The organism is Pseudomonas putida (assembly GCF_009883635.2).
Classification (GTDB): domain Bacteria; phylum Pseudomonadota; class Gammaproteobacteria; order Pseudomonadales; family Pseudomonadaceae; genus Aquipseudomonas; species Aquipseudomonas putida_W.
Genome location: NZ_CP026115.2, coordinates 1076948 through 1131335, shown reverse-complemented (window position 1 = coordinate 1131335; position 54388 = coordinate 1076948). Strand labels below are relative to the sequence as shown.

Genomic DNA, 54388 nt, shown 5'->3' with positions numbered 1-54388 from the left:
TCGATTACTTCGAAGAAGTTGGCGTTGACCTGGTCGAGGTAGCAGATGCCCAGGTCGAGCTGGTTGCGGCTCAGGCCGTCCATGATCTGCTCGGTGCTGTGCGAGCTGAGCTGGAACTGCAGTTCGGGGTACTTCTCGCGCAGCGGCAGCAGCAGGTGCATGGGGTTGAAGCTGGCCAGCGGCACGGTGCCCAGGCGCAGGCTGCCGACCACCTGGCCACGGCAACTGGCGGCCTCGGCCTGCAGGCCGTCATGGGCGGCGAGCAGGGTGCGGGCCCAGGCCAGGATGCGCTCGCCCGCCTCGGTGAAGCCCTCGAAGCGCTGGCCGCGCTTGACCAGCACCAGGTCCAGTTCGTCCTCCAGGTTGCGCAGGCGCATGGACAGGGTCGGCTGGGTGATATGGCACAGCGCCGCAGCCTGGCCGAAGTGGCGGGTCTGGTCGAGGGCGATGAGGAACTTGAGCTGCTTGATGTCCATGGAAGTGCCTGGCGTCTGGTTGTGCAGACCTTAACCCACGTCTGCGATAGATGTCATTGATCGGCCGGTTCGCCATTTCGATTGGACGCTTGTCAGGCTTGCCTCTAGCGTGACGACAATGCCATTCAAGGAGCTTCACCGTGCGCGTCCAACCCGATGCGGTCTTCATACCGCTGAACATCGCCGTGCTGACCGTCAGCGACACCCGTTCCTACGACAACGACACCTCAGGCGAGCTGCTGGCCAGCCGCTCGGTAGAGGTCGGCCATCGCCTGGTGGCGCGGGCGCTGCTCAAGGACGACCTGTACAAGATCCGCGCCCAGGTGGCGACCTGGATCGCCGATGACGACGTGCAGGTGGTGCTGATCACCGGCGGCACCGGCTTCACCGGGCGTGACAGCACGCCGGAGGCGGTGCAGTGCCTGTTGGATCGGAGCGTCGATGGCTTTGGCGAACTGTTCCGCGCCTTGTCCATTCTCGATATCGGCAGCTCGACGGTGCAAAGCAGGGCGCTGGCAGGGATTTCCAATGGCACCCTGGTGTGCTGCCTGCCCGGTTCGACCGGTGCTTGCCGGACGGCCTGGGAGGGCATATTGGTGGAGCAGCTGGATGCGCGGCATCGGCCCTGTAATTTTGTGAAGCATCTGAAGCCTATCGAAGCCTGCGAAAGCCGCGGTTAGCCCATACCGGCCTCTTCGCGTGACAGAAGACGCAAATAATCAGCTCAGCACATAGTCCACCGGCAGCAACACCGGTGGCAGCGGTTCCACGCCCAAAGCCCCCAGCACATCCCGCTCCACGGTCCTCACCATGGCATCCATCGGCAGGTCGTTCTCATCCCGCCCGAACGGGTCCTCCAGTTCGTTGCCAATCGCGTCCAGGCCGAAGAAGGTGTAGCCGACAATGGTGGTGAACAGCGGCGCCAGCCAGCCCAGCGGCTCGGCCAGGGCAAACGGCAGCAGCAGGCAGAAGATGTAGATGGTGCGGTGCAGCAGCAGGGTATAGGGGAACGGCAGCGGCGAACCCTTGATCCGCTCGCAGGTGGCCTGGACCTCGGTCAGCCCGGCCAGGCGTTGTTCCAGCAGGGTATAGCGCCATTCGCTGATCTGCCCTTGCTCTGCCAGCCGCGAGCAGTGGCTGCCAATGTCGCGCAGGATGCCATCGCACACGTTGTACTCAGCCACCGGGGCCGCTGCGTTCAGCCACGGGCGCGTGGCGTTCACTTCGTTTTCGTTGCGCAACCGCGCATTAAGCCCATGGGCAAACCCGCACAGGCTGCGCAGCAGCTCGGCGCGCAGTTTTTCGTCGGCGATCACCACGCTCTCGCGTATGAACGAGCGGGTTTCGATGATCAGCTTGCCCCAGGCCTTGCGCCCCTCCCACCAACGGTCATAGCAGGCGGTGTTGCGAAAGCTCATGAAGATCGACAGCGACAGGCCAAGCAAGGTGAACGGCGTAGCGCTGACCGGGTAGAAGAAAGCCGGGAAGTGCCGCTCGACCAGAACGATCAGCGCGGCCAGCAAGGTCACCATCAGGCAGCGCAGGGCAATGCGCTTGACGATCGAGCCCTTGAGGGTGAAGAGCACGCGCAGTACATCGGGGCGGGGGTGGACGATCATGGAAATCCAGAGGCGGCCGATCAGCCGCCGGTCATGTTCATGAAACGCAGGATCTGCACCTCGCCACCGACCTCGAAGTGATGGCGGTAGGGCTTGAGGTGCAGCGAGTCGCGGATGGCCTTGTCCAGCCGTGCTGCATCGCCGGGGTGGGCACGCAGCACCTGCTTGAGGTCCATCGAGTGTTCGTTGCCCAGGCACAGCAGCAGGCGGCCTTCGACCGTCAGGCGCACGCGGTTGCAGGTGGCGCAGAAGTTGTGGCTGTGCGGCGAGATGAAGCCGACCCGGGTGTTGGCGGCTTCGGCCAGGCGCCAGTAGCGTGCCGGGCCCTGGGACGATTCGGTGGATTCGATCAGGGTGAAGTGCTCGGCCAGGCGATCGCGCACTTCATCGCTGGAGCAGAACGACTCGCCGCGTTCATGTTCGTTGATCACCCCCAGTGGCATCTCTTCGATGAAGGTGATGTCCAGCTCGCGGTCGATGGCGAAGCGCACCAGGTCGACCAGCTCGTGGTCGTTGCGGCCCTTGAGCACCACGCAGTTGAGCTTGGTGCGCTGGAAGCCGGCCTGGCGCGCGGCGTCGATGCCGGCGATCACCTGGTTGAGGTCGCCAGTGCGGGTGAGTTGCTTGAAACGCTCGGCGTCGAGGCTGTCGAGGCTGATGTTCAGGCGCGTGACGCCGGCGTCGAACAACGGCCGGGCCAGGCGCCCGAGCTGCGAGCCATTGCTGGTCATGCACAGTTCACGCAGGCCGGGCAGGGCGGCAATGCGCCCGCACAGGTCGACGATGCCCTGGCGCACCAGCGGCTCGCCACCGGTCAGGCGGATTTTGCGGGTGCCAAGGGCGACGAAGCGCTCGGCCACCTGGAACAGTTCTTCGAGGCTGAGGATCTGCTGGCGCGGCAGAAATTGCATGTCTTCGGCCATGCAGTACACGCAACGGAAGTCGCAGCGGTCTGTGACCGACATCCGCAGGTAGTCGATTTTCCGGTTGAAGCCGTCGATCAGGGCCCGGCTGTTCTGTTCCACGTTGGCGCTCGAAAGGAAATGGGGGCTACAGGATCCAAGCTATAGCCTGTGGCCAGTCGCGTCAAATCGCTTTCCCTGACTGCTTGATCAATGCCCTCTATCACGGCTGCAGGCCATGCGTGGCAAGGGCTGCAGGGCATGATCGAAAGCGCTTATCGTGCCGTAAGGTATTTCGATTGGACGGCTCTGGGCCGGGCTCCATAGGCTGGAAAAAACACCGGGCAGATCGATCCGGTGAACATTTCCATGCCGCGTGAGGATTGACTGCATGAGCCAGGACCAACACATCAGGGACTACAAGGGCCCCGCCGCCGGCTGGGGTGCGCTGAAAAGCGTGACCAAAAGCTGGCTGGGCAGCGACAACGCCTTCAAGAACCTGCGGGCCATGCTCAAGACCAACCAGAACGGTGGCTTCGACTGCCCGGGCTGCGCCTGGGGCGAGTCGCCGGAAGGCGATATGGTCAAGTTCTGCGAAAACGGTGCCAAGGCGGTGAACTGGGAAGCCACCGGCCGCTCGGTGGACCCGGCATTCTTTGCCAAGTACAGCGTCAGCACGTTGCTCGACCAGACCGACTACTGGCTCGAATACCAAGGCCGCCTGACCCACCCGATGCGTTACGACGCGGCCACCGACCACTACGTCGAAACCAGCTGGCAAGAAGCCTTCGAGCTGATCGCCCAGCACCTGCACGCGCTCGACTCGGCCGACCAGGCCGAGTTCTATACCTCGGGCCGGGCCAGCAACGAGGCGGCGTTCCTTTACCAGCTGTTCGTCCGCGCCTACGGCACCAACAACTTCCCCGACTGCTCGAACATGTGCCATGAGGCCAGCGGCGCCGGCATGTCGGAAACCCTCGGGGTGGGCAAAGGCACCGTGGTGTTCCATGACCTGGAACTGGCCGACGCGATCTTCGTCATCGGCCAGAACCCCGGCACCAACCATCCGCGCATGCTCGAACCGCTGCGCGAGGCGGTCAAGCGCGGTGCCCAGGTGGTGTGCTTCAACCCGCTCAAGGAGCGTGGCCTGGAACGCTTCCAGCACCCGCAGCACCCGTTCGAAATGCTCAGCAACGGCTCCGAGCCGACCACCAGTGCCTACTTCCGCCCGGCCCTGGGCGGCGACATGGCAGCCATGCGCGGTATCGCCAAGTTCCTCTTGCAGTGGGAACGCGAAGCCCAGGCCAAGGGCGAGCCGGCGGTGTTCGACCATGCCTTCATCGCCGAGCACACCAGCGGCCTCGACGACTACCTGGCGGCGGTTGATGCCACCTCGTGGGAGCACATCGTCAAGCAGTCGGGCCTGACCCTGGCCGAGATCGAACTGGCCGCGCGTATGTACCGCAAGGCCGAGCGGGTCATCATGTGCTGGGCCATGGGCGTTACCCAGCATCGCCATTCGGTGCCGACCGTGCAGGAAATCGTCAACCTGCAGCTGCTGCGCGGCAACGTCGGCAAACCCGGTGCTGGCCTGTCGCCGGTGCGCGGCCACAGCAACGTGCAGGGCGACCGCACCATGGGCATCGACGAGAAGCCCAGGGCGGCCCTGCTTGATGCCATCGAAAAACGCTTCAAGTTCCGCGTGCCGCGTGCCCACGGGCACAACGCGGTGCTGGCGATCAAGGCCATGGAAGAGGGGAAAGCCAAGGTGTTCGTCGCCCTGGGCGGCAACTTCGCCCAAGCCACGCCGGATACCCCGCGCACCCACGCAGCGCTGCGCAACTGCGCGCTGACGGTGCAGATCTCCACCAAGCTCAACCGCTCGCACCTGGTCACCGGGCGCGATGCCCTGATCCTGCCGTGCCTGGGCCGTACCGAGATCGACATGCAGGCCGAGGGGCCGCAAGGCGTGACGGTGGAAGACACCTTCAGCATGGTGCATATCTCCAACGGCCAGCTGCGCCCGCGTTCGCCGCACATGCGTTCGGAGCCGTGGATCATCGCCGGCATGGCCAAGGCCACCTTGGGCAACCAGCCGATCGACTGGGAGTACGCGGTCGCCGACTACAACCGCATTCGCAGCATGATCGCCGACGTTATCCCGGGCTTCGCCAACTTCAACGAGCGCCTGCAGCACCCGGGTGGTTTCCATCTGGGTAATAACGCGGCGGATCGAAACTTCCGCACGGCCACCGGCAAGGCTCGCTTCATGCCCCATGCGCTGCCGGAGGAACTGGTCAATGCCAAGGTGCTGGCGCGGGGTGACAAGCCGGACCTGATCCTGCAGACCATGCGTTCGCACGACCAGTACAACACCACGCTGTACGGGCTCGATGACCGTTATCGCGGGGTGTTCGGCCTGCGCGAGGTGGTGTTCGTCAGCGAAGCGGACATCCGCCGCCTGGGCTTCGAGCCGGGCGAGCAGGTGGACCTGGTGTCACTGTGGGAGGATGGCGTCGAGCGGCGGGTGTCGGGTTTCCGCCTGGTGCCCTATGACATTCCGGATGGCCAGGCAGCGGCGTATTACCCCGAGACCAACCCGCTGGTGCCGCTGGAGAGTTATGGCGAGGGGACCTACACGCCGACGTCCAAGTTCATTGCGGTCAAGCTGGAGAAGGCCAAAACCGGGAACCGGATCGAGGCGGTGCTGGCTTTGGATTGAGTGGAGACTGCAGGGGCTGCTTTGCGGCCCCTGCTATCGATGCACCGGCAAGGCCGTGGTGTATTTCATCTGCTCCATGGCAAAACTGGAGGTGATGTTCGACAGCCCGTCGGTGCTGGTGATCAGCTTCTTGTAGAAGCGGTCATACGCCGCGATGTCGCCCACCACTACTCGCAGCATGTAGTCCCAGTCCCCGGACATGCGGTAGAACTCCATCACCTCCTCGAACCCCTTCACCGTCGTCGCGAACTGCTCCAGCCAGGCGCTGTCGTGGCGCTGGGTCTTGAGCTGGACGAACACGGTCAGCCCCAGCCCCAGGCGCTCGGGGTCGAGCAAGGCGACACGGCCGAGGATATATCCGTCTTCCTCCAGGCGCTTGACCCGCTTCCAGCAGGGCGTGGTCGACAGGTTGACCGCTTCGGCCAGGTCCTTGAGCGAGATCGAGGCGTCGCGCTGCAACAGGGTGAGGATGTGTTGGTCGAAACTGTCCATGGCACCGGGATCCACGAGAAAAATTTTCCCCAGATTACCTCAGGCCTAGGAAAATTTCCCGCGTCGAGTCTGATTTGCCGCCGCGCCAGGTTGTTGCCATAGTTGCAGGCTTGAATCCTGCCAATGGGCCTGAACCATGTCCGACAAGCCGCGTAATTTCGCCACCCGTACCATTCACGCCGGCGAGCAGTCCAGCGTTGCCGACAACGCCATCTTCCCGCCCATCTATACCGCCAGTTCCTACATCAAGCGCAGCCTCGACGATAACCCCGAATACGCTTACAGCCGTGTCGGCAACCCGACCCGGCATGCTTATGAAAGCTGCGTTGCCGCGCTGGAGGAGGGCGTGGGTGCGGTGGCCTGTGCATCGGGTGTGAATGCTACCGCCACGGTGCTGGAGCTGCTGCCCAAAGACGCCCACGTGGTGGTGATGAACGGCGTCTACGGCGGCACTTTCCGCATCCTCGAAGACTACCGCGGGCGTACTTCGGGCCTGACCACCACCTATGTCGACCTCAATGACGTCGAGGCGGTGGCGGCAGCGATCAAGCCAGAGACCCAGCTGATCTGGATCGAGTCGCCGACCAACCCGTTGCTGCACCTGGTGGACATCAAGGCGGTGTGCGACCTGGCCCGTGCCCGCGGCATTCTCACCTGCATCGACAACACCTTCTGCTCGCCGTGGAACCAGCGCCCAATCACCCTCGGCGTGGACCTGGTGATGCACTCGGCGAGCAAGTACATCGGCGGCCATTCCGACCTCACCGGTGGTGTGGTGGTTGCTGCCAATGACCAACTGCTGGCGCGGTTGCGCAAGATCAGCATGGCGGTAGGCGCGATCCAGGGGCCGTTCGACTGTTACCTGGCCCTGCGCGGGCTGAAGACCCTGGATGTGCGCATGGAGCGCCAGTGCGCCAATGCGCTGCAGGTAGCGCGCTTCCTCGAAGGCCACCCGCAGGTCGAGCAGGTGTTCTACCCAGGGCTGGAAAGCCACCCGCAGCACGAGCTGTGCAAGCGTCAGATGCGCGCTGGCGGAGCGGTGGTGGCGATGAAGGTCAAGGGCGCTGACCGGGCGGCGCTCAACCGGCTGGTCGAGGCCCTGCAGATCTTCGTGCTGGCCGACTCGCTGGGCGGGGTGGAGAGCATGATCAACCACTCCTGGAGCATGTCGCACAACTCGTTGAGCCCGGCGCAGAAGGGCGAGATGGGGATCAGCGAGAACCTGCTGCGGTTGTCGGTAGGGATCGAGGATTACCGCGACCTGATCGACGACCTGGATGGGGCGTTGAAGGCTTCGGCTGCGGTGTAAGGGCTGCTGGCCCTATCGCGAGCTGCGCTCGCTCCTACGGGGTAATCCTGTAGGAGCGAGCGCAGCTCGTGATGAGGCCGGTGAATTCAAAAAAGGGTTGTCAGGACTTCGGCGGATGAATGATCCGTTCGATCTTGTCCTTGAGCAGCAGCCTTTCCTTGCGCAGGCGGTTGACCGCCTCGTCGTTGGTGCCATTGGCCTCGGCGGCCAGCACTTCCTTGTCCTTGGTGTTGTATTCCTTGTGCAGCTTGTGAAGGTCCTGGTCCTTGTCTATGAGCGCCTGGAATGCTTCAGCGGTAACGTGCAGGTCAGCGAGCAGATCATGCGGAACTGGCATTTCTTCACCTCTGTCAGGGTTGTCGGTAAGGTCCTGACCTTTGAGGATAGCCGCCTTTGCGCAGGTGGGGGACTGGGGTAGGCTGTCGCATCCTTTCCCGTGCCTGGAACCTGCGCCATGCCTCACCTGAACCTGGAATACAGCGACAACCTGCGCGAGCTCAACGTCGATGTGCTGTTGCTGCGCCTTAACCACGCCCTGGTCGGCAGCGGCCAGTTTGCCGACGAGGCGGACATCAAGAGCCGGGCCGAGGCCTTCAAACAGTATCGGGTGGGTACCGCGCCGGGTAAGCGGGCCTTCGCCCATGTGCGCCTGGCCATCCTCAGCGGGCGTTCGCCCGAGGTGAAGCAGCAGTTGTCGAACGGCTTGCTCGAGGTGTTGCGCGAAGCCATCCCGGCCCAGGCCGGCTTGGACATCCAGCTGTGCGTCGAAGTGCTCGACATCGACCGCGTTCCCTATGCCAAGCTGCGTCTGCCCGGCTGAACGGATGCTGAATGAAGTTGTTTTAATGTAAAAAAAGCCCCGGCTTACGAATTTGTTACCGTCTTTTTCACAAAAAATTGATGGTGCGCTTTCTAGAGTTCCGCCAACTTTCCCACGGTGCCATCTGACCGGGGAGTTGATAACCACTCTTGATTGCGAATGCCGATGCTCAACTTCAAATCCCTGCGGACTGAATGGGTCACGCTGTTGGCCAGCGTTTACCTGCTGGTGGGTCTCAACATGTTCCTCTGGGAGCACCTGCAGGAGGTGGTGCCCGCCGGTTTGTCGGGGCTTTGGCTGAGCCTGGCGTTCGCCGTGCTGATGTTGTTCGCGTTCAATCTGGTATTGACGCTGTTCGCCTTCCGTTATGTGTTGAAGCCGCTATTGATCGTGCTGTTCGTGAGCGGTGCAAGTGCCGCTTACTTCATGAACCAGTACGGCGTGCTTATTGATGCCGGCATGTTCCGAAACATGGCCGAGACCAATGTTTCGGAAGTGCGCGACCTGATGTCGTTCAAGTTCGCCGCCTATATTCTGCTGCTCGGCGTATTGCCGTCGGTAGTGCTGTGGAAGGCACCGATCGCCTACCGCCCGTGGCACCGCGAACTGCTGGGCAAACTGGTGGTGGGCGGTTCCTGCGTCGTGGCCCTGGGCTCGGTGGCACTGGTCAACTATCAGGGGCTGTCGTCGCTGTTTCGCAACCACCACGAACTGCGCCTGATGCTCACCCCGAGCAATGTCGTCGGTGCGACCATCGGCTATGTCAACGAGCGCGTCGGTACCGCCGCGCGTCCGTTCCAGCATTATGGCGAAGATGCCAAGCGCGATGCCGCCTGGCAGAAACACGAGCGCAAATCGCTGACCGTGCTGGTGGTCGGTGAAAGTGCGCGGGCCGATCACTTCGGCGTGCTGGGCTATGAGCGCGATACCACCCCGAACCTGGCCAAGGAACAGGGCCTGCTCAGTTTCTCCGATGTGCATTCCTGTGGTACTGAAACCGCCGTCTCGGTGCCCTGCATGTTCTCCGGCATGAAGCGCAAGGAATATGACGCCCGTGTGGCGAAGAACCGCGAAGGGCTGCTCGACATCCTCCAGCGTGCCGGCCTGGCCGTGCAGTGGCGCGACAACCAGTCGGGCTGCAAAGGCACCTGCGACCGCGTGCAGTTCATCGACGTCAGCAACCTCAAGGACCCGCAGCTGTGCGCAAGCGGCGAATGCCATGACGCAATCCTGTTGCAGGGCCTGGGCGAGCTGATCGACAACCTCGACAAGGACACCGTGCTGGTGCTGCACCAGATGGGCAGCCACGGCCCCGAGTACTTCAAGCGCTACCCCCAAGGTGGCGAGCGCTTCACCCCGGTGTGCCAGAGCAACGCGCTGAACCAGTGCAGCGAGCAGGAAATCATCAACGGCTACGACAATACCCTGGCCTACACTGACAAGGTGCTGTCGTCGTTGATCGACACTCTGCGCAGCAAGCAGGACAAGGTCGACACGGCGATGATCTACCTGTCCGACCATGGCGAGTCGCTGGGCGAGTACAACTTGTTCCTGCACGGCACCCCGTATGCCATTGCCCCGGAACAACAGAAGCATGTGCCGTTGCTGACCTGGTTCTCCGACAGCTACAAGGAAGACTTCGGCATCGACACCGACTGCCTGGCCAAGCTCAGCGATGCACCGCTGTCGCAGGACAACCTGTTCCACTCGATGCTGGGCCTGCTGCAGGTGCACACCGAGGTCTACCAGCAGTCGCTGGACATGTTTGCCAGCTGCCGGCCGTGGTTGGCCGCCCAGCGCTGAGGCCGTTCATCTAATCCAGGGATGGCGCAGGTTTCACCAGCAGGGCCCGCGCCGTATATACTGCGCGCCAATGTTTGTGGGAGAGCCTTGTGGCCATCGAAATTCACTGGATCCGTGACGACCAGACCCTGGCCGAACACTGCCGCAAGTGGCGCGAACTGCCCTTCGTGGCGCTCGACACCGAATTCATGCGGGTCGACACCTTCTACCCGAAAGCCGGCCTGGTACAGGTCGGTGACGGGCAACGGGCTTTCCTCATCGACCCGCTGCTGATCGGCGACTGGCAGCCGCTGGGCGAACTGCTCGACGACAGCAGCGTGGTCAAGGTGCTGCACGCCTGCAGCGAAGACCTCGAAGTGCTGCTGCGCCTGACCGGCAAGCTGCCGCAACCGTTGTTCGACACCCAGTTGGCGGCCGGTTACCTGAACCTGGGCTTCTCCATGGGCTATTCGCGCCTGGTGCAGGAAGTGCTGGGCATCGAGCTGCCCAAGGGCGAAACCCGCTCTGACTGGCTGCAGCGCCCGCTGTCGGACACCCAGGTAAGCTACGCCGCCGAAGATGCCGTGCACCTGGCCGAACTGTTCGCTGCTCTGCAGCCGCGCCTGTCTGACGACAAGTACGCCTGGGTGCTGGACGACGGCGCCGAGCTGGTGGCCGCCCTGCGCCGTGAGGTCGAACCCGAAATCCTCTATCGCGACGTCAAGCTCGCCTGGAAGCTGGGCCGCCAGCAACTGGCAGTGCTGCGCGAGCTGTGTGCCTGGCGCGAGCGCGAAGCACGCAGCCGCGACGTGCCACGCAACCGCATCCTCAAGGAACACTCGCTGTGGCCCATGGCCAAGAGCCAACCGGACAACCTGTCGGCCTTGGCCAAGATCGAAGAAATGCACCCGCGCACCATCCGTCAGGACGGCGCCTTCCTGCTCCAGCTGATCAAGCGCGCCGCCAGCCTGCCGCCCGAACAGTGGCCTGAGCCGCTGCCTGAGCCGCTGCCGATCGAAGCCGCCGGTATCCTCAAGCGCCTGCGCGCCATCGGCCAGGCCGAAGGCGAGCGGCTTGGGATCGCGCCGGAGCTGATGCTGCGCAAGAAGGCCCTGGAAGCCCTGCTCAAGAGCGGCTACCCCAACGGCCCCTACCAACTGCCCGATTCGCTGCGCGGCTGGCGCCGTGAGCGGATGGGCCAGGCCCTGCTCGACGACCTCGCAGGCGCCGGAGACAAGCAATGAAACGTATCTGCTCGATCTACAAGAGCCCCCGCAAGAACGAAATGTACCTCTACGTGCTCAAGGCCGAAGGCCTGGAGCGGGTGCCAGAGGCGCTGCTGCCCTTCTTTGGCAAGCCGGTGCATGCCTTCGACCTGGTGTTGACCCCGGAGCGCCAACTGGCCCGCGAAGACATCGCCAAGGTGCTGGAAAACCTCGAGACCCAGGGTTATCACTTGCAGATGCCACCGGCCGAGGACGAGTACATCGAGCACTTGCCCGAAGAGCTGCTGCGCCGTAACGACCCGGTTTGATCATGCGTGTACTGATCGCTGAGCATGATCATGCTCGATACGCCGAGCTATTGCGCGAGGCAGCGCCGCAGCTGGAAATCCTGACCAGCAGCGACTCCGCCGAACTGGCCCGCCAGGCACCGCAGTGCCCGGTCTGGCTGGGCCAGCCGGATTTGCTGGCGAGCCTGCTGCGCCAAGGGCACAAGCCGCAGTGGATGCAATCGACCTGGGCGGGCATCACGCCGTTGCTGGCCGAGGGGCTGCCACGTGATTACCGCCTGACTCGCGCCGTGGGTATCTTCGGCCAGGTGATGGCCGAGTACATGCTGACCTACATGCTTGGCCACGAGCGCGAAGTGCTGTCGCGCCTGGTCAGCCAGGTCGAGCGACGCTGGGATGACCGCCCGGGGCGCACCCTGGAAGGGCGCAAGGTGCTGATCGTCGGTACTGGCGATATCGGTCAGCGGGTGGCGGAGTTCCTCGTGCCGTTTGGCGTGAGCCTTTATGGCATCGCCAGCAGCGCCCGCGAGCAGGCGCCGTTCGTCGAGGTCGCGGGGCTGGCGGATTTGCCGCGCATGGTCGGGCAGGTGGATTACGTGCTCAACCTGCTGCCGGACACGCCGGCCACCCACGACCTGTATGACGCAGCGTTGTTCCAGTGCTTCCAGCCCACGGCGCTGTTCATCAACGCCGGGCGCGGCGCGGCGGTGGTCGATGCCGACCTGGTCGAAGCGTTGAAGGAGGGGCACCTGGCCGGGGCGGTGATCGACGTGTGCCGCCAGGAGCCGCTGCCGCAACGGCATCCATTCTGGACCGCCTGGGGCTTGTTGCTGACTGGGCACAGCTCGGCGCCCACCTCGCCGGCGGCGATGGTGCGGTTGTTTGCCGAGAATGTGCGGGCGTATGCAGAGGGGCAGGGGTTGCGCGGCGAAGTCGATTTCGCCCGGGGTTACTGATCTCTTTAACCTGTGCCGGCCTCTTCGCGGGACAAGCCCGCTCCTACAGGGATAGCGCACAGCCGGAGGGCAGCGCAGTACCTGTAGCGGGCTTGCCCCGCGAAGAGGCCTGTACAGGCAACACAAGGTTTACAGGCTGAAATCACCCTCAGCCGCCAGCTCGCTCAGTGGCCGACGCGGGCTCGGCACTTCACGCGCCTGCAGCGCCTCGTCCAGGCTGGCCTTGTCGCCCAGCTTGCCGATCGCCACCATGGCATGCAGCTCGTAGCCTTCGGGAATCTTCAACTCCTGGCGCGCCAGTGCCTGGTCGAATCCCGCCATGCCGTGGGTGTGCCAGCCGCTGATGCTGGCCTGCAGCGCCAGGTGGCCCCAGGCGGAACCGGTGTCGAACGTGTGCCACAGCGCCGGCTTTTCTTCGCTGGCGCCAGGGGCTGCGAAGGTGGTCTTGGAAATGATCAGTACCAGCGCCGAGGCCTGTTGCGCCCAGCTGCGGTTGAACGGCACCAGCAGGTTCAGGTAACGCTCCCAGCTCGGCGTGTCGCGGCGCGCATACAGGAAGCGCCATGGCTGTGAGTTGTACGCCGATGGCGCCCAGCGTGCTGCTTCGAGGAAGCTCAGCAGGGTTTCTTCGCTGATCGGTTCGGCGGTGAAGGCGCGTGGCGACCAGCGGTTGATGAACTGCTCGTTGATGGCGTAATCGGCAATGCGGGGGGTGGCGCTCATGGCTGCTCCTGCAAGTGGATGGCAAAGCACGCACGCTACTGCGTCCGCCTGGCACTGACAAGCGGTCTGGCGTTGCCGAAGGCCAGGCTCTAGACTGGCGCCGCCGCGCACCGCGGCCAGGAAGATGACTGCAGGAAACCCGTGTGATGATCGCTGACAGCGCGCCGTTCTGGCGGCGCAAGACCCTCGAACAACTCAGCCCGCAAGAGTGGGAGTCGCTGTGCGACGGCTGCGGCCTGTGCTGCCTGCAAAAGCTCGAGGATGAAGACGACAACAGCGTCTATTACACGCGCATCGCCTGCAAGCTGCTCGACCTCGATACCTGCCAGTGCAGCGACTACCCCAACCGCTTCGCCCATGTGCCGGATTGCATCCAGCTCACCCCGGGCAAGGCCGACCAGTTCAAATGGCTGCCGAGCACCTGTGGTTACCGCCTGGTCAGCGAGGGCAAGGACCTGCCCGAGTGGCATCACCTGGTGTGCGGTGACCGCAAGCAGGTGCATGAACAGCGCATATCGCAATCGGGGCGTATGCTCAGTGAGCATGATGTGGACGAAGACGACTGGGAAGACCACCTGATTTTCCGCGCCAGCTGAACGGCGCACCCGTCGCCTCTGAGGAACAAGGAGTTTCGGTATGCGTTGCCAGTGGTTGTTGCTCCTCGGGCTTGTGGCCTGTTCGCCCGCCTGGGCGAAAAAAGTCGACCTCGATTACCAAGTGCGCCTGCTGCCTGCCAATGGCCAGGCCGAAGTGCGCCTGACCCTGGCCGAAGGCAGTGCCGTGCGCAGCCTGGACTTCGACCTGGGCAAGGCCGACACCTATAGTGGCTTCCAGGCCGATGGCCAGTGGCAGCAACAGGGCGAGCGCGGCGTGTGGCACCCGGCGACGGGCAAGACCAGCCTCAGCTACCGGGTGAAGCTTGATCAGAAACTGCGCAGCGGCGCCTACTCCTCACGCATTACTCCGCATTGGGCGCTGTTCCTGGGCGATCAGCTGGTGCCGCCTGCGCGCCTCGACCAGCAGGACGGCACCGAGCTGGTGGCACGCCTGACGGTCGATTTGCCTGAAGGCTGGAAGAGCATCGAAACGTCCTGGCCACGCATCGGCAAAGACAAGTTCCGCATCGACAACGTGTCCCGCCTGTTCGACCGCCCGACTGGCTGGATGCTCGCGGGCGACCTTGGCAGCCGCCGCGCCCGCCTTGGTGAGACCGACGTTACCGTGGCCGCGCCAGTGGGGCAGGGCATGCGGCGGATGGACAGCCTGACCTTGCTGACCTTCGTCTGGCCGCAATTGCAGGCGGTGTTCCCGCGCAACCCGGCCAAGCTGCTGCTGGTGGGGGCCCGTGATGGCATGTGGCGCGGGGCGATGGCTGCCGACGGTTCGATCTACCTGCACAGCAGCCGGCCGATGGTCAGCGAGAATGGCAGCAGCCCGCTGCTGCGCGAGCTGGTGCAGCTATTTGCGCAGATTCGTGTGCGCGACAACAGCGACTGGCTGGGCCAGGGCCTGACCGAGTACTACGCCACCGAACTGTTGCGCCGTGCTGGCGGTATCAGCGACGACCGTTACGAGGTGTGGCAGGCACGCCTGCAGAAGCTGGGTGGCAAGGTCACCCAGCTGCGTGCCGAGCATGCCAGCCCGGCGCAGGTGGCCCGCGGGGTGATGGTGTTGCAGGCGCTGGACAAGGAAATCCGCATCCATACCCAGGCCAAGCGTTCGCTGGATGATGTGACCCGGGCGCTGATGCGCCTGCCCAGCGTGAGCACCGAAGAGTTCGTGCAGATCAGCGAGAACGTGCTGGGGCGCCGGTCCGACGTGCTGCAAAGCAAAGCCTTGCGCTAGCCTGTACCGGCCCTTTCGCGGGGCAAGTCGGATCGCCGCACCGCCGCTCCTACAGGGGATCGCGTAACCCTGTAGGAGCGGCGGTGCGGCGATCCGACTTGCCCCGCGAAAGGGCCGGTACAGGCAAAGCAGATTCAACGGCCAGTCAAAGGATCCTTGCCGGTCACGCTCACCCCCCGGGTAGCCGCCTCGGCACTGGCCCTGAGCACCTCCAGCTCCGCCGCACTGCGCTCGATATCCGAACGCAAGCGGTGATATTCCTTCCGATGCTTCTGCCACCAGGCCTTGGTCGAGCAATGCCCGCTGACCCCGCGGGCCACTGCCAGGCCACCGACCACCATCTGCAACAGCCCAATCAGCCCACCGTGGCGCAACCCCTTGGTGAACATCAGCGCACCGCCAGCGAGTGAGCCGACCCGTTCCAGGCCATGGACATTATGTTGCGCCGCTCCCTTGGATGAATGGATATCAAGCATGGCGAACCCTCCTTGTGGAATGTAAGTAGCTGACCCGCCAGCTGCTGCTGACGTTCATTCGCTGCGCCAGATGGTCGCGAAGGCTCTGCAACGGGCATTCCGTCCGTCCTGATGTCCGGTCTGGTCAACTGCCTGGCGGATACGGGCAACTGACGCGCGCTCACGCAGGATTAACTTGTCCCCGCGCGAAGCTCATCCACGCTGGGTTTCGACCCAGGAGCTTCACGTCCCCCTCCACAAAAGAACAACAGCAGGGATCAGGATGACAACGACAAGCGCGAGTGGCGCCGGCAATCAGCTGGCGCAAGGCTTCAAGCAACGCCACGTGACCATGCTTTCCATCGCCGGGGTAATCGGCGCCGGGCTGTTCATCGGTTCCGGGCACGCCATCGCCGCCGCAGGGCCTTCAGCCATCATCGCCTACGCACTGGCCGGCGCCCTGGTGGTGCTGGTGATGCGCATGCTCGGCGAAATGGCGGTCGCCAGCCCCGACACAGGCTCCTTCTCCACCTATGCCGACCGTGCCATCGGGCGCTGGGCCGGGTTCACCATCGGATGGCTGTACTGGTGGTTCTGGGTACTGGTCATCCCCATTGAAGCCATCGCCGCCGGCGTGGTGCTCAACAACTGGTTCCCGCACATCGATGCCTGGTTTTTCGCCCTGAGCATGACCGTGCTGCTGACCGCCACCAACCTGTTCAGCGTGGCCAAGTACGGTGAATTCGAGTTCTGGTTCGCCATGCTCAAGGTCATCGCCATCGTCGCATTCATCGCCTTGGGCGCCGCAGCGTTGGCCGGAGTGTTGCCGGGTCGTGAAGTCAGTGGCCTGCCGCACCTGCTGGAAGCGCAGGGCGGATTCATGCCCAACGGCTGGACGGCGATCATCGGCGCCTTGCTTACCACCATGTTCAGCTATCTGGGTACCGAAGCGGTGACCATCGCCGCGTCGGAATCCAAGGACCCGGCGCGCAACATCGCCAAGGCTACCCGCTCGGTGATCTGGCGCATCAGCGTGTTCTACCTGCTGTCGATCTTCGTGATCATCTCGGTGGTGCCCTGGAACGACCCGCTGCTGCCGGTACAGGGTTCCTACCAGCGTGCGCTGGAAATCATGCACATCCCGTATGCCAAGTTGCTGGTGGACATGGTGGTACTGGTGGCGGTGGCCAGCTGCCTGAACTCGTCGATCTACATTTCTTCGCGCATGCTCTATTCGCTGAGCAAGCGCGGTGACGCCCCGGGCTTCATCCAGCGCACCTCCAAGGTTGGCGTGCCCCGTGCGGCGGTGATCGGCAGCACGCTGATCGGCATGCTGGCGACCATCGTCAACTACTTCGCGCCAGCCGAGGTGTTTGCCTTCCTGCTGGCCAGCTCAGGCTCGATCGCCTTGCTGGTTTACCTGGCCATCGCCTTCTCGCAGCTGCGCATGCGCGCCATCCTGCAGCGGCAGAACGTCGAGATCGCCTTCAAGATGTGGCTGTATCCATGGCTGACCTATGCGGTGATTGGCTTCATCGTGTTCGCCCTGGGCACCATGTTCGTGATGCCGCAACACCGCATGGAAGTGTCGCTGACCTTGGCCTTGGCGCTGGTGATCCTGCTGCTGGGCGTGATTACCAGCAAGCGGCATGAACGGCGGGAGGCGTTGGCTGCTGCCTGATTCGGAGTGAAGCGAAGAAAGCCATCTGCCTGCAGATGGCTTTTTTGTTTGTGCCGGCCCTTTCGCGGGTTTACCCGCGAAGAGGCCAGCACATTTTGCACATTTGTCTGATCTGGATAATTACCTGTCCGGTTTGGCAATGCAGCCTCGAGGGTGTTTAATCTCACCTCTGGAAAGCCCTCAAACCCCTTGAAACAAGGGGCCTGAGAGATTTCACCGTTCATCGAAAATGCTGTAGACACATTGTCTAACAGTGCCATATAGTCGTTATACAAATAGTAGACATAGCTCTATGACAACAAAGAAGGCCGCCATGAAAGCCACCGTCCAACCACTCGCTGCAGAAGTGCCGCAGGACCGCAAAGCCGTCCTTGCCGAAGCGCTGCGCCGCCGGATCCTCAGCATGGAACTGGCCCCGGGCGCCGTGGTGGACGAACTGGCGTTGTGCGACGAGTTCGGCCTGTCGCGCCCCCCCGTCCGTGAGCTGCTGCGCCAGATTGCCGCCGAAGGCTACATCGAGCTGGAAGCCAACCGCGCGCCTCGCGTCGCCGCCATGAACCACGAGTCGCTGCACAGCTTCTACGTTGCCGCGCCGCTTATCTACGTTGCCACCACCCAGCTGGCCGCCACCTACGCCAGTGCTGATGAAATCGAAGTGCTCAAGGCCATCCAGGCCAAATTCCGCCAGGCCATCGAAGAGCGCGACGTGGAAAACCGCGTGCTCTACAACGACGCCTTCCACCTGGAAATCGGCAAGATGGCGCACAACGATTACCTGATGCCAAGCCTGCGCCGCCTGCTCATCGACCATACCCGCCTGGGCAAGATTTTCTACCGCCATCCGACAACCGACGACATGCAGCGGGACCTCGAGATTGCCTGTGAGCAGCACGAACAGATCATCGAGGCCATCGAGCGCCGTGATGCACCGGCCGCTGGCCAGCTGGCCCGCGAGCACATGGAGCTGTCGCGTCGGCGCATGGCCGAGTACGCCGCACCACAAGGGCTGGATGTACCGATTCAGATATGAATTACCCGGTCGTCGCCACCGGCGCTGACCACCCGTTGAAACAAGAACCAGGTTAGTGACATGACAAGAATAAGTTCGTTACCTGCCGATGATGCCACCTGTGGCTGGTATCACCTGAGCAAACCTCGCACGCCAAGGCCGGCCCACAGTGGTCACAGCCAGGCGCGCTGGGTGGTGGTCGGCGCCGGCTTTACCGGCCTGGCCGCTGCGCGGCAGCTGGCAACGAACTTCCCGGATGACGAGATCGTACTGATCGAGGCCCAGGAGGTCGGTTTCGGCACCTCCGGGCGCAACGCCGGTTTCGCCATCGACCTACCACACGACATTGGCGCCGAGGACTACATCGGCGACATCGACATCGCCAAGACCATCCTCAAGCTCAACCTGGGTGGCCAGTCGTACCTCAAGGAACTGATCGAGCGCTACGACATCGAGTGCCAGTTCCGCCATTGCGGCAAGTACCAGGCCGCCATCGAAGACCGTGGCATCGCCGTGCTGGATGCCTATCGCCGTGGCCTCGACAAGCTCGGCCAGCCCTACGAAGTGATCGAAGGGCGCGACCTGCCCGAGCACATCGGCACCCACTTCTACCGCAAGGGCCTGTTCACCCCGGGTACGGCACTGCTGCAGCCCTCGGCACTGGTCAAAGGCCTGGCCGACAGCCTGCCAAGCAACGTTTCCCTCTACGAACACACACCGATCACCGACGTCGAGTACGGCGACAAGGTGGTGCTGCGCCACGCCAATGGCTCGATCACTGCCGACAAGCTGGTGCTCACCACCAATGCCTTCGGCATGAGCTTCGGCTTCCTCAAGGGCCGCATGCTGCCGGTGTTCACCTACGGCAGCATCACCCGCCCGCTGACCGAGGACGAACAGGCGCGCCTGGGCGGCAAGCCCTACTGGGGTGTGATCCCGGCCGACCCGTTCGGCACCACCATGCGCCGTACCGTCGACAACCGCCTGCTGATCCGCAACAGCTTCAGCTACAACCCGGACGGGCGCAGCAACCGCAAATACCTGGAACGCTTCGTCGAGCGCCACCGCGAATCTTTCGCCCGGCGCTTCCCGATGTTGCCGGGTGTGAACTTCGAATATACCTGGGGCGGTGCACTGGCCTTGTCGCGCAACCACATGGGCTTCTTCGGCAAGTTGGCGCCGAATGTGGTGGGCGCATTGTGCTGCAACGGCCTGGGCGTTACCCGTGGCACCGTCACCGGCAAGTTGCTGGCCGACTGGCTTGCGGGTGACAAGAACGAAATGATCGAGTTTCTGCTCAATGCCCCCGGGCCTTGTGCGAACCCGCCGCAGCCCTTGGTTTCCCTGGGCTTGAACGCCAACCTGATGTGGGGGCAGTTCCGCGCTGGCAAGGAAAGCTGACCGTTCTTTGAAGTAGACAGGAAGCAACTTGATGCCGGTGGTTATTTGCCGGCACGGGCGCCCTTTGCCCGATTTGATGATCGAGATGCGTAGTCCGGTCACCCGGGGCTGAATGTGGTTTTCAGTTTCGCGGATGCGCTCGCCTTGAATATGTGCAAGCAAGAAGTGGTAGGAACTAACAATGACAAGTCCGAATCTTTCGATTGAAGAAGTACCGATCAACAACTTCCACCAGTTGCTGACCTTGCGTTCCGGTGGCGGTTCGTTCGTCGATGGCTATGTGCTGAGCATCATTGGCGTGGCCATGGTGCAGATGTCCGCCGGCCTCAACCTGACCAGTTTCTGGCAGGGCATGATCGCCGCCTCGGCGTTGATCGGCATCTTCTTCGGTGGCTTCTTTGGCGGCTGGCTGACCGACCGCCTGGGCCGCAAACGGGTGTTCTTCGTCGGCCCGGTCCTGTTCATGCTGGCTTCGGTCGCGCAGTTCTGGGTGGAGTCGGCGCTGGCCTTGTTCCTGTTGCGCTTCGTCATCGGCATCGCGGTGGGCATCGAATACCCGGTGGCGACTTCGCTGCTGGTGGAGTTCCTGCCCAAGAAGAACCGCGGCCCACGCCTGGCCACCCTGACCGTGTTGTGGTTCGCCGGTGCCGCAACGGCCTACATGGCCGGTGAAGCGATCCTGCGCCACGGTGGCGACGACGCCTGGCGCCTGGTGCTGGCCAGTGCCGCAGTGATTGGCGCACTGCTGTTCGCCATCCGCCTGGGCACCCCGGAATCGCCACGCTGGCTGATCAGCAAGGGCCGTTCGGCCGAGGCCGAGCAGGTGATCAAGCAGGTCTACGGCAACGGTTTCAGCCTGAAGAACCTGCCCGAGGAACCCAAGACCCGCAAGCTGTCGTTCCTCAGCCTGCTGCACTCCGGCTACGGCAAACGCATGCTGTTCGTCACCATGTTCTGGACCTGCTCGGTTATCCCGGTGTTCGCCGTCTACGCTTTCGCTCCAAAAGTACTGGGAGCGCTGAACCTGAAAGGGGACTGGGCGGCGATCGGCTCGGTGGCCATCACCTGCCTGTTCGTGGTCGGTTGCATCATCGGCACTCGTCTGCTGAACACCATTGGCCGACGCACCACGCTGCTGCACAGCTTCTTCTGGTCGGGGCTGGCACTGCTCGGCCTGGGCGCCTTCAGCAACGGCAACGAGATGCTCATCCTCGTGCTGTTCGGCGCCTACGCCTTGTTCATTGGCGGTGCCCAGGTGCTGCAGCTGGTCTACCCGAACGAACTGTTCCCCACCGAAATTCGCGCTGGCGCCGTGGGCGTAGGCACCTCGATGTCGCGGATCGGTGCCGCAGTCGGCACCTGGCTGGTCCCGATCGCCCTGGATAGCTATGGCATCGGAGCAACCATGTATGCCGCTGCCGCCGTGACGTTCGTCGGCCTTGCCTTCTCGGTCGCCCTGGCCCCGGAAACCCGTTCGCTGAACCTGCAACAGGCCGCTTCGTTGGGCTGAATTGACTGACAACCCGCCACGGCGTCGATCCGTCGTGGCCTTTACAACACTGATCAACGCACTGGAGAACCTACCGTGAAATTCGAAGGCATCTACACCCCGGCAATCACTCCGCTGGCTGCGGACGGCTCGATCGACAAGGCGGCGTTCGCCGAAGTGCTCGAATACCTGGTCGAGTCGAAGATCCACGGCGTCATCATCGGCGGCTCCACCGGCGAGTACTACGCCCACACCACCCAGGAGCGCATCGAGCTGGCCGCCCAGGCCAAGGACGTGCTCAACGGCCGCCTGCCACTGATCGTCGGCACCGGTGGCATCCGCACCGAAGACGCCGTGGCCTTCGCCCAGCACGCCAAGGAAATCAAGGCCGACGCGCTGCTGGTCGGCACCCCGCCGTACGCACTGCCGACCCAGCAGGAAATCGCCCTGCACGTCAAAGCCGTGGACGCTGCTGCCGGCCTGCCGATCATGCTCTACAACTACCCGGGCCGCATGAGCGTGAGCATGGGTGAAGAGTTCTTCGACGCCGTGGCCGACGTGAAAAACATCGTCGCCATCAAGGAAAGCTCCGGTGACATGGCCCAGCTGCACCGCCTGGCCATCAAGCGCCCGAGCATCCAGCTGTCGTGCGGCTGGGACGACCAGGCCCTGGAATTCTTTGCCTGGGGCGCCAAGAGCTGGGTCTGCGCCGGCTCCAACTTCATCCCGCGCGAGCACGTGGCCCTGTACGAGGCTTGCGTGATCGAGAAGGACTTCGACAAGGGCCGCAAGATCATGGCCGCCATGATGCCGCTGATGGACTTCCTTGAAGGTGGCAAGTTTGTCCAGGCGATCAAGAACGGCGTTGCCCTGAACGGCCTGAAGACTGGCGGCGTGCGCAAGCCACTGTACGACCTGGATGACGCCGAGAAGGCCGAACTCAAGCGCGTGGTCAGCGAACTGAAGGCCACCATCGCCCAGATCAAATAAGGAGGCTGGAAAAATGGCTGAATTGCTGAGCAAGGAACAATACGCGGCCATCGCCGCCGACCTGCAGCTGCGCACCAAGGCGTTCATCGACGGTGAATTCCGCGATGCCATCTCAGGCCGCACTTTCGTCACCACCAACCCGGCCACCGGCAAGCAGCTGGCTGAGGTCGCCGCCTGCGACGTCAACGACGTCAACGTTGCGGTGGCTGCGGCCAAGCGCGTGTTCGAAGAGGGCACCTGGTCGAAGATGCAGCCGAACGACCGCAAGCACGTGCTGCAGAAGTTCGCCCAGCTGCTGGAAGACAACGCCCACGAACTGGCGGTGCTGGAAGCGCTGGACAGCGGCAAGCCGGTCAGCGAGTGCCAGACCGTGGACGTGCCGGAAACCATCCACACCATCCGCTGGCACGCCGAGCTGATCGACAAGATCTACGACGCCACGGCCCCGACCGGCAATGCCGCCGTGACCATGGTGGTGCGTGAGGCCATTGGCGTGGTCGGCCTGGTACTGCCGTGGAACTTCCCGCTGCTGATGCTGGCCTGGAAGATCGCCCCGTCGCTGGCCGCTGGTTGCTCGATCGTGGTCAAGCCGGCCAAGGAAACCACCCTCAGCGCCCTGCGCGTGGCCGAACTGGCCCATGAGGCGGGCATTCCTGCAGGCGTGTTCAACCTGGTGCCTGGCGGTGGCCGTGAAGTGGGCGAAGCCATTGGCCGCCACATGGACATCCCGATGGTCAGCTTTACCGGTTCCACCGACACTGGCCGCCTGTTCCTGAAGTACGCTGCCGAGTCCAACCTCAAGCGCATCGTCCTGGAGCTGGGTGGCAAGAACCCGGCCGTGGTCATGAACGACTGCGAAGACCTCGACGAAGTGGCCCAGTTCGTCACCGCCGGTGCCTTCTGGAACATGGGTGAGAACTGCTCGGCGTCCTCGCGCCTGATCGTCCACAAGGACGTCAAGGACGAGCTGCTGGGCCTGATCGCCAAGCACCTGAAGGACTGGAAACTGGGCGACCCGCTCGACCCGGACAACCGCCTGGGCGCGATGGTCAGCAAGTCGCACTTCGAAAAGGTGAAGTCGTACCTGGAATACGCTGCCGAGCAGAAACTCAGCATCGTTCAGGGTGGCGAGACCGAGGAAGGCGTGTTCGTGCAGCCGACCATCGTCGACAACGTTGGCCGCGACAACAAGCTGTTCGTCGAGGAAATCTTTGGCCCGGTGCTGAGCGTGACCAGCTTCGAGACCATTGACGAGGCGATCGAGCTGGCCAACGACACCGTCTACGGCCTGGCCGCCTCGGCCTACACCGGCAGCCTGCGCAATGCGCTGCGCCTGTCGCGTGAAATCCGCGCGGGCGTGGTGACGGTCAACTGCTTCGGCGAAGGTGATGTGACCACGCCGTTCGGTGGCTACAAGGAGTCTGGCTTTGGTGGGCGCGACAAGTCCATCTGGGCCCACGACCAGTACACGGAGCTGAAGACCATCTGGATCAACGCTTCGTGACCTGAGCAAGACCGGTGCTGTTCTGACGGAGCTCAGCACCTGGCCGCCCTTGCAGTTCTACTGCATGGGCGGCTTTTTTTATTTGAATTTGGGGCCCGACCGGGTATTCAGCCCCTTGGCCATGCGGTCATACAGCACCACATTCACCGTCGCCGCCAGGTTCATGCAGCCTTCGGTGGGGATGTAGATGGTCTCTTCGCACCAGCCCCGCACTTCCTCGCTCAACGAGCCATCCTCAGGCCCGAAGATATAGATCGCCCGGTCCGGGTGGGTGTATTCAGGCAGCGGCCGTGCGCCGTCCACCAGCTCCACCGCCACTGGCGTGCAACCCAGGGGAATGATGCGTTGCAGGTCGTCGATGCCGATCAGCGGAATGTCGTAGTGCACCCGCTTGGTGTCGGTGACGAAGTCGCGCGCGCGTTCATAGCGCTTGCCGGTGTAGAATACCGAATTGACGCCGTAGCAACCCGCTGCGCGCATCACCGAACCGACGTTCTCCGCAGACTTGGGGTTGAACAGGCCGATGCAGCTGTACCGTTTGTTTGCCACGTGCCGGGGCCCTTCGCGAAAAAAAGAGCGCGATTATACGGGCTTGCCGGCGACGGCGGGGATTTGCAGACAGCGGTCGCGACGATCAGTCTTTCTTGAGCATGCCTGCCAGCCCGGCGAACGGGTTATGGGTGGCCTTGGCGATGCTCGGGGTGCTGGTCGAGCCTTCGCTGAAATACTGTTGATCGGTGTAGCGCGAGTGCTCGTTGTCGTGGCAGTACAGGCACAGCAGCTCCCAGTTGGAGCCGTCCTGCGGGTTGTTGTCGTGGTTGTGGTCACGGTGGTGCACGGTCAGCTCGCTCAGGCGCTTGCCAGAGAACTCGCGGGCGCAGCGGCCGCACACGTGCGGGTACATTTTCAGGGCCTTGTCGCGGTAGCCCATCTCCTTGTCGCGCTTGGCGTCGGCGAGGATGCGATCGAGGCGGGCGGTGGCGGCGGAGGTGGAAGCCGAACTCATGGTGTTTCCTTTGTTCTGATCAGGCAGATGACGGTTATGCCATTGAGTCTAGCGCGCTTGCAGGGCAGGCGGACAGGCGAAAACTCGAATATCGGCGTAGCCTGTAGAGAGGTTCCCGACAGGAGGTTGCTGATGTTCCACGCGATCCTCGCCGCGCTGCTAGTCGCCGCCATGCCCCTGGCCGAAGCGGCAGGCACGCCACCACGGCTGAACACCCCGGTACCCGGTGCGCCGGGCACGCCGACGCCCACGCCTTACCCGCAGATTACCCCGAGCACGCCGCCCAAGGCCTACGACAGCACTCCGGGCGGGCCGCTGCTACCGCCGATGCCGGTACCGGGGCCGCCGAAGGACCAGGACTTGCCTGGCCTGCGCCAGGAACCACCGAAGGCGCCTGCGCAGGATGACTAAGGGTTTGCCTTTAGTTATTTGGCGTCTGCGAGATCGAGCGCCGCCCGCGCGGCGCATCGCGAGCTTTGCTCGCTCCTACGTTTGTTTTTGGCCAGTAACGCCTGCGCCAGATGCGCGCGACCGCCTTGATGGTACGACGCAATATCGCGCCATGCGCCAAAGCGTTCGCGCGCAAATTCTCCAGGAGTAACTGGCCCGAAACAAACGTAGGAGCGAGCAAAGCTCGCGATGCGCCGCGCGGGCGGCGCTCGGTCTCACAGGCGCTGAAAACCTAACGGCGAACCCTTCGAACCCTCACACCACCCCCAGCTCCCCAAACACAAACGCATATTCCAGCGCCACATCGCGCAGCCCCTGATACCGCCCGCTCATCCCGCCATGCCCGGCGCCCATCTCGGTCTTGAGCAGCAGCAGGTTGTCGTCGGTCTTGCGTGTGCGCAGGCGAGCCACCCACTTGGCCGCCTCCCAGTACTGCACGCGGCTGTCGTTGTAGCCGGCCACCACCAGCATGGCCGGGTAGGCCTGGGCGCTGACATTTTCATAGGGCGCGTACGCCTTGATGCGCGCGTACACCTCGGGCTCCTCGGGGTTGCCCCATTCGTCGTACTCGGTGACGGTCAACGGCAGCTCGGGGTCGAGCATGGTATTGAGCACGTCGACGAACGGTACCTCGGCGATGGCGCAGCGGAACAGTTCCGGGCGCAGGTTGAGCACCGCGCCCATCAGCAGGCCGCCAGCGCTGCCGCCGCTGATGGCCAGGCGCTCTGGCGCGGTCACACCCTCAGCGATCAGGTGTTCGGCGCAGGCGATGAAGTCGCTGAAGGTGTTGTGCTTGTGTTCCTGCTTGCCAGCGCGGTACCAGGCTTCACCCAGCTCGCCGCCGCCGCGCACGTGGGCGATGGCAAAGGCCACGCCGCGTTGCAGCAGGCTCAGGCGGGCATGGGAGAACCACGGGTCGAGGCTTTCGCCGTAGGCGCCATAACCATACAGGTAGAGCGGCACGGTCTTGCCCTGGTCTTGGCGGCGGCGCACCAGGCTGATCGGTACCTGGGTGCCGTCCGGCGCGGTGGCCCACAGGCGCTGGCTGACGTAGTCGTCGGCGTCGAACTGGCCGAGCACCGGCGTCTGCTTGAGCACTTCCTGGGCGCCCGTGGCCAGCTCCAGCTGGCGCACCTGGGCTGGGCGGTTGAGCGCCTCATAGCGCAGGCGCACACGGCGGCTGGCAAACTCCAGGCTGTCTTGCACGTACAGGCTATAGGCCGCATCGGGTAACTCGACGCGGTAGGGAGCCAGCCCCTGCGGGCGTACTTCGATGATCGGCAGGCCGCCTTCACGCAGGCTTAGGGTCAGCGCCTCGGCATTCAGGCTCAGGCCCTCGAGCATGATGTCGTCGCGGTGCGGCACCAGCACCTGCCACTGGTCGCGGCTCGGGACCGGGGTGGCCGGGGCATGGCAGAGGGCGAAGTTGATGCCGTCCTGATTGGTCCGGATGAACCAGCGCCACTGGCCGTCGAGCTGGCCGTGGTCAGGGAAGTACTCGTGGCCCTCGACCCGTGGCGCCAGGCAGGTGAATGCCGCTTGGGGCGTTGAGGCGTCGAGCACCCAGGCCTCGCTGGTGGTCTTGCTGTTGAGCAGCAGCACCAGCTGGCGCTCGGAGCTGGTGCGGTAACAGTGCAGGAAGAAGCGGCCGTCGGCTTCTTCGAACACCGTGGTCGCATCGGCCTCGCCAAGGGTGTGGCGGCGCAGGCGCCAGGGGCGGTGGGTATCGTCCAGTTCGGCGAAGAACAGCGTCTGGCTGTCGTTGGCCCAGGTCATGCTGCCGTCGCAGTCGTCGAAGGGCAGGGCGGCCAGGTTGCCGCTGGTCAGGTCCTTGACGTACAGGCTGTAGATTTCGTCGCCGCTGGTGTCGAGGCTGTAGGCCAGCAGGCGGTGGTCGGGGCTGACACTGAACGCGCCCAGCGACAGGAAGCCACCGTTGGCCAGGGCATTGGGGTCGAGCAGCAGTTGTTCCTGGCTTTCATCGACTGTGTTGGAGTCGTCCGCCGGGCGCGGGCAGCGGTAGTGGCGCGGGTACTCGTCGCCCGCGGTGGTGCGGGTGTAATAGAGGTACGGGCCCCAGGGCGAGGGCAGCGACAGGTCGGTTTCGAGGATGCGGCCCTTGATCTCTTCGAACAACTGCTCGCGCAGTGGCGCCTGGTCGGCCAGGCAGGCCTCCTGATAGGCGTTTTCCGCCTGCAGGTAATCGAGCACTTGCGGGGTGTCGCGCTGTTGCAGCCAGGCGTAGGGATCGGCGGCCTGGTCCTGGCGGGCAATGGGGGGCTGGGGCTTGGTTGGCATCGGGGATCTCTTGACCGGGACAGGGAGACGCTGTCTGCGCCCTGAAAAGTGTTTATCATAGGCATCTCTTTGCCTGGCTTGCACGAACACCATGATCGAGAACGACTACACCTTCGCCTGGGGCCTCTACGCTGTCGCCGCCCTGGGTTGCCTGCTGGTGGGATTCAAACTCACCGGCTGGATGTGGCGCTGGCTGCGTGAACCGCTGCGGGTGATCCTGGCGGTGCTGCTGCTGACCCCGACCATCGTCGACCCGGTCAAGGACAGCTTCGCCCCGGCGATCGCCATCACCGCCCTGGACCTTGCGTTCAAAGTCGGCAACAACGCCTGGCGGGCGATCTCCGATTTCGCCATGTACGGCATGATCGCCTTCGCCTTGTACATCGTCTTCGTGCTGATCCGCTGGCCGCTTGAAAAGCGCGCCCGCGAGCGCCGCGCACAGGCCGAAGCCGCCGCCCAGCGCCGTGCCGCCGAGGACAATGCAGTCACCGCTGGCGCGCCAATGGCCGCCGAGCGCCATGACCGTTACCGCGACGACCCGCCACCTGCCGCACCGAGCGGTGGCCGCGGCCGGGTCGAGCCACGCCTGTAAGCGGAGACACCCCCATGTGCGAACTGCTGGGCATGAGTGCCAACGTCCCCACCGACATCGTCTTCAGCTTCACCGGCCTGATGCAGCGCGGCGGGCGTACCGGCCCGCACCGCGATGGCTGGGGCATCGGCTTTTACGAAGGGCGCGGCCTGCGCCTGTTCCAGGACCCAGCCGCGAGCAGTGAGTCGGAAGTCGCCAACCTGGTGCAGCGTTACCCGATCAAGAGTGAAGTGGTGATCGGCCATATCCGCCAGGCCAACGTCGGCCGGGTATGCCTGTCCAACACCCACCCGTTCGTCCGCGAAATGTGGGGCCGCAACTGGTGCTTCGCGCACAACGGCCAACTTGGCGACTTCAAGGGCGAAGGGACGTTCTATCGCCCGGTAGGCGACACCGACAGCGAGGCCGCCTTCTGCGACCTGCTCAACCGCATCCGCGCGGCCTTCCCCGAGCCGGTCGAGGTGGAACAGCTGCTGCCGGTGCTGGTCGAAGCCTGTGCCGAGTATCGCGGCAAGGGCGTGTTCAACTGCCTGCTCAGCGACGGCGATTGGTTGTTCTGCTTCTGCTCGACCAAGCTGGTACACATTACCCGGCGTGCGCCGTTTGGTGCCGCCCGTTTGAAGGATGTCGACCTGATCGTCGATTTTCACACCGAGACCACCCCCAATGACGTGGTCACGGTGATCGCCACCGAGGCCTTGACCGAGAACGAGACCTGGCGGCGCTACGAACCCGGCCAATGGGGCCTGTGGCGACACGGCGAGTGCGTTGTGCAAGGCCAGAGCTAAGGACGCTGCATGTTCAGAAGTTACCTGCGTTTGCTGCTGTTCACCTTCGGCCTGCTGGCCGGTATCCAGGTGCCTGGGCTGGTCAAGGACTACAGCCAGCGGGCCGAGGCGCACCTGTTCGAATCGCGCCAGGCGCTGGACGGCTTCAAGCAGACCGCCGAGCGCTTTTTCAACGGCGACCTGCAGGCGCTGGTGCGGCATTACCGGACCAGTGACGACCCGGTGTTTCTCAGTGACGCCAACAGCATCGAGAGCCTGCTGATTCGCAATCAGCTGCTGGAAGACGAATGGCAGGCGCTGCAAGGCTCCTGGATGAGTCGGACCTGGCATGTGCTGGTGCAGCCGGAGCCGCAACTGCGCGAAGAGACGCTCAAGGGCTACAGCTACCAGATTCTGCTGGTGCCCGAAGCGATTGGCTGGGGTGTCGGGGCCGGGTTTGTGCTGGCTTTCGTGGTCGAGAGCTTGTTGCTGGGGATTGGTTGGGTGATCCTGGGTGGGCGGCGCAAGGCGGTGAAAGAGAGCTGGCGCTGATTGCTCCATATGCCTGTGCCGGCCCCTTCGCGGGACAAGCCCGCTCCCACAGATCGCTTACAGTTCTGAGGGCTGCGATTTACCTGTGGGAGCGGGCTTGTCCCGCGAAGAGGCCGGCGCAGGCGAAGTAAAACTGTCAGACCAACACAATCCGCTGCCCACCCACATCCCGGGCATACCGCTCCAGCACCTGCCGGCACACGCCGACCACCTCATCCACCAACGCCACCCCGGTCTGCCAGGCCACCACCAGCTCCAGGCTCGGCGGCGGCTGCAAACCCTCCAGCAACACCAGCTCACCCCGGCTCAACTCCGCATCCACCAAGGCCGGTGGCAAGGCGCCAACCCCGAAGCCATCGCGCAGCAAGCGGGTGATAGCCGCCACCGAGTTCACGCAGTTCAGACGCGGCGCTTCGGCCCCGGCACCCTGCAGCAGGCTGAGCACCTCCTGGTGAGGCCGTGAGTTCTTCGAGAAGGTGACAATCCGCTCGCGCCCCAGCTCGGCCAGTGAGGCGAAGTCGCGGTGGTACACCGAGCCTGCCGCCACCACCCAGCCCATGGGGTAGCGCGCCAGATCCTGGCTGCGGATCGATTGCTCGCGCAACAGGTCGGTCTGCAGGATCACGTCAAGAAAACCCTTCTGCAGCTGCTCGCGCAGGTTCAGTGCAGTGTCGGCGACCAGTTCGATCTCCACCTGCGGGTAGCGCTCGGTCAGTTCTGCCACCAGCGCGCTCATCCATGTGTGGATCACCGTGTCCATCACCCCGACGCGAATGCGCCCGACCTTGGCCCGGTCGCTGTCCAGTGACTGCTTCATGGCCTTGGCCGTGTCGAGCATGCGCTCGGCGTACTCCAGCACCTTGCTGCCTTCCGGCGTCAGGCTGACACCCCGGGAGTCGCGCAGCAGCAGTTTCACCCCAAGATCGGCCTCCAGCGCGGCAATGCGGCTGGACACCGAGGCCTGGGTGGTGAACAGCTTCTCGGCGGTAAGGCGGAAGCTCTTGAGGCGGGCGACCCAGACAAAGGTTTCGAGGAAGCGAAGGTTCATGATCAGTTTTTCTTGTTCCAGACCGGCGGTTTTTCTCGTTGGACTCAGGCAGCACGGCCTCTGAACATGACGCCCAGGCCGCGACGCCCCACGTCGCCCATAAAACAATACCAACAAGCCGAGGCAAGCATGAACCCAAGCGGCGTGCAGCAACAGGTGCAATCCCCTCCTTCGACCGGGCCGTTCGCCTGGTACCGCGACATCGACCAACAACAACGGCGCACATTCTGGAGCTGCAAGATCGGCTATGGCCTGGACGGCATGGACACGCAGATGCTCAGCTTCGTCATCCCGACGCTGATCATGCTCTGGGGCATCAGCACCGCAGAAGCCGGGCTGATCCACACCAGCACGCTGATCGCCTCGGCCGTCGGTGGTTGGGTCGCCGGCATCCTCTCCGACCGCATTGGCCGCGTGCGCACCCTGCAGCTGACGGTGCTGTGGTTCGCTTTCTTCACCTTCCTCTGCGGTTTCGCCCAGAACTATGAACAGCTGCTGATCGCCCGCACCTTGATGGGTTTCGGTTTCGGTGGCGAGTGGACCGCTGGCGCCGTGCTGATCGGTGAAGTGATCCGGGCCCAGGACCGCGGCAAGGCGGTGGGCATGGTGCAGTCGGGCTGGGCCATCGGCTGGGGCCTGACGGCAATCCTGTATGCGCTGCTGTTCTCCTGGCTGCCAGCGGAGCAGGCCTGGCGCGCGCTGTTCCTGCTGGGCCTGGTGCCGGCGATCTTCGTGATCTTCGTCCGCCGCCTGGTCAAGGACCCGGAGGTGTATCGCCAGGCCAAGGCCGGGGAAACCGCCGAAGCGCCGTCGCATTTCTACGAGATCTTCGCCCCCGGCATGCTCTGGACCACCGTACGTGCCTCGCTGCTGACCACCGGCGCGCTGGGCGGTTACTACGCCATCACCTCGTGGCTGCCGACCTTCCTCAAGAACGAGCGCGGCCTGAGCGTGCTGGGCACCGGCGGCTACCTGGCCATGGTGATTGTCGGGTCCTACATCGGTTATGTGGTCAGTGCGTACCTGTCCGACCTGCTGGGGCGCAAGAAGAACTTCATCCTGTTCGCCGTGGGCTCGTTCATCATTGTGCTGCTGTACACGCAGATGCCGGTCAGTGACGGCGTGATGCTGTGGCTGGGCTTCCCGCTGGGCTTCTTCGCCTCGGGCATCTTCAGCGGCATGGGCGCGTTCCTGACCGAACTGTTCCCGACCCGGGTGCGTGGCTCGGGGCAGGGCTTCTGTTACAACATCGGCAAGGTCATCGCTGCCTTGTTCCCGCTGCTGATCGGCCTGCTTGGCGAGAAGATCCCCTTGGGCCTGGGCATTGGCGTGTTCTCTGCGGTGTCCTATGGCGTGGTGATCGTGGCAGCGCTGAGCTTGCCGGAAACACGCGGCAAACAACTTCAGGCGCGCTAAGGTAGGCCTATGAACATCGACACGGGAGCACGTCAGGTGAAACCCCTGCTACTCAATTGCGACATGGGCGAGAGTTACGGCAGCTGGCGCATGGGCCTGGATGCCGAGGTCATGCCCTACATCGACTGCGCCAACATCGCCTGCGGCTACCACGCCGGCGACCCAAGCATCATGCGCCGCACCGTGGCCATGGCGCTGGAGCACGGCGTGACCATCGGCGCGCACCCGGCCTACCCGGACCTGGTCGGCTTCGGCCGCCGCTCCATGGCCTGCAGCCCTGAAGAAATCCGCGACCTGCTGCATTACCAGATCGGTGCCCTGGACGGCATCTGCAAGGTGCTCGGCGGCCGCGTGGCATATGTGAAGCCCCACGGCGCGCTATACAACGACATGATGGCCGACCCGCTCAAGCTGCGCACCGTGCTGGAAACCGTGGCGGCCTATGGCAGTGGCCTGCCGCTGATGCTCATGGCCACTGCCGACAACCGCGCGGCCCAGGCTCTGGGCGATGAAATCGGCGTGCCGCTGTGGTTCGAGGCCTTCGCCGACCGCGCCTACACCGCCAGCGGCCACCTGGTCTCGCGGCGCCTGCCGGGCGCGGTGCACCATGACCCGGCATTGGTAGTCGAACAGGCCCTGCGCCTGGCCCGCGGCGAAACACTGGTGGCGGATGACGGCAGCGCGTTGCAGCTTGCCGCCAGCACCCTCTGCGTGCATGGCGACAACGACAGCTCGGTGGCAGCCGTGCGGCAGATCCGCCAGGCCCTCGATGCGCTGGAGGCGCGATGAAGCTGCGTATCGAAGTCGTGGCCATCGACAGCTTTATGGTGCGCCTGTTCGACCGTATCGACGAAGCCAACATGCCGTGGATGCTCGCCGCCAGCCAGCGCCTGAGCGCGGCGTTCGGCGAGCACTTGGTCGATCTGGTGCCGTCCTACACCACGCTGATGGTGCAGTTCGATCTGCCACCGGGTGAGGCGAGGGCGTTGATCACCCAGGCGCTGGATGGCTTGCAGCCGGACACCGGCAGCGGTGGCCGGCGCCATGATATTCCGGTGTGGTACCACGCCAGCGTCGGCCCGGAACTGCCTGCGCTCGCAGCGCGCAGCGGGCTGAGCGAAGCCGAGGTGATCCGCCTGCACAGCGAGCGTGAATACCCGGTGTTTGCCCTTGGTTTCGCCCCCGGTTTCGGCTTCATGGGGCTGGTGGACGAACGCCTGGCCAGCCCGCGTCTGAGCACCCCGCGCAAGCGCGTGGCGGCCGGCAGCGTCGGCATCGCCGAACGCCAGACTGCGGCTTACCCCGCAGTGTCGCCGGGTGGCTGGAACCTGATCGGGCGCACGCCTGTACGGCTGTTCGACCGCGAACGCGAGGGCTACAGCCTTCTGCAACCGGGTGACCGGGTACGCTTTGTGGCGGTATCGCGTGACGAGTACCTGGCTTTGGGCGGCGATGTGGAGGCGCAAGGATGAAGCAGTTGAAGATCGAGGCCAGTACTGCCCTGTGCCAGTTGCAGGACGCCGGGCGCTTTGGCGTGCGGCACCTGGGCGTGACCCAGGGTGGGGCGCTGGATTGGGTGGCGATGCACTGGGCCAACTGGCTGCTGAGCAACCCGCTGGGGGCGCCGGTGGTCGAAGTGGCGCTGGGTGGTTTTGCGCTGGTGGCCGAGCAGGATTGCGTGCTGGCGCTGGCCGGGGCTGACCTGGAGGCGCAGGTGGATGATCAGCCACTGCTACCGTGGCGCAGCTTCATTCTGGCTAAAGGGCAGCGCTTGACCCTGAAGCAGCCAAAGCAAGGTGTGCGGGCGTATCTGGCAGCTCCGGGCGGGTTTGTCGGTGAGGATGTGTTGGGCAGCTGTGCCACGGTCGTGCGTGAGGAACTGGGGGGCATCGATGGGCGAGGATCAGCCCTGCGGAAAGGGCAGGTGCTCTCTTTTGCCGGTGGTTCGCCAGCCTTGCGCGAAGTCCCGGTAACCATGCGCCCGAGTTATGCGGCCAAGCCGGTGCTCGACCTGGTGATGGGTGCGCAGATTGGCGATTTTAGCGGGACCAGCCTGTTCGAGGCGTTCAACCGTGACTGGACGCTGGATAGCCGGGCTGACCGCATGGGTATCCGTTTGCTGGGAGCGGAGCTGGTCTACCAGGGCGCGCCGATGATTTCCGAAGGGATTCCGTTGGGGGCAGTTCAAGTGCCGCCGGACGGGCAACCGATCGTGCTGCTCAATGACCGGCAGACTATTGGCGGCTATCCGCGGCTGGGAGCGTTGACGCCGTTGGCGTTGGCGCAGCTGGCGCAGTGCATGCCGGGGGCGGTAGTGCGGTTCAGGGCGGTGGTGCAGGACGAGGCCTGGCGGGAGCAGCAGGTTTACCTGGGGCGCTGGTTGTAAGGCCATCGGCCCTTTCGCGGGACAAGTCCGCTCCTACAGAATCCGCGCAATTCCTGACATCGCGCGGTTTCTGTAGGAGCGGGCTTGTCCCGCGAAAGGGCCGGCACAGGAAAAATCACTTGGACAGGTACCGCATCCCTTCCTCCAACCCCTGCAAGGTCAGCGGATACATCTTGTCCTCGATCAAATCCCGCACCAGGTGGGTCGACGCGGTGTAGTCCCAGGCCTGCTTCGGATATGGATTGATCCAGATGATCTTCCTGAATTTCTCCATGAAGCGCTGCATCCACACATACCCGGCCTCTTCGTTCCAGTGCTCGACGCTACCCCCCGGCTGGGTGATCTCGTACGGCGCCATGGCCGCATCGCCGACGAACACTACCTTGTAGTCGTCGCCGTACTTGTGCAGCAGGTCGAAGGTGGAGAAGCGCTCCGAGGTACGGCGCAGGTTGTTCTTCCACACCGACTCGTACACAAAGTTGTGGAAGTAGTAGTACTCCAGGTGCTTGAACTCGGTCTTGCAGGCCGAGAACAACTCTTCGCAGACCTTGACGTGGGCGTCCATCGAACCGCCGATGTCGAACAGCAACAGCAGCTTCACCGTGTTGCGCCGTTCCGGGCGCATCTGGATGTTCAGCAGGCCGGCGTCACGCGCGGTGTGGTCGATGGTGCCGTCGATGTCGAGCTCTTCGGCGGCGCCTTCGCGGGCGAACTTGCGCAGCCGGCGCAGGGCCAGCTTGATGTTGCGCGTGCCCAGTTCGACCTGGTCGTCGAGGTTCTTGTACTCGCGCTGGTCCCAGACTTTTACCGCCTTGCCCTGGCGCTTGCCGGCCTCGCCGACGCGGATGCCTTCAGGGTTGAAGCCGCCCGAGCCGAACGGGCTGGTGCCGCCGGTGCCGATCCACTTGTTGCCACCGGCGTGGCGTTCCTTCTGCTCTTCCAGGCGCTTCTTGAATTCCTCGATGAGTTTGTCCAGGCCGCCGAGCGACTGGATCTGCGCGCGTTCCTCGTCGGTGAGCGAGCGTTCGAACTCCTTGCGCAGCCATTCATCGGGGATCAGCGCCTCGATGTGCCGGTCGAGGTTTTCCAAGCCTTTGAAATAGGCGGCGAAGGCGCGGTCGAACTTGTCGAAGTGGCGCTCGTCCTTCACCAGGATGGCGCGGGCGAGGTAGTAGAAGGCGTCCATGTCGGCGAACACCACGCCTTTTTGCAGGGCATGGTGCAGGTCGAGCAGCTCGCGCACCGAAACCGGCACCTTGGCCGCGCGCATTTCATTGAACAGGTTGAGCAGCATGGCCCGGCTCCTGTCAGCGGTTGCCGCGCCGGCTCATGAAGGCCAGGCGCTCGAGCAGTTGCACGTCCTGCTCGTTCTTCACCAGGGCGCCTGCCAGCGGCGGAATGGCCTTGGTCGGGTCACGTTCACGCAGCACGGCTTCGCCGATGTTGTCGGCCATCAGCAGCTTGAGCCAGTCGACCAGCTCGGAGGTGGATGGCTTTTTCTTCAGGCCCGGTACCTTGCGCACGTCGAAGAACACGTCCAGCGCCTCGCTGACCAGCGACTGGCTGATGTTCGGATAGTGCACATCGACGATCTGCTGCAGAGTGCCGCGGTCAGGGAAGGCGATGTAGTGGAAGAAGCAGCGGCGCAGGAAGGCGTCGGGCAGCTCTTTTTCGTTGTTGGAGGTAATGATGATGATCGGGCGCTGCCTGGCCTTGATGGTCTCGTCGATTTCGTAGACGTAGAACTCCATCTTGTCGAGTTCCTGCAGCAGGTCGTTGGGGAACTCGATGTCGGCCTTGTCGATTTCGTCGATCAGCAGGATCACCCGCTCATCGGCCTCGAAGGCCTCCCACAGCTTGCCTTTCTTCAGGTAGTTGCGCACGTCGTGGACCTTGTCCACGCCCAGCTGCGAGTCGCGCAGACGGCTGACCGCGTCATACTCGTAGAGACCCTGGTGGGCCTTGGTGGTGGACTTGATGTGCCAGGTGATCAGGCGTGCGCCGAACGAGGCCGCGAGCTGCTCGGCGAGCATGGTCTTGCCGGTGCCGGGCTCGCCCTTGACCAGCAGCGGGCGTTCGAGGGTGATGGCCGCGTTGACCGCCAGCTTCAGGTCGTCTGTGGCGACGTAGTCGCGGGTGCCTTCGAACTTCATGAGTCTGTCCTCTGCGGGGTGCCTATAGTTTGCCAACGACTATAACGCGGGCCCAGGCAGCTGGAAACGCAGACCGGGTATTCAGTCCCTGAATGGCCCGTCACAAAGATTCAGTCAGACTTGGGCGGAGGCTGTTCATAGCGCGCGTTGAACGCCTGGATGAAGCCATTGCGCAGGATCTGCAAAAACGCCTCGAAGGCACTGATGTTCTGCTTGTGTACGCTGCCGCTGAGCTCGACGCGGGTGGCAAACTGGTTTTTCGGCTGGTTCTTCAACACCGTTTCGGTGGCCCCCACTACGGCTTCCCAAACTGAGCGAAAGAAGCCTTTGTCCTTTTCCTCTACATCCTGCTGCCAGTCGAACACATCCACATCCCGCAGTAACGGCTTGATGTAGCCATGCAGCCGGCCATCTTCGGCCTGAGCCTCGATCACCACATCGCCATGCCCCGCATTGAAGTCGAACTTGCCGTATGCGCTGGCGAAGTCATTGAGCTTGCGCAGTTCGATGCCTGTGGCGCGCAAGCGAAACTCGAAATCGTCGAAATCACTGAACGGGTCGAAAGTCGCCCGGCTTTCCACCTTGGCATCGCCTGCGATCAGCGCGACACCTTCGAAACTGGCATCGCGTCGGCCCTTTTCATCGCGTACGTTAGTCAGATTGCGGATGCTGGCATCCAGCTGCGTGGCCTTGAGGTCCACTGGTGGCTTGGAGTTGAAGTTGCGAAAGGTCAGCGTGCCTTTTTCGATCTGCACTTCGTTGAGGGTGATCGGCAGCAGTTTTTCCAGTTGCTGGCGCCAGTCGGTCCCCCGGCCGGTCTGCGAGGCCTGCTTGCTGCCGCCGTCGACGAAGTTGAGCTCGGGACGCTGGAAAGTCACCTTGGCCACCACGGCCTTGTCGTAGATCAGCGAATGCCAGCTCACCGACAGGTCGATCAGCGGCGCATCCAGCAACGGCACCGGTACCTTGCCGGTGGTCTTGACGATCTTCAGCCCGTTGATCTGGTAGGCACCTCGCCACCAGGCCAGGTCAACGTCGGCCACCTGGCCGCGGTACTCGCCCATGTGGGCAAGCTTGTCGTTCAGGTAGTCGCGCACCAGGTAGGGCAGGGCCACCTGCAGTGCCACCAGCAGCACGATCAGGCTGGCCAGGCCAATCATCGGCCAGCGATAGCGAGCTTTCATCGCAAGGCTCTCCGCAGCGGGTTGCACGGTTGACCGCAGGCAAAGCCCGGGAGTTCGAACAGGCTTTACTGGCCACCGGGGCGGGCTTACCCTTTAAGTCTTTCCCTGCTGTTTCTCAAGTTCAAGGACCCTGCCATGAGCCGTATCTTTGCAGACAACGCCCACTCCATCGGCAACACGCCGCTGGTGCAGATCAACCGCATCGCCCCGCGTGGGGTGACCATTCTGGCCAAGATCGAAGGGCGCAACCCGGGCTACTCGGTCAAGTGCCGGATCGGCGCGAACATGGTCTGGGACGCCGAGAGCAGCGGCAAACTCAAGCCGGGCATGACCATCGTCGAGCCGACTTCGGGCAACACCGGTATCGGCCTGGCGTTCGTTGCCGCCGCCCGTGGCTACAAGCTGATCCTGACCATGCCGGCCTCGATGAGCCTGGAGCGCCGCAAGGTGCTCAAGGCGCTGGGCGCAGAGCTGGTGCTGACCGAGCCGGCCAAGGGCATGAAGGGCGCCATCGAGAAGGCCAACGAAATCGTGGCCTCCGACCCGGCCCAGTACTTCCTGCCGGGCCAGTTCGAGAACCCGGCCAATCCGGCGATCCACGAGAAGACCACCGGGCCTGAAATCTGGAACGACACCGACGGCGCGGTCGACGTGCTGGTTGCCGGTGTTGGCACCGGCGGCACCATTACCGGCGTGTCGCGCTACATCAAGCACACCCAGGGCAAGTCGATCCTGTCGGTGGCGGTCGAGCCGGTGGCTTCGCCGCTGATCAGCCAGACCCTGGCCGGTGAAGAACTCAAGCCCAGCCCGCACAAGATCCAGGGCATTGGCGCCGGTTTCGTGCCGAAAAACCTCGACCTGTCGATTGTCGACCAGGTCGAGACCGTGACCGACGAAGAGTCCAAGGCCATGGCCATTCGCCTGATGCAGGAAGAAGGCATCCTCTGCGGTATTTCCTGTGGTGCAGCCATGGCCGCAGCCGTGCGCCTGGCCGAGAAGCCGGAAATGCAAGGTAAGACCATCGTCGTAATCCTGCCCGACTCGGGCGAGCGTTATCTGTCCAGCATGCTGTTCAGCGACCTGTTCAGCGAGCAGGAAAACCAGCAGTAATCCGCCCGGCCGCTGATCCGGCGCAACATTCGGCGGCCTGGTTTATTGCAAAATCTTCATGAGTGAGATCCCGCCCTGGTTGTTTTTACCGGGGCGGGATGGGTTTATGATGGCCGGATGATTTTTCTGGGAGCAGGCAGCGCTGGCCTGCTTCCACTCCAAGGAGTGTTGCATGACCTTTTCCTTCCTCGCCAAGGCCGGTGTCCTGCTGGTGTTCTTCGGCAGCGTGCTTTACGTGCACCTGCGCGGCAAGGCACGTTTGCCGGTACTGCGCCAGTTCGTCAACCATTCGGCGCTGTTTGCACCTTATAACAGCCTGATGTACCTGTTCTCCGGCGTGCCGTCCAAGCCTTACCTGGACCGCCAGCGCTTCCCTGAACTGGACGTGCTCAAGGACAACTGGCAGGTGATTCGCGAGGAGGCCATGCGCCTGTTCGACGAGGGGTACATTCGTGCCGCAGAAAAGGACAACGACGCCGGCTTCGGTTCGTTCTTCAAGAAAGGCTGGAAGCGCTTCTACCTGAAGTGGTACGACAAGCCGCTGCCGTCTGCCGAAGCCCTCTGCCCGAAAACCGTCGAACTGGTCAGCAGCATTCCCAATGTAAAGGGTGCGATGTTTGCCCTGCTGCCCGGTGGCAGCCACCTGAACCCGCACCGCGACCCGTTTGCCGGTTCGCTGCGCTACCACCTGGGCCTGTCGACCCCCAACTCCGACGCCTGCCGCATCTACGTCGACGGCGAGGAATACGCCTGGCGTGACGGCGAGGACGTGATGTTCGACGAGACCTACGTGCACTGGGTCAAGAACGAAACCGACGTGACCCGGGTAATCCTGTTCTGCGACATCGAGCGGCCGTTGAGCAGCCCGCTGATGACCCGTATCAACCGCAAGGTCAGTGCCTTCCTCGGCCGCGCGACCGCGCCGCAGAACACCGATGACGAGCGGGTGGGCGGGATCAACCAGGCGTATGCCTGGAGCAAGCGTTTCAGCAACAAGATCAGCAGCCGCATGAAGCAGTTCAAGCGTGCCAACCCCAAGGCCTACCGCATCCTGCGGCCGGTGCTGGCGGTGGTGGTGGCTTACTTCCTGTACCGCTGGTTGTTCTGATAGCAGGGCCGGCCTCTTCGCGGGACAAGCCCGCTCATACAAGCGATAGGCGACCCCTGTAGGAGCGGGCTTGTCCCGCGAAAGGGCCGGAACAGGCTATTGCCGATCTTCAGATTCACCGCTATATTCCGAAACACTTATCTTCCCTGAAGACCCGATCATGCCAGCCATCCCTTCCACCACATGCTTTGCCATCGCGCCAGTCGCGGGCATGGTCGTGCGTGGCAGCCAGCAGCCGGCCATGATCAGTCACTACCCACCACCACCTGTCAGTGGCGTCGTAGGCGGCGTAGCTCCGCCTCCTTGCGTGGTCGTGCTGGGCTGATCGGCTTCTGGCCGCATCCCTTCGCACCCGCAACCTACTGAACACGGTCGGCACCTTCCCTCGCTGAAGTTCACGCCCGCCGTCTGGCTTATTCGCCTTATATCAGGTGGCACTACATGTCTGTCTTCAACAAAGCATCCGTGGCCTCGGCGGCCACCACCAGCCTGTTCGTCCTGCTCTGGAGCAGTGGCGCGATCGTTTCCAAACTCGGCCTGGCCCATGCCAGCCCCTTCGCCTTCCTGCTGCTGCGCTCGGCGCTGGCCCTGACCGGCCTGCTTCTGATCGGCCCGTTGCTGGGCCTGCGCTGGCCGCGTACATGGGGGGCGATCCTGCGTGCCCTGGGCACCGGCTGTGTGCTGCTTGGCGCCTACCAGATTTTCTACCTGCTGGCGCTCAACACCCACGTCACCCCCGGCGTGATGGCGACGGTGATGGGGGTGCAACCGATCCTCACGGTGGTGCTGATGGAGCGCCAGCGCTCCTGGAGCCGGCTGTTCGGCCTGGGCCTGGGGCTTGGCGGGCTGGTGATGGTGGTCTACCAGGGCATCAACCTCGGCGGGGTGTCGCTGCTCGGCATGCTGTTCGCCCTGCTGGCGCTGGCCAGCATGACCTTCGGCTCGATCCTGCAGAAGCGCATTATTGACAACCCGATGGGCACACTGCCGTTGCAGTACATCGCCGGCTTCGCCATGTGCGCCGTGTTCGCGCCGCTGCAACCGCTGCACGTGGAATGGACCGGCGGCTTCGTCGGTGCGCTGCTGTGGATGGGGCTGGTGGTGTCGCTGCTGGCGACCCTGCTGCTGTATCGGCTGATCGCCAAGGGTAACCTGGTCAATGTCACCAGCCTGTTCTACCTGGTGCCGGCAGTGACCGCGGTGATGGACTTGCTTATCTTCGGCAACCGCCTGGCGCCGTTGAGCCTGCTGGGCATGGGGCTGATCGTGGTCGGCCTGCTGTTCGTGTTCCGCAAGCCGGCGGCGCGGCTGGCCGAGGCGTAAGGCCTAGCGAAACTCTTCGGGGATGGCGTGGCGCAATACGCCTTCCTCGAAGTCCAGGGTGCCGGCTTCGCGCTGGGTCAGCAGGTAGTAGAGCAGGGTGTCGGCCGATTGCGTTGCCGGCACTTCGACTGCCAGCATCCTGACCGCCTTTTCCACCTCGCAGGTGCAGCCGAATTCGGTCAGGGCCGCGTGCACCTGCTCCAGGGTTTCCGGTGGCCTGACGACGACCCGGAACACCGACGCCCCGGCGCTCTGCTGCAGGGCATCGAACCAGGCCTGGTCACCCTCGTGGCGTATGCTGATGATGTCGCCGGGGGCGATACCGTAGACGTGGAAGGGGATGCTGTCGACCCGATAGCCCCCAGCAACTGCCTGTGTCCACAAGCCTTCCACCGAGGCTGGCGGGTAGCCGCTCGCGTCCTGTTCCAGGCGGAACAGCACCTTCTTGAATGTGTCGCTCATGGTCCGCATCGCCTCAAGTGCGCGCCGGGCGCAGTACCAGCCACAGCGCCAGGGCAATCAGCACACCGCCATACACATGGGCCATCGACAAGGGCTCGTCGAGCAGCCATGCCCCCCACAATACACCGAACACCGGGATCAGGAAGGTCACGGTGCTGGCCTTGACCGGGCCGATTTCGGCCAGCAGGCGGAAGTACAGGATATAGGCGAAGGCGGTGCACAGCAGACCCAGGCCCAGCAGCGACAGCCATACCTGCCAGCCGCCCCAGCTTGCCGGTGGTTGGGTCAGCGCGCTCCAGGCGAACAGCGGGCTCAGCATCAAGGTGGCGCCGAGCATGCTGCCCAAGGCTGACAGGCGGCTGTCCAGGCCGCTGATCCAGCGCCGAGCGAGGAAGCCGGCGAAGCCGTAGCAGGTGGTGGCCGCGAGGCAGGCCAGGGCACCTTGCACCAGGGCCATGTCCAGCGCGACGGGGCCGGCGCCGCTGAGAATGCCGACACCAAACAGGCCGAGGAAGATGCCGCCGAGCTTGGGCAAGGTCATGGTTTCGCGGAAGAACAACGCGCCAATCAGTACGCCCATCAGCGGTGTGGTGGCGTTGAAAATCGCCGAATAACCGGCGGGCAGCACTTGCGCGGCCACGGAGTAGAAGGTGGCCGGGATGCCCGAGTTGATCATGCCCAGTACCAGGCAGGCGCCGAGCTTGCCGTCGAAGTCCCAGCGCACCCGGCTGGCGGCGAGGATGGCGATCAGGCCCAGGCAGGCGATGGAAACGCGGAAGAATGCGGTAGGGACGGTGCCCAGCTCCGGGGCGATGATGCGCATGAACAGGAAGCTCGCCCCCCAGACAGCGGCAAGGGTCAGCAGGCGGGCTAGGGCGATGGGGCTCACAACGGTCTCCGGGTACAGGGCAGGGCGCGAGTGTACGTGACTCGCCTGGGTGATTCTTGTGCTTTCTTGCGCTGTAAACCTGTACTGGCCTCTTCGCGGGCTAAGCTCATAGCTCACCCAGCCCCGAGGTGTTGCGCATGACCCAGCATTGGCCCGCCGGCGAGATCGCGCGGATGATCCTCGACGGCTTCGACGACTACCGCGAGCACTTTCGCCGTATCACCCTCGGCGCCCGCGAGCGCTTCGAGCAGGCGCGCTGGCAGGACATCCAGCGGGCGTCGGCAGTGCGGATCAACCTGTATGAACAGAAAGTCGGCGAGGTCAACGCCTGGCTGCGCGACGGTTTCGACGAAGAGGTGCTGCTGGATGTGGAACAGTGGCCGCTGGTAAAAAACGCCTACATCCGCCTGATCGACCCACGGCTGGACGACGAGCTGGCGGAGACCTGGTACAACTCGCTGTTCTGCAGCCTGTTCAGCCATGACCAGATTAGCGACGGCTGCATGTTCATCCACACCACCCGGCCTTCGATCCGCACCCATGAGCGCGCTGCGCAGACCCGCACTTACACGCCCGGCGGTAGCCTCAAGGGGCTGCTGCGGGCCATTTTCGCTGACTATGCCTTTGCCTATGGCGATCTCGAAGGCGATGTGGCACGCCTTGAAGAACAACTGAAGGAGTGCCTGCCAGACTGGGTGTGCAAGGACCCGGCCCTGGCCGTGGAGCTGTTCGTGCCGGTGTTGTACCGCAACAAGGGCGCCTACCTGGTCGGCCGCCTGTACAACGCTGACGAGCAGTGGCCGCTGGCAATCGCACTGCTGCACCGGGAAGGCCATGGTATCGAGGCCGATGCGTTGATTACCGACGAGGCCGAAGTGTCGATCATCTTCTCGTTCACCCGCTCGTACTTCATGGCCGACGTGCCGGTGCCAGCGGAGTTCGTCAACTTCTTGAAACGCATCCTGCCGGGCAAGCACATTGCCGAGCTGTACACCTCGATCGGTTTCTACAAGCAAGGCAAGTCGGAGTTCTATCGCGCCCTGATCAACCACCTGGCCAGCAGCGACGACCGTTTCGTCATGGCCCCCGGGGTACGCGGCATGGTCATGAGCGTGTTTACCCTGCCGGGCTTCAATACCGTGTTCAAGATCATCAAGGATCGCTTCTCGCCGTCCAAGACCGTCGACCGCGCCACGGTGATCGACAAGTACCGGCTGGTGAAAAGCGTCGACCGGGTGGGGCGTATGGCCGATACCCAGGAGTTTGCCGATTTCCGCTTCCCGCGTGGCAAGTTCGAGCCCGAGTGCCTGGCCGAGTTGCTGGAAGTTGCGCCCTCGACCGTGGCGCTGGAAGGCGACACGGTGCTGGTCCGCCACTGCTGGACCGAGCGGCGCATGACCCCGCTCAACCTGTACTTGGAGCACGCCAGCGAAGGGCAGGTGCTCGAAGCGCTGGAGGACTACGGGCTGGCCATCAAGCAACTGGCGGCGGCGAACATCTTCCCGGGTGACATGCTGCTGAAGAACTTCGGCGTTACCCGGCATGGGCGGGTGGTGTTCTACGACTATGACGAGATCAGCTTCCTGACCGAGGTGAACTTCCGGCACATCCCGCCGCCGCGCTATCCGGAGGATGAGATGTCTGGCGAGCCGTGGTATTCGATCGGGCCGCACGATGTGTTCCCCGAAGAGTTCCCGCCGTTCCTGTTTGCCGATATCGGCCAGCGCCGGTTGTTTAGCCGCTTGCATGGCGAATTGTACGACGCGGACTACTGGAAGGGGCTGCAGGCGGCGATCCGCGAAGGCAAGGTGATCGATGTGTTTCCCTATCGGCGCAAGGGGCGGTAAAGCTGCTGTTCACATTTAGCTTTTCAGGCACTTCATCTCACTGAAATCGGTGCGCACCTTGGCCAGCCGTTCCTGCAGGAACTGCCGCTGCGCCGGGCTGCTCAAGTGCACCAGGTCCACAAGCAAGCTGCGCGCTTGCTGCTCGGTATTTTCGAACGCCGCTCGGTACTCCGGCGTCCACAGGCTTTCCTTGCGTTGCAGCAAGGTCGCCAGGCGCGGCTCGAAGCTTGCGTCTTTGCGCTGGTTCATGGCCAGCATCAGCTGTTGCTGCCAGTGCTGGCGGTTGGCGATCCACTGGCGGTTCTGGTCACCCAGCGCCTGCGACCAGGTCTGCACACGCTGGCGTTGAGGGGTATTGAGGTCGCCGAACCAGTTGTTCAGGCGTTTTTCCATGCGTTCGGCGCGTCGGGCGATTTGCTTGTCCAGTGGGGTGTCGACATAAGTCTTCTGCCTTTCACTAATGTCGTCGCGGAACGCATCGCGCATCTCGGCAACCTGCTTGTCGCTCATGCCGCGCAATAATTCAGTGGCGGACGGGGTGATCTCTTGCGCCACCCGGCCGATTGCCTGGCGGGCCTCGACCGTACGCTGCTGCAGGGCCTGGTCGGTCACCTGGTCCTCGGCGACCATGTCGCGTACCCGGTCGAGCCAGTCAAGGTAGCCTGGCAGCTGGGTCTTGCAGTGCCAGGCCAGGTGCTGCTTGAGCCGTTCGTCGAGCAATGCCTTCTGCTCTCGGTTCATGGCCAGGTAGTCGCCCAGCGACCACGGCACCAGGCGGTCGAGGTTGCGGTACGCGAGGTCGATGCGGCTGCAGGCCGCCAAGGTAAAGGCGAAGATGAGGGTGATGAGCAGGGCTTTGGACAGGCGTACAAGCATGTTCAGGTCCTTGCTGTGGCTGGCTGATCGGTAGACGCAAGGTGGGCGGCGCGGTTCCACCGAATCAGCGATCGGGCAGCGCGCTGGCTTCACGTGTAGAATAGTCGCCTTGTCTTGAGGAACATCGGAAATGGCTCTGCTTGGGCGTTACAACAGTTTGCAAATCGTGAAACACGTGGAATTCGGCCTGTACCTGGATGGCGGCTCCGACGGTGAGATCCTGCTGCCAGGGCGTTACATCCCGAAGAACGCCGAAACCGAGATCGACGACTGGCTGAACGTGTTCCTCTATCTGGATAGCGATGACAAGCTCATTGCCACCACCGAGAAGCCCAAGGTGCAGGTTGGCGAGTTCGCCAGCCTCAAGGTCAAGGACATCAACGGGGCCGGTATCTTCCTGGATTGGGGGCTGCCCAAGGACTTGCTGATGCCGTATTCCGAAGAAGCCCGGCAACTGAAAATCGGCGATTACTGCGTCGTGCATGTCTACCTGGACAAACGCACCCGCCGCATCACCGCCACTTCACGCCTGGACCGCTACCTGGACGTTACCCCGGCTCAATACCAGGTTGGCCAGCCCGTCGAATTGCTGGTGGCCGGTGAAACACCGATGGGCTTCAAAGCCATCATCAACAACCGCCACTGGGGCCTGATCCACAAGAACGAGGTGTTCAAATTCCTGCGTTCGGGCATGCACGTGGAAGGTTTCATCAAGGAAGTGCGCCATGACGGCAAGATCGCCCTGAGCCTGCAACCGGTCGGCAAGGCGCTTGGCGACGACCTGCAGGAGCGCATCATGGCGCGTCTGGAGGCCGAAGGTGGGATGCTGGCGGTGAGCGACAAGAGCGCCCCGGAAGTCATCAGCCAGATGTTCAACGTCAGCAAGGGCAACTTCAAGAAGGCCATTGGCGGGTTGTTCAAGCAAGGCCGCATCGTCATCCATGACGATCGCATCGAAAAGGCCTGATCAGGCCTGCACGAAGGTCCGGAAGTCCAGCTGCTCGCCACCTGGGCGGGTGTCGCGCAGCAGTGAGTCACGGTCGGCGCTCAGTGCCAGGCTGATGGTCGAGCGGCGCTTGCCGGGGTTGCGCACTTCCATCTGCTCCTGGTGAGCACGGAGGAAGTTGACCGGCACCTTCAGGTGCTGCAGCTCGTCGCTTTCCGGGGTGTGCAGCAACAGGTTGACCCAGTCGGGCTGGCCCTTGCGCAGCAGCGCCACCGGCACCTCGAACCACCACAGGTTGCGCTTGCGGTCGAGGATGGCGAACAGGGTGTTGGCGCTGGTCAGCACCGGGTTGGCCAAGGCCTGGTTGCGGCGGGCGATGGCGGTGGGTTTGTCGAGTTTCATGCAGGTTCCTGCGGGTTGACGCTTGATTAGGGCTGCATTGTGAGGGGTGGCACCCGGCCTAGCAAGGTTTGACGGCCCTTTCGCGGGGCAAGCCCGCTCCTACAGGAATTCCGCACATCCCGAGGCATGCGCTGTACCTGTAGGAGCGGGCTTGTCCCGCGAAAGGGCCAGTTGCCTCAACGACTGAGTGGCCTGCTCAACTCGGAGGTAGCCCCATCCACAGTGGTCACCGTCGCCGTAAAGCTCTTCAGCCCGCCGATATTCTCCAGCACCTGGGCAAACCGCGCCTGCCCCTGGTCATCACTGTTCACCAGCACGTCTCCCAGATATTGCTCAGCCTCGGTCCCCTCTGCCTGGGCATTGCCAAACACCTCGATGCGCAACAGGCTCGACACCGGCCCCTGCACCTCGCCCCGCAGCACATTGCCGTCCAGGGCAATCAGCCGTGGCGGTTGCTGGTTGTGGTTGGGCAGTGGCTGGCACGGCTTGGGCTCGCCCTTGGCATCACAGATGGTCGCCTGGTCCTGCTTCGGCAAATCCGCGCCGACGCCACGCGAGCCGACATACAAGGCATGGGCCTGGGCCGGCACGCCGAACACGATGGCGCCGGTGCGCTGGTTGGGCACGCACGAACCACCGGCCTCGCAGCGGCGGATGTCCTGGCTGTTGCCCCAGATGCGGTTGCCGCTCAGGCGTGTGGCGGTGACGTCAGGTTCCGGGCGCAGGGCCACGCCGATGCGGTTGCCGTGGATCAGGTTGCCGTCGAGGATGTTGCCTTCGCCGGTGACGCTGACGCCGATCGAGTTGCCGTTGAAGGTGTTGGCGCCGAGGTAGTTGCGCTTGCCCCAGTTGATCTGCAGGCCGTCGGAATAGTTCTCGAAGCGGTTGCGCACCACGCTGTTGTCATTGCCCAGCAAGATCTCGATGCCCTGGGACGGTTCGGGGTTGGCCGGGGTCGAGCGGAACAGGTTGTCGGCCACCAGGTTGAAGGCCGCGCCACGGGTCAGTTCCAGGCCATCGCCGTTGTCGATCAGCTGGTTGCGCAGCACCTTGTTGTTGACCGTGGTGGTGGCGGTCGGGTTGCCGGCACCGTCGTCGCCCGTGAGCATGATGCCGGCGCCGCCCTTGTTGGCGACGATGCGGTTGTCTTCGATGACATTACCGCTGGCGCGGTTGACCAGGATGCCGATGCAGAAGTTGCGCACCTCCAGGCCACTCAGGTGCACGCCTTGGGTGTCACGCAGTACCAGCCCGGGGTTGGTGGTGGTGCGCACGTTGGTGCCGAACTGGCCGGGCAGGGCGCCGGGGCAGGTGCGCACGCCCTGGTCCTTGATGTAGCCCGAGCCGTCAATGGCGATGTACTGGCCGTCACGGGCCCCGGGCAGGCCGGTGATCCGTACCGGGCCCTTGATTTCCGGCAGCGCGTGGGTTGGGCGAATCACGTAGGGCGGCTTACCCACCGCAGCGATCTCGATGCTGTAGTGGCCAGGGTTCTGGTTGCTGGTTTCGATGGCCCAGCGCAGGGTGCCGGGTTGGCCATCGTCGACATAGCGCTCGACCTTCAGGGTTTCGCTGGCCGGTGCGGCAGCCAGGGCAGGCAAGGGCAACAACGGCAAGAAAGCCGCAAGCAGGGGCATCAGACGCATGGGGCAAATATCCGGAAACTGTTGTTTTTATACGCAGGTTGGCTGCGATTTTAGGGCAGCCGTCTGGCCTTGAGCAGTGAGGTAGACCTATTCGGTGCGGTATTCGCCCGCTGATTCGCCGTTCGGCTTGGGCCAGGCAAATTGATTGAAACTCTTTCGCAAGGCCCCCGGTCCACCGACTGTCGACACGGTCCACGTGTCTCCATTTGCAGGAGATTTGCCATGAGCGGCACTAAAGACAAAGCGAAAGGCCTGGCCAACGAAGCAATTGGTAACGTTAAACAGGGCGTCGGCAAGGTGACCGATAACGACAAGCTGCGGGCAGAAGGCAAAGCCCAGGAACTCAAGGGCGAAGCCCAGCAGATCAAGGGCAATGTGAAGGATGCGGTGAAGAAGCCTTGATGTGAAACGGCCTGTTCCTGCCTCTTCCCAGGGCAGGAACAGGTTCAGGCATTTTCTTCTGGCATGTCCGGGAGCAGTACATCACCGGCGTGGTCTATTAGACTTACCCGTTGTACTCAAGAATCAAGCGGCGAAAGGAGACGCTATGATTTTCCCCGACCTGCGCGGCCTGCCCCTGCACCGCGTGCTGGTACGCACCGTCAAGGAATTCCTCGACGACGAGATGTCGACCTATGCGTCCGCGCTGGCCTACCAGATGCTGTTTTCGCTGTTTCCGTTCCTGCTGTTCCTGATCGCCCTGATCGGCTTCCTGCACTTGCCGGACTTCTTTTCCTGGTTGCGCCTGCAATCGGAGCTGGTGCTGCCGCCCCAGGCGCTGGAGCAGGTGAACCCGGTGATCGACCAGTTGCAGCAGTCCAAGGGCGGGCTGTTGTCGGTGGGTATCGTCATCGCCTTGTGGACCGCCTCGGCCGGCGTGCGCCTGATGATGAGCGCGATGAATGCCGCTTACGACGTGCCCGAGGGCCGGCCGGTGTGGAAGCGCATTCCGCTGTCGATCATCTACACCATCGGCATCGCCGGCATGCTGCTCTCGTCGGCTGCGTTGATGGTGCTGGGGCCGCAGGTGATGGAGTGGATCGCTTCGCAAGTCGGCCTGCAGGAGGTGATCGTCACCATTTGGACCGTGCTGCGCTGGCCGGCGATCATCATCCTGATGATGGTCGCGGTGGCCTTGATCTATTACGTGATGCCGGACGTGAAGCAGAAGTTTCGCTTCATTACCCCAGGTTCGGTACTGGCGGTAGTAGTATGGATCATCGCCTCCCTGGGCTTTGCCTACTACGTCAAGACCTTTGCCGACTACAACGCCATGTATGGCAGCATCGGTGCGATCATCGTGCTGTTGCTGTACTTCTACATCTCTGCCGCCGTGCTGTTGCTGGGGGCGGAAATGAATGCGGTGATCGAGCACATGTCGAGCGAGGGCAAGAACCCGGGCGAGAAGGATTTCGAGGGCGCCAAACCCAAGGAAACCATCACCGTGCTCGGCCATGAACACCCGGTCGAGCCTGAACCGACCGAGCCGAACCCGCGATGATCCGTGACATTCTCAAGATGGGCGACGAGCGCTTGCTGCGTATCGCCGCACCGGTGCCCGAACACCTGATCGGCAGCAGCGAACTGCAGCAGTTGATCGACGACATGTTCGAAACCATGCACCACGTGGGTGGCGTGGGCCTGGCCGCGCCGCAGATCGGCATCGACCTGCAACTGGTGATCTTCGGCTTCGAGCGCAGCGAGCGTTACCCGGATGCCGAGCCCGTGCCGCAGACCATCCTGCTCAACCCGGTGATCACCCCGCTAACCACGGAAGTCGAAGACGGTTGGGAGGGCTGCCTGTCGGTGCCCGGCCTGCGTGGGGTGGTGCCGCGCTTCAAGCACATCAGCTACGAAGGCATCGACCCGCAGGGTAACCCGATCAACCGCTTTGCCGATGGCTTTCATGCGCGGGTGGTGCAGCACGAGTGCGATCACCTGATCGGCCGCTTGTACCCCTCGCGTATCCAGGACTTTGCCAAGTTCGGCTACACCGATGTGTTGTTTCCCGGGCTGGATGACAGCGACGACTGAGCCCGTACCATGGCCAGCAGGTTTTTGCTGCGCTGGTAGCGTTGCAGGCGCGAGGCCAAGGCTTCGGGCAGTTGCGCGGTTATGCTGAAACCGAGGCGCTGGTAGTAGGCCGCGAGGTCGGGGCGGCAGAACAGCCAGGTCGGGCCACTGTGCCCGGCCAGGGCCGCCTCGACCAACTGCGCGGCCACGCCACGGTTGCGCTGCTGCGGGGCGACGAGCAGCCCGGTGAGCCAGTGGCCGTCGGCGACGGCACTGAGGCACAGGCCGGCAACGATCCCGTCGCCGCGCGCCACCCACGATTCACCATCATTGGCTGCGCGCATGCGCGAACCTTGCTGTTTGTAGAAGTGTTCGAGCAATCGACGCTCGGGGCCGATGAGCAGGGCGCAGTGCAGGGCAGTCATGGGGTATACCTGGAACGGATGGCTCTAGCCCGGTTATTCCAGGCCTTCGAGCCGTTTGGCTTTGTCGCAGATTGTTGCAAATCCTGCAAGGGTGAATGTCCGAGTTCAGGGTTCAACTATTCCCGGCCAGGAGTAGAATTTCAACTATTCCCCCTGGCAGTAGACGAAGCGGGATCGGTACTTCGTGTCATCTTCGCAGTCGATGACAACTTCTCCGCGCCATTGATGGCATCAGAAGTCACACGATCAGCTGGATTGCTTTAAAGGCCAAACCCCATGAAACCATTACTGATTCTTGCACTGGTCGGTATGTCCTCGTTCGCCCTCGCCGATGAGGCCAAGCCGGTCTCCAGCGAGCCTGTGGCCCAGCAGTACGACTATTCCATGAACCTCGACATCAAACGGGTGATCAACCTGTCGACCATCCCCAATGTCTGCGAAGTGGTACCTGCGACCATGACCTATGAAGACCATCATGGCCAGGTGCATACCATTCAGTACCGGGCGATGGGCGAAGGTTGCCAGCAGGGTTGATCGCCCTGCGTCAGCGGCCTCTTCGCGTTTAGCCGTAGCGAAGAAGCTGCTTTCGTCCCTCGGTTCATCGCCCCGACAGTACCTTCTGTACCACCTCCAGGCCTTGTTTCAACTCAGCTCGGCTACCTGCTGCCGACAGGCTGATGCGCACGGCCTGCACTTCGATCGCGCCAATGGCAAACACACTGGCCGGAACGATCTCCACACCTTGCTCGCGACATTGCCTGACCACCGCCTCGGCGCCCTGCGGCGTGCCCAGCCACGCGTGGGGCGAAGGTTGCCCGGTATTGTGCAGTCCATCACCCAGCAGTCTGCGTGCCAGGCGCCATCGCTCGGTAATTTCCGTTTTCTGCCAGGCGAGCCGCTGCGCAGCAGTGCCGTCTTCGATCCATTGGCAAGCGATATCCAGGCTCAATGGCGACACCGACCAGTGGCTGGCCTGGGCATGCGGGTCAACCTGTGCCAGCAGCTTCGGGCTGGCCGCAATCCATCCCAATCGCAGGCCAGCGGCTACCGTCTTGGACAGGCTGTTGATGTAAACCGCCTGCTCGCCCAGTAGTGGATAGAGCGGCGCTTGGTCACTGAATGCGCCGTACACATCATCCTCGATCAGCAACAGCCCCAGGCGTTTGACTACCTTGGCAATTGCCGCGCGGCGAGTATCCGTCATGCAGGCGCCCGTGGGGTTGTGCAGGGTCGGTGTGGTGACCAGCACGCGGGCACCGCTGGCGCGCGCCACACGGTCCAGGTCATCGGGCCGCAGGCCTTGCTCGTCCAGTGCCACACCATGCACCGGCAGGCGCAGTTGCCGACAGGCCGCCTTGATGCCCGGTGCGGTCAGGGCCTCGAGCATGACCGGCTCGCCAGCCTGGCAGAACGACTGCAGCACCAGTGTCAGCGCTTGTTGGGCTGCGCCACACAGCAACAGCTCGTCCGCTGAAAGGGTCAGGCTGCGGTTTGCCATCCACTGGGCGCCGCGAATGCGCCCTAGCAGCAACTGCTCGGGGCCTAGGTAATGATCGAGCAAGTTGCTGGCGGGGCGTTTCAGCAGGCTGCGCAAGCTGTCTTGCAAGTCATGGTTGTGTGGATCGGCTACCGGGACGTTTGTCGACAAGTCGATCAGCGGGCGTTGCCCGTCGTGATGCTTGATGCGGAACAAGGTCGCTTCCTTGCTGCCTGCCAGCACGTAAGTACCACGGCCCACTTCGCCAGCTACGAGGTGGCGGGCGGCAGCTTCGCGGTAGGCCTGCTGGGTGGTACTCGGGTTGAGGCCCAGTTTCCAGGCCAGCCGGCGTTGTGGGGGCAGGCGGTCGCCCACCTTGAGCGCGCCGCTTTCAATGGCGTGGGCAATCGCATCGACCAAGGCGAGATATCGGGGTTGGTCATTGTCGACCAGCTGCGGGATCCACACGAAATTGCTACCCATGCAATATAAGGTTGTACCCATACAATGCCCGGCGCTTAGGATCGGATCAACCACCTACCGAAGAGGGATGATCGCCATGTTCGACCTTGTTGCCCTGCGCGAAGCCGCCGATTTCGTTCACCAGCACGTTCCGCCGACACCTCAGCGCGCCTGGCCGCTGCTGGCCGAGCGGGTGGGTTGCACATTGTGGGTCAAGCACGAAAACCACGCCCCGACCGGCGCCTTCAAGGTACGCGGCGGGTTGGTGTATGTGCGGTCGCTGCTGGCCGCCGGCAAGCCACCGCGGGGCCTGGTCACCGCCACCCGTGGCAACCACGGCCAGAGCATGGCGCTGGCCGCGAGCCAGGCCGGCGTGCCGCTGGTGATCGTGGTGCCCGAGGGCAACTCGAAAGAGAAGAACGCCGCCATGCGCGCGCTGGGCGCCAAGTTGGTGGAGCATGGTGTCGACTTCGACGTGGCCCGCGAAGAGGCGGCCCGCCTGGCGGACGAGCTGGGCTACGACATGGTGCCGTCGTTCCACCCTGAGCTGGTGCGCGGCGTGGCCACCTATGCCCTGGAGTTGTTCGAGGCCGTAAGCGAGCTGGATTGCGTGTACGTGCCGATTGGCATGGGCTCGGGCATCTGCGGGCTGATCCAGGCGCGCAACCTGCTGGGGCTGAAAACCGAAATCGTCGGCGTGGTGTCCAGTGCGGCTGATGCCTATGCGCAGAGTTTGGAGCAGGGGCGCATCGTCACCACGGCCACGGCCGATACCTTTGCCGATGGCATGGCCTGCCGGGTACCGCACCCGGATGCCTTTGCCCTTGTTCGCGAGCATGCTGCACGTATCGTGAAGGTCACTGACAGCGAAGTGGCAGCGGCCATGCGCATCTATCACGAAACTACCCACAACACCGCCGAGGGTGCCGGTGCTGCTGCGCTGGCCGCGTTGCTGCAGGAGCGCGAGCGCCAGGCCGGCAAGCGCGTGGCGGTGGTGCTCAGTGGCGCCAATGTGGATCGCGAGCGCTATGCGCAGGTGCTGACAGGTACTGAAAAATCCTGAATGAATATCGGGGAAAAAGTGCTATCTTAATTTGATAGCATTTTCCGATGAACACTCGATACCGAAAAATCTACGACGCCATCTTCAGGACGCCCACCACGGCCTCCTTGGCGTTTGCCGAGGTCGAAGCGCTGGTGCTTCACCTCGGCGGGCAAGTGCTGGAGCGGCAGGGCTCCAGGGTCAAGCTGGTGCTTGGCGGTCAGAGCTGGAGGTGCCATCGCCCCCATCCCGGCAAGGAAGCCAAACGGTATCAGATTGAAGAAGCCCGCGAATTCTTGCTGCGGGCAGGAGTCAGCCTATGAGTTGCATGCGCTACAAGGGCTACGCCGCCCGTATCGAATACGATGAGCGTGACGACATTTTTGTTGGCCGTGTGCTGGGCATGCGCGACATCATCAGTTTCCACGCAAGCTCGGTGCCCGAACTTCATGAAGCCTTCCGTGGGGCGCTGGAGGATTACCTGGCCGACTGCGCAGAGCAGGGCATCACCCCCGAGAAACCCGCGTCAGGCAAAGTCATGCTGCGCATCCGCCCAGAGGTGCATGCGGCTGCCAGCGTTGCTGCCCGTGCTGCCGGCAAAAGCCTTAACCAGTGGGCTGACGAGGTGTTCGAGCAGGCGGCTCTGGTTTGATCGGACACCCTTCCATCCCATGATTGCTCGTGGCAGGCTCTACGGCGCCTTTTTGCCCTGGGCGCTTGCCTTGAGTGCTGTGGTGCCTATGAGACCGAGCGCCGCCCGCGCGGCGCATCGCGAGCTTTGCTCGCTCCTACGTTTGTTTCGGGCCAGTAACGCCTGTGA

At 63.4% G+C, this 54388-nt stretch carries 58 protein-coding genes (1 of these 58 only partly in view); 37 read left to right on the top strand and 21 right to left on the bottom strand.

The features are described 5' to 3' along the window. On the bottom strand, positions 1-476 hold the 5' portion of the coding sequence (locus C2H86_RS05060) for a LysR family transcriptional regulator (protein WP_159411685.1). The gene continues 412 nt to the left of window position 1, outside the view; only the first 476 of its 888 coding nucleotides appear in the window; the start codon lies at positions 474-476; its stop codon lies beyond the left edge, outside the window. Between the two features lie 140 nt (positions 477-616). Between C2H86_RS05060 and moaB the strand changes: the two genes are divergently transcribed. Then, entirely contained in the window at positions 617-1156 is a 540-nt protein-coding gene (gene moaB, locus C2H86_RS05055) for a molybdenum cofactor biosynthesis protein B (protein ID WP_159411684.1), read from the top strand. Positions 1157-1195: 39 nt separating this feature from the next. On the opposite strand, the gene C2H86_RS05050 is transcribed toward moaB, so the two are convergent. Continuing rightward, a complete protein-coding gene (locus C2H86_RS05050; protein WP_159411683.1) occupies positions 1196-2095 on the bottom strand; it encodes a bestrophin family protein in 900 nt (299 codons plus the stop codon). Between the two features lie 20 nt (positions 2096-2115). After that, a complete protein-coding gene (gene moaA / locus C2H86_RS05045; protein ID WP_159411682.1) occupies positions 2116-3120 on the bottom strand; it encodes a GTP 3',8-cyclase MoaA in 1005 nt (334 codons plus the stop codon). Between the two features lie 268 nt (positions 3121-3388). Between moaA and C2H86_RS05040 the strand changes: the two genes are divergently transcribed. Next, positions 3389-5719: an FdhF/YdeP family oxidoreductase gene (locus tag C2H86_RS05040; protein ID WP_159411681.1), complete on the top strand. Its 2331-nt coding sequence runs from the start codon at positions 3389-3391 to the stop codon at positions 5717-5719. A 33-nt stretch (positions 5720-5752) separates the two neighbouring features. Here the strand turns inward: C2H86_RS05040 and C2H86_RS05035 are convergent, their stop codons facing one another. Beyond that, the gene (locus C2H86_RS05035; RefSeq protein WP_159411680.1) at positions 5753-6211 is read right to left on the bottom strand and encodes an Lrp/AsnC family transcriptional regulator; all 459 of its coding nucleotides are present in this window, start codon (positions 6209-6211) and stop codon (positions 5753-5755) included. A 136-nt stretch (positions 6212-6347) separates the two neighbouring features. Here C2H86_RS05035 and C2H86_RS05030 point away from each other — a divergent pair, with 136 nt between their 5' ends. After that, the gene (locus C2H86_RS05030) at positions 6348-7520 is read left to right on the top strand and encodes a trans-sulfuration enzyme family protein (protein WP_159411679.1); all 1173 of its coding nucleotides are present in this window, start codon (positions 6348-6350) and stop codon (positions 7518-7520) included. A gap of 100 nt (positions 7521-7620) precedes the next feature. Here C2H86_RS05030 and C2H86_RS05025 read toward each other — a convergent pair whose 3' ends face one another. After that, entirely contained in the window at positions 7621-7857 is a 237-nt protein-coding gene (locus tag C2H86_RS05025; RefSeq protein ID WP_159411678.1) for a YdcH family protein, read from the bottom strand. A 117-nt stretch (positions 7858-7974) separates the two neighbouring features. On the opposite strand from C2H86_RS05025, the gene C2H86_RS05020 reads away from it, so the two are divergent. The 5 genes from C2H86_RS05020 to C2H86_RS05000 all read left to right on the top strand — a co-directional run bounded on the left by C2H86_RS05020 (position 7975) and on the right by C2H86_RS05000 (position 12591). Beyond that, complete coding sequence (locus C2H86_RS05020; protein ID WP_159411677.1) at positions 7975-8340, top strand: 5-carboxymethyl-2-hydroxymuconate Delta-isomerase; 366 nt, start codon at positions 7975-7977, stop codon at positions 8338-8340. A gap of 165 nt (positions 8341-8505) precedes the next feature. Then, positions 8506-10143, top strand: coding sequence for a phosphoethanolamine transferase (locus C2H86_RS05015; RefSeq protein WP_159411676.1), 1638 nt, complete (start codon positions 8506-8508; stop codon positions 10141-10143). A gap of 89 nt (positions 10144-10232) precedes the next feature. Next, positions 10233-11366: a ribonuclease D gene (rnd, locus tag C2H86_RS05010; RefSeq protein ID WP_159411675.1), complete on the top strand. Its 1134-nt coding sequence runs from the start codon at positions 10233-10235 to the stop codon at positions 11364-11366. Further along, entirely contained in the window at positions 11363-11656 is a 294-nt protein-coding gene (locus C2H86_RS05005; RefSeq protein WP_103446328.1) for a YcgL domain-containing protein, read from the top strand. Before rnd ends, C2H86_RS05005 begins: the two co-directional genes overlap by 4 nt. Before the next feature lie 2 nt (positions 11657-11658). Next, positions 11659-12591 (top strand): D-2-hydroxyacid dehydrogenase, encoded by a 933-nt coding sequence (locus C2H86_RS05000; RefSeq protein WP_159411674.1) that lies wholly within the window; start codon positions 11659-11661, stop codon positions 12589-12591. Positions 12592-12720: 129 nt separating this feature from the next. On the opposite strand, the gene C2H86_RS04995 is transcribed toward C2H86_RS05000, so the two are convergent. Continuing rightward, positions 12721-13314 carry a nitroreductase family protein gene (locus tag C2H86_RS04995; protein WP_159411673.1) on the bottom strand — a complete coding sequence of 198 codons (594 nt, stop codon included), beginning with the start codon at positions 13312-13314 and terminating at the stop codon, positions 12721-12723. Between the two features lie 146 nt (positions 13315-13460). Between C2H86_RS04995 and C2H86_RS04990 the strand changes: the two genes are divergently transcribed. Beyond that, positions 13461-13910, top strand: a complete 450-nt coding sequence (locus C2H86_RS04990; protein ID WP_060510309.1) for a YcgN family cysteine cluster protein — start codon at positions 13461-13463, stop codon at positions 13908-13910. A gap of 40 nt (positions 13911-13950) precedes the next feature. Beyond that, entirely contained in the window at positions 13951-15159 is a 1209-nt protein-coding gene (locus tag C2H86_RS04985; RefSeq protein ID WP_159411672.1) for a hypothetical protein, read from the top strand. Between the two features lie 134 nt (positions 15160-15293). Here the strand turns inward: C2H86_RS04985 and C2H86_RS04980 are convergent, their stop codons facing one another. Beyond that, a complete protein-coding gene (locus C2H86_RS04980; protein WP_159411671.1) occupies positions 15294-15635 on the bottom strand; it encodes a YgaP-like transmembrane domain in 342 nt (113 codons plus the stop codon). A 262-nt stretch (positions 15636-15897) separates the two neighbouring features. Here C2H86_RS04980 and gabP point away from each other — a divergent pair, with 262 nt between their 5' ends. The 6 genes from gabP to C2H86_RS04950 all read left to right on the top strand — a co-directional run bounded on the left by gabP (position 15898) and on the right by C2H86_RS04950 (position 23688). After that, entirely contained in the window at positions 15898-17295 is a 1398-nt protein-coding gene (gene gabP / locus C2H86_RS04975; RefSeq protein ID WP_159411670.1) for a GABA permease, read from the top strand. Positions 17296-17608: 313 nt separating this feature from the next. Further along, on the top strand, positions 17609-18325 hold the full coding sequence (locus tag C2H86_RS04970) for a GntR family transcriptional regulator (protein WP_159411669.1): 717 nt from the start codon (positions 17609-17611) through the stop codon (positions 18323-18325). Positions 18326-18385: 60 nt separating this feature from the next. After that, positions 18386-19705 carry an NAD(P)/FAD-dependent oxidoreductase gene (locus tag C2H86_RS04965; protein ID WP_159411668.1) on the top strand — a complete coding sequence of 440 codons (1320 nt, stop codon included), beginning with the start codon at positions 18386-18388 and terminating at the stop codon, positions 19703-19705. Between the two features lie 181 nt (positions 19706-19886). Beyond that, positions 19887-21215, top strand: a complete 1329-nt coding sequence (locus tag C2H86_RS04960; protein WP_159411667.1) for an MFS transporter — start codon at positions 19887-19889, stop codon at positions 21213-21215. A 75-nt stretch (positions 21216-21290) separates the two neighbouring features. Beyond that, positions 21291-22184, top strand: a complete 894-nt coding sequence (locus C2H86_RS04955; protein ID WP_159411666.1) for a dihydrodipicolinate synthase family protein — start codon at positions 21291-21293, stop codon at positions 22182-22184. Between the two features lie 13 nt (positions 22185-22197). Beyond that, positions 22198-23688 carry an aldehyde dehydrogenase gene (locus tag C2H86_RS04950; protein ID WP_110637084.1) on the top strand — a complete coding sequence of 497 codons (1491 nt, stop codon included), beginning with the start codon at positions 22198-22200 and terminating at the stop codon, positions 23686-23688. Between the two features lie 78 nt (positions 23689-23766). Here C2H86_RS04950 and C2H86_RS04945 read toward each other — a convergent pair whose 3' ends face one another. Then, a complete protein-coding gene (locus C2H86_RS04945; protein WP_079229290.1) occupies positions 23767-24237 on the bottom strand; it encodes an RNA methyltransferase in 471 nt (156 codons plus the stop codon). A gap of 85 nt (positions 24238-24322) precedes the next feature. Continuing rightward, positions 24323-24694, bottom strand: coding sequence for a YajD family HNH nuclease (locus C2H86_RS04940; RefSeq protein WP_023381762.1), 372 nt, complete (start codon positions 24692-24694; stop codon positions 24323-24325). Positions 24695-24826: 132 nt separating this feature from the next. Here C2H86_RS04940 and C2H86_RS04935 point away from each other — a divergent pair, with 132 nt between their 5' ends. Beyond that, complete coding sequence (locus tag C2H86_RS04935; RefSeq protein ID WP_159411665.1) at positions 24827-25105, top strand: hypothetical protein; 279 nt, start codon at positions 24827-24829, stop codon at positions 25103-25105. A gap of 294 nt (positions 25106-25399) precedes the next feature. On the opposite strand, the gene C2H86_RS04930 is transcribed toward C2H86_RS04935, so the two are convergent. Continuing rightward, a complete protein-coding gene (locus C2H86_RS04930; RefSeq protein ID WP_159411664.1) occupies positions 25400-27442 on the bottom strand; it encodes a S9 family peptidase in 2043 nt (680 codons plus the stop codon). Between the two features lie 91 nt (positions 27443-27533). On the opposite strand from C2H86_RS04930, the gene C2H86_RS04925 reads away from it, so the two are divergent. From C2H86_RS04925 to C2H86_RS04915, 3 genes are read left to right on the top strand one after another with little or no spacing between them, the layout of a single operon-like run. After that, a complete protein-coding gene (locus C2H86_RS04925; protein WP_159411663.1) occupies positions 27534-28034 on the top strand; it encodes an MFS transporter in 501 nt (166 codons plus the stop codon). A gap of 14 nt (positions 28035-28048) precedes the next feature. Then, a complete protein-coding gene (locus C2H86_RS04920) occupies positions 28049-28822 on the top strand; it encodes a class II glutamine amidotransferase (RefSeq protein WP_159411662.1) in 774 nt (257 codons plus the stop codon). A 9-nt stretch (positions 28823-28831) separates the two neighbouring features. Beyond that, positions 28832-29353 (top strand): DUF2937 family protein, encoded by a 522-nt coding sequence (locus tag C2H86_RS04915; protein WP_159411661.1) that lies wholly within the window; start codon positions 28832-28834, stop codon positions 29351-29353. A 136-nt stretch (positions 29354-29489) separates the two neighbouring features. Here C2H86_RS04915 and C2H86_RS04910 read toward each other — a convergent pair whose 3' ends face one another. After that, on the bottom strand, positions 29490-30401 hold the full coding sequence (locus C2H86_RS04910) for a LysR family transcriptional regulator (protein WP_159411660.1): 912 nt from the start codon (positions 30399-30401) through the stop codon (positions 29490-29492). Positions 30402-30530: 129 nt separating this feature from the next. Between C2H86_RS04910 and C2H86_RS04905 the strand changes: the two genes are divergently transcribed. The 4 genes from C2H86_RS04905 to C2H86_RS04890 are packed head-to-tail and all read left to right on the top strand — an operon-like array spanning position 30531 to position 34203. Next, the gene (locus tag C2H86_RS04905) at positions 30531-31817 is read left to right on the top strand and encodes an MFS transporter (RefSeq protein WP_110637065.1); all 1287 of its coding nucleotides are present in this window, start codon (positions 30531-30533) and stop codon (positions 31815-31817) included. 9 nt (positions 31818-31826) lie between these two features. After that, entirely contained in the window at positions 31827-32606 is a 780-nt protein-coding gene (locus C2H86_RS04900) for a 5-oxoprolinase subunit PxpA (protein ID WP_159411659.1), read from the top strand. Then, entirely contained in the window at positions 32603-33289 is a 687-nt protein-coding gene (gene pxpB, locus C2H86_RS04895; protein ID WP_159411658.1) for a 5-oxoprolinase subunit PxpB, read from the top strand. Before C2H86_RS04900 ends, pxpB begins: the two co-directional genes overlap by 4 nt. Further along, positions 33286-34203, top strand: a complete 918-nt coding sequence (locus C2H86_RS04890) for a biotin-dependent carboxyltransferase family protein (RefSeq protein WP_159411657.1) — start codon at positions 33286-33288, stop codon at positions 34201-34203. Before pxpB ends, C2H86_RS04890 begins: the two co-directional genes overlap by 4 nt. 115 nt (positions 34204-34318) lie before the next feature. Here C2H86_RS04890 and C2H86_RS04885 read toward each other — a convergent pair whose 3' ends face one another. The 3 genes from C2H86_RS04885 to C2H86_RS04875 all read right to left on the bottom strand — a co-directional run bounded on the left by C2H86_RS04885 (position 34319) and on the right by C2H86_RS04875 (position 37540). Continuing rightward, entirely contained in the window at positions 34319-35497 is a 1179-nt protein-coding gene (locus C2H86_RS04885) for a vWA domain-containing protein (protein WP_159411656.1), read from the bottom strand. Positions 35498-35510: 13 nt separating this feature from the next. Continuing rightward, on the bottom strand, positions 35511-36356 hold the full coding sequence (locus C2H86_RS04880; RefSeq protein ID WP_159411655.1) for an AAA family ATPase: 846 nt from the start codon (positions 36354-36356) through the stop codon (positions 35511-35513). Positions 36357-36466: 110 nt separating this feature from the next. Further along, the gene (locus tag C2H86_RS04875; protein WP_159411654.1) at positions 36467-37540 is read right to left on the bottom strand and encodes a DUF748 domain-containing protein; all 1074 of its coding nucleotides are present in this window, start codon (positions 37538-37540) and stop codon (positions 36467-36469) included. Between the two features lie 135 nt (positions 37541-37675). Between C2H86_RS04875 and cysK the strand changes: the two genes are divergently transcribed. From cysK to C2H86_RS04860, 4 genes are all read left to right on the top strand, one after another. Continuing rightward, positions 37676-38650 (top strand): cysteine synthase A, encoded by a 975-nt coding sequence (cysK, locus tag C2H86_RS04870; protein ID WP_079229278.1) that lies wholly within the window; start codon positions 37676-37678, stop codon positions 38648-38650. A 172-nt stretch (positions 38651-38822) separates the two neighbouring features. Continuing rightward, positions 38823-39758 carry an aspartyl/asparaginyl beta-hydroxylase domain-containing protein gene (locus C2H86_RS04865; RefSeq protein WP_159411653.1) on the top strand — a complete coding sequence of 312 codons (936 nt, stop codon included), beginning with the start codon at positions 38823-38825 and terminating at the stop codon, positions 39756-39758. 160 nt (positions 39759-39918) lie between these two features. Further along, a complete protein-coding gene (locus tag C2H86_RS28165; RefSeq protein ID WP_240349685.1) occupies positions 39919-40083 on the top strand; it encodes a hypothetical protein in 165 nt (54 codons plus the stop codon). Positions 40084-40199: 116 nt separating this feature from the next. Further along, positions 40200-41081, top strand: coding sequence for a DMT family transporter (locus C2H86_RS04860; protein ID WP_159411652.1), 882 nt, complete (start codon positions 40200-40202; stop codon positions 41079-41081). Between the two features lie 3 nt (positions 41082-41084). Here the strand turns inward: C2H86_RS04860 and C2H86_RS04855 are convergent, their stop codons facing one another. Beyond that, positions 41085-41543 (bottom strand): DUF4265 domain-containing protein, encoded by a 459-nt coding sequence (locus C2H86_RS04855; protein ID WP_159411651.1) that lies wholly within the window; start codon positions 41541-41543, stop codon positions 41085-41087. Between the two features lie 13 nt (positions 41544-41556). Continuing rightward, positions 41557-42432, bottom strand: coding sequence for a DMT family transporter (locus tag C2H86_RS04850; protein ID WP_159411650.1), 876 nt, complete (start codon positions 42430-42432; stop codon positions 41557-41559). A 137-nt stretch (positions 42433-42569) separates the two neighbouring features. Here C2H86_RS04850 and aceK point away from each other — a divergent pair, with 137 nt between their 5' ends. Next, entirely contained in the window at positions 42570-44279 is a 1710-nt protein-coding gene (gene aceK / locus C2H86_RS04845; RefSeq protein ID WP_159411649.1) for a bifunctional isocitrate dehydrogenase kinase/phosphatase, read from the top strand. A gap of 15 nt (positions 44280-44294) precedes the next feature. Here aceK and C2H86_RS04840 read toward each other — a convergent pair whose 3' ends face one another. Beyond that, a complete protein-coding gene (locus C2H86_RS04840) occupies positions 44295-45155 on the bottom strand; it encodes a DUF6279 family lipoprotein (protein WP_159411648.1) in 861 nt (286 codons plus the stop codon). A gap of 130 nt (positions 45156-45285) precedes the next feature. Between C2H86_RS04840 and C2H86_RS04835 the strand changes: the two genes are divergently transcribed. Continuing rightward, the gene (locus tag C2H86_RS04835) at positions 45286-46122 is read left to right on the top strand and encodes a CvfB family protein (RefSeq protein ID WP_159411647.1); all 837 of its coding nucleotides are present in this window, start codon (positions 45286-45288) and stop codon (positions 46120-46122) included. Here C2H86_RS04835 and C2H86_RS04830 read toward each other — a convergent pair whose 3' ends face one another. Then, positions 46123-46503 (bottom strand): hypothetical protein, encoded by a 381-nt coding sequence (locus C2H86_RS04830; protein WP_099815538.1) that lies wholly within the window; start codon positions 46501-46503, stop codon positions 46123-46125. Positions 46504-46679: 176 nt separating this feature from the next. Beyond that, complete coding sequence (locus C2H86_RS04825) at positions 46680-48149, bottom strand: right-handed parallel beta-helix repeat-containing protein (RefSeq protein WP_159411646.1); 1470 nt, start codon at positions 48147-48149, stop codon at positions 46680-46682. A gap of 222 nt (positions 48150-48371) precedes the next feature. Between C2H86_RS04825 and C2H86_RS04820 the strand changes: the two genes are divergently transcribed. From C2H86_RS04820 to def, 3 genes are all read left to right on the top strand, one after another. Beyond that, positions 48372-48551 (top strand): CsbD family protein, encoded by a 180-nt coding sequence (locus tag C2H86_RS04820; protein WP_003254639.1) that lies wholly within the window; start codon positions 48372-48374, stop codon positions 48549-48551. Between the two features lie 145 nt (positions 48552-48696). Further along, on the top strand, positions 48697-49650 hold the full coding sequence (locus C2H86_RS04815; protein WP_159411645.1) for a YihY/virulence factor BrkB family protein: 954 nt from the start codon (positions 48697-48699) through the stop codon (positions 49648-49650). Then, entirely contained in the window at positions 49647-50183 is a 537-nt protein-coding gene (gene def / locus C2H86_RS04810; protein WP_159411644.1) for a peptide deformylase, read from the top strand. The genes C2H86_RS04815 and def overlap by 4 nt, the downstream gene beginning before the upstream one ends. Here def and C2H86_RS04805 read toward each other — a convergent pair. Continuing rightward, on the bottom strand, positions 50138-50587 hold the full coding sequence (locus C2H86_RS04805; RefSeq protein WP_159411643.1) for a GNAT family N-acetyltransferase: 450 nt from the start codon (positions 50585-50587) through the stop codon (positions 50138-50140). The genes def and C2H86_RS04805 overlap by 46 nt on opposite strands. Positions 50588-50863: 276 nt before the next feature. Here C2H86_RS04805 and C2H86_RS04800 point away from each other — a divergent pair, with 276 nt between their 5' ends. Next, on the top strand, positions 50864-51121 hold the full coding sequence (locus tag C2H86_RS04800) for a DUF2790 domain-containing protein (RefSeq protein WP_054885703.1): 258 nt from the start codon (positions 50864-50866) through the stop codon (positions 51119-51121). Positions 51122-51185: 64 nt separating this feature from the next. Here C2H86_RS04800 and C2H86_RS04795 read toward each other — a convergent pair whose 3' ends face one another. Further along, positions 51186-52547 (bottom strand): PLP-dependent aminotransferase family protein, encoded by a 1362-nt coding sequence (locus C2H86_RS04795; protein WP_159411642.1) that lies wholly within the window; start codon positions 52545-52547, stop codon positions 51186-51188. A 76-nt stretch (positions 52548-52623) separates the two neighbouring features. Between C2H86_RS04795 and C2H86_RS04790 the strand changes: the two genes are divergently transcribed. Genes C2H86_RS04790 through C2H86_RS04780 form a run of 3 tightly spaced genes read left to right on the top strand, consistent with a single transcriptional unit; the run spans position 52624 to position 54220 of the window. After that, a complete protein-coding gene (locus tag C2H86_RS04790; RefSeq protein WP_159411641.1) occupies positions 52624-53589 on the top strand; it encodes a threonine dehydratase in 966 nt (321 codons plus the stop codon). A 47-nt stretch (positions 53590-53636) separates the two neighbouring features. Further along, complete coding sequence (locus C2H86_RS04785; RefSeq protein ID WP_110637003.1) at positions 53637-53891, top strand: type II toxin-antitoxin system HicA family toxin; 255 nt, start codon at positions 53637-53639, stop codon at positions 53889-53891. After that, on the top strand, positions 53888-54220 hold the full coding sequence (locus tag C2H86_RS04780; protein WP_159411639.1) for a type II toxin-antitoxin system HicB family antitoxin: 333 nt from the start codon (positions 53888-53890) through the stop codon (positions 54218-54220). The genes C2H86_RS04785 and C2H86_RS04780 overlap by 4 nt, the downstream gene beginning before the upstream one ends. The last annotated feature ends 168 nt before the right edge of the window (positions 54221-54388 follow it).

Bases quoted from the DNA above. Each gene is read 5' to 3' on its own strand.
- C2H86_RS05050 (WP_159411683.1), bottom strand. From the start codon at position 2,095: ATGATCGTCCACCCCCGCCCCGATGTACTGCGCGTGCTCTTCACCCTC.
- C2H86_RS05040 (WP_159411681.1), top strand. From the start codon at position 3,389: ATGAGCCAGGACCAACACATCAGGGACTACAAGGGCCCCGCCGCCGGC.
- C2H86_RS05035 (WP_159411680.1), bottom strand. From the start codon at position 6,211: ATGGACAGTTTCGACCAACACATCCTCACCCTGTTGCAGCGCGACGCC.
- C2H86_RS05030 (WP_159411679.1), top strand. From the start codon at position 6,348: ATGTCCGACAAGCCGCGTAATTTCGCCACCCGTACCATTCACGCCGGC.
- C2H86_RS05025 (WP_159411678.1), bottom strand. From the start codon at position 7,857: ATGCCAGTTCCGCATGATCTGCTCGCTGACCTGCACGTTACCGCTGAA.
- C2H86_RS05020 (WP_159411677.1), top strand. From the start codon at position 7,975: ATGCCTCACCTGAACCTGGAATACAGCGACAACCTGCGCGAGCTCAAC.
- C2H86_RS05015 (WP_159411676.1), top strand. From the start codon at position 8,506: ATGCTCAACTTCAAATCCCTGCGGACTGAATGGGTCACGCTGTTGGCC.
- C2H86_RS05005 (WP_103446328.1), top strand. From the start codon at position 11,363: ATGAAACGTATCTGCTCGATCTACAAGAGCCCCCGCAAGAACGAAATG.
- C2H86_RS05000 (WP_159411674.1), top strand. From the start codon at position 11,659: ATGCGTGTACTGATCGCTGAGCATGATCATGCTCGATACGCCGAGCTA.
- C2H86_RS04995 (WP_159411673.1), bottom strand. From the start codon at position 13,314: ATGAGCGCCACCCCCCGCATTGCCGATTACGCCATCAACGAGCAGTTC.
- C2H86_RS04990 (WP_060510309.1), top strand. From the start codon at position 13,461: ATGATCGCTGACAGCGCGCCGTTCTGGCGGCGCAAGACCCTCGAACAA.
- C2H86_RS04985 (WP_159411672.1), top strand. From the start codon at position 13,951: ATGCGTTGCCAGTGGTTGTTGCTCCTCGGGCTTGTGGCCTGTTCGCCC.
- C2H86_RS04980 (WP_159411671.1), bottom strand. From the start codon at position 15,635: ATGCTTGATATCCATTCATCCAAGGGAGCGGCGCAACATAATGTCCAT.
- gabP (WP_159411670.1), top strand. From the start codon at position 15,898: ATGACAACGACAAGCGCGAGTGGCGCCGGCAATCAGCTGGCGCAAGGC.
- C2H86_RS04970 (WP_159411669.1), top strand. From the start codon at position 17,609: ATGAAAGCCACCGTCCAACCACTCGCTGCAGAAGTGCCGCAGGACCGC.
- C2H86_RS04965 (WP_159411668.1), top strand. From the start codon at position 18,386: ATGACAAGAATAAGTTCGTTACCTGCCGATGATGCCACCTGTGGCTGG.
- C2H86_RS04960 (WP_159411667.1), top strand. From the start codon at position 19,887: ATGACAAGTCCGAATCTTTCGATTGAAGAAGTACCGATCAACAACTTC.
- C2H86_RS04950 (WP_110637084.1), top strand. From the start codon at position 22,198: ATGGCTGAATTGCTGAGCAAGGAACAATACGCGGCCATCGCCGCCGAC.
- C2H86_RS04940 (WP_023381762.1), bottom strand. From the start codon at position 24,694: ATGAGTTCGGCTTCCACCTCCGCCGCCACCGCCCGCCTCGATCGCATC.
- C2H86_RS04935 (WP_159411665.1), top strand. From the start codon at position 24,827: ATGTTCCACGCGATCCTCGCCGCGCTGCTAGTCGCCGCCATGCCCCTG.
- C2H86_RS04930 (WP_159411664.1), bottom strand. From the start codon at position 27,442: ATGCCAACCAAGCCCCAGCCCCCCATTGCCCGCCAGGACCAGGCCGCC.
- C2H86_RS04925 (WP_159411663.1), top strand. From the start codon at position 27,534: ATGATCGAGAACGACTACACCTTCGCCTGGGGCCTCTACGCTGTCGCC.
- C2H86_RS04920 (WP_159411662.1), top strand. From the start codon at position 28,049: ATGTGCGAACTGCTGGGCATGAGTGCCAACGTCCCCACCGACATCGTC.
- C2H86_RS04915 (WP_159411661.1), top strand. From the start codon at position 28,832: ATGTTCAGAAGTTACCTGCGTTTGCTGCTGTTCACCTTCGGCCTGCTG.
- C2H86_RS04910 (WP_159411660.1), bottom strand. From the start codon at position 30,401: ATGAACCTTCGCTTCCTCGAAACCTTTGTCTGGGTCGCCCGCCTCAAG.
- C2H86_RS04905 (WP_110637065.1), top strand. From the start codon at position 30,531: ATGAACCCAAGCGGCGTGCAGCAACAGGTGCAATCCCCTCCTTCGACC.
- C2H86_RS04900 (WP_159411659.1), top strand. From the start codon at position 31,827: ATGAACATCGACACGGGAGCACGTCAGGTGAAACCCCTGCTACTCAAT.
- pxpB (WP_159411658.1), top strand. From the start codon at position 32,603: ATGAAGCTGCGTATCGAAGTCGTGGCCATCGACAGCTTTATGGTGCGC.
- C2H86_RS04890 (WP_159411657.1), top strand. From the start codon at position 33,286: ATGAAGCAGTTGAAGATCGAGGCCAGTACTGCCCTGTGCCAGTTGCAG.
- C2H86_RS04885 (WP_159411656.1), bottom strand. From the start codon at position 35,497: ATGCTGCTCAACCTGTTCAATGAAATGCGCGCGGCCAAGGTGCCGGTT.
- C2H86_RS04880 (WP_159411655.1), bottom strand. From the start codon at position 36,356: ATGAAGTTCGAAGGCACCCGCGACTACGTCGCCACAGACGACCTGAAG.
- C2H86_RS04875 (WP_159411654.1), bottom strand. From the start codon at position 37,540: ATGAAAGCTCGCTATCGCTGGCCGATGATTGGCCTGGCCAGCCTGATC.
- cysK (WP_079229278.1), top strand. From the start codon at position 37,676: ATGAGCCGTATCTTTGCAGACAACGCCCACTCCATCGGCAACACGCCG.
- C2H86_RS04865 (WP_159411653.1), top strand. From the start codon at position 38,823: ATGACCTTTTCCTTCCTCGCCAAGGCCGGTGTCCTGCTGGTGTTCTTC.
- C2H86_RS28165 (WP_240349685.1), top strand. From the start codon at position 39,919: ATGCCAGCCATCCCTTCCACCACATGCTTTGCCATCGCGCCAGTCGCG.
- C2H86_RS04860 (WP_159411652.1), top strand. From the start codon at position 40,200: ATGTCTGTCTTCAACAAAGCATCCGTGGCCTCGGCGGCCACCACCAGC.
- C2H86_RS04855 (WP_159411651.1), bottom strand. From the start codon at position 41,543: ATGAGCGACACATTCAAGAAGGTGCTGTTCCGCCTGGAACAGGACGCG.
- aceK (WP_159411649.1), top strand. From the start codon at position 42,570: ATGACCCAGCATTGGCCCGCCGGCGAGATCGCGCGGATGATCCTCGAC.
- C2H86_RS04840 (WP_159411648.1), bottom strand. From the start codon at position 45,155: ATGCTTGTACGCCTGTCCAAAGCCCTGCTCATCACCCTCATCTTCGCC.
- C2H86_RS04835 (WP_159411647.1), top strand. From the start codon at position 45,286: ATGGCTCTGCTTGGGCGTTACAACAGTTTGCAAATCGTGAAACACGTG.
- C2H86_RS04830 (WP_099815538.1), bottom strand. From the start codon at position 46,503: ATGAAACTCGACAAACCCACCGCCATCGCCCGCCGCAACCAGGCCTTG.
- C2H86_RS04825 (WP_159411646.1), bottom strand. From the start codon at position 48,149: ATGCGTCTGATGCCCCTGCTTGCGGCTTTCTTGCCGTTGTTGCCCTTG.
- C2H86_RS04820 (WP_003254639.1), top strand. From the start codon at position 48,372: ATGAGCGGCACTAAAGACAAAGCGAAAGGCCTGGCCAACGAAGCAATT.
- C2H86_RS04815 (WP_159411645.1), top strand. From the start codon at position 48,697: ATGATTTTCCCCGACCTGCGCGGCCTGCCCCTGCACCGCGTGCTGGTA.
- def (WP_159411644.1), top strand. From the start codon at position 49,647: ATGATCCGTGACATTCTCAAGATGGGCGACGAGCGCTTGCTGCGTATC.
- C2H86_RS04805 (WP_159411643.1), bottom strand. From the start codon at position 50,587: ATGACTGCCCTGCACTGCGCCCTGCTCATCGGCCCCGAGCGTCGATTG.
- C2H86_RS04800 (WP_054885703.1), top strand. From the start codon at position 50,864: ATGAAACCATTACTGATTCTTGCACTGGTCGGTATGTCCTCGTTCGCC.
- C2H86_RS04795 (WP_159411642.1), bottom strand. From the start codon at position 52,547: ATGGGTAGCAATTTCGTGTGGATCCCGCAGCTGGTCGACAATGACCAA.
- C2H86_RS04790 (WP_159411641.1), top strand. From the start codon at position 52,624: ATGTTCGACCTTGTTGCCCTGCGCGAAGCCGCCGATTTCGTTCACCAG.
- C2H86_RS04785 (WP_110637003.1), top strand. From the start codon at position 53,637: ATGAACACTCGATACCGAAAAATCTACGACGCCATCTTCAGGACGCCC.
- C2H86_RS04780 (WP_159411639.1), top strand. From the start codon at position 53,888: ATGAGTTGCATGCGCTACAAGGGCTACGCCGCCCGTATCGAATACGAT.